Here is a 57,671-nt window from a genome sequence, read left to right on the forward strand (position 1 = left end):
CACAATGCATCATAAACAATGTCAACTAACGAAGCACGCGTCACAATACCAACCAATTTCTTGTCTTTATCAACAACCGGAACGTTTTTGTATCCGCGTTTTAAAATTCTTTCAACTGTATCACGAATAATAGAATTTTCATTTACATAAAATACCTTACACGTCATCACGTCATCAACACTTGTTGCTGTGTTGTAGTTGTAGTCAATCTGCTCAATATCTACATAACCCTTTAGTACACCAGAATCGTCCGTAACAAGTAAAGTATCAACACGTTTTTCGTGCATCAATTTTAAAGCCTCTTTTAAAGATCTTCCTGGTGTAATCGATACAGCGTTGTTATACATAACCTGACCAACTGTTGTGATGTTTGGTTTAGCCTGTATTAAACGATCTTTTCCAATTAGGTTTTCAACAAATTCATTAGCCGGATGCCGTAATATTTCATCAGGAGTTGCAACCTGAACCATTTTTCCATGACTCATTACCACAATTCGAGTAGCTAGTTTTAAAGCCTCATCCATATCATGGGTCACAAAAACAAGCGTTTTCCCTAAACGTTCCTGCAAATCCTTCACAAAATCCTGCAGTGACTCACGCGTAATTGGATCCAAAGCACCAAACGGTTCATCCATTAAAATTAGATCCTGATCGGCCGCCAATGCTCTAACAACACCGATTCGTTGTTGTTGTCCTCCAGATAACTCCGAAGGGTATCGATCTAGATAATCTTCAGGTAGTTCAACCATTTTAATCATTTCTTTAGCACGTTCATTACGTTTTTCTTCAGACCACTTAAGCAATTTAGGGACAATTGTAATATTATCCCTAATTGTCATGTGTGGCATTAAACCAATATTTTGAATAACATAACCAATTCTACGGCGTAGCTTTACTGGATCAGCCTTTAGGACGTCTTCTCCTTCTAACTTGATGGATCCTTCAGAAGGATTTAACATTCGGTTAATCATGCGCATGGTGGTTGTTTTCCCAGAACCAGATGTTCCAATAAAGCAAATAAACTCACCTTTTTCGACATTGAGATTAAAGTCATCAACGGCTTTATTTCTTCCATAAATCTTAGAAAGATGTTTCATCTCTAAAAACACGTACGTCAACTCCATCCTTTTTTAAGTACGACTAAGTTCATGATATCCTACATTGCCCCCATTCTGCAAACGTTATGAATATTTACAAGATTAAAATTTCAATTATTCAGAAAAAAGTAGAAACTAAAAAAGAGCCTTTAAGAGGTCGTGTGGGCCATCTTAAGAAGCTCTTTTGCATGTTGAATACTTAACTTTGTGACGGTACTTCCAGCTAACATTCGTGCCAATTCTTGTACACGTCCATCTGTATCTAAATCGTTTAATTTCGTTTCAGTTCTTCCATCCTTAATAACCTTCGAAACAAATAATTGATGATCGGCTTCTGCGGCAACTTGAGGTAGATGTGTAATACAAAGCACTTGTGAATAACCTGCAATTAGTTTAATTTTTTCTGCAATTGCTTGTGCAACACGTCCACTAACCCCTGTATCAACCTCATCAAAAATGATACTCGTTACTCCTTGTGACTTAGCAAAAATAGTTTTTAACGCCAGCATAATTCGCGAAAGTTCTCCACCAGAAGCAATTCTGGATAAAGGTCCCATTGCTTCACCAGTATTCGTCCGTAAATAAAACTCTACATTATCTATTCCGGTTGGCTTAAATTTTAAGTCATCTGTCTGAGAAAAATGCACTTCGAATTCTGCCTTATCCATATAGAGTTGTTGTAATTGCTCATGAACGGCAATTTTCAGATGTTTGGCTGCTTTTTTTCGTGTTTGTGATAACGTTATTGCAGTTTTTTTGAGTGATTCTTGTAATTTTTCAAGTTTTTCTTCCATTTGACCCTCATCAGACTCTGAATCAATCATACTATGAAGCTCATCAGAAACTTTTTGATCATATGCAAGAATCTGTTTAATATTGTCACCATATTTCTTTTTTAATTGATAGATGTCTTCTAACCGTTTCTCTACCTGGTCTAACTTGCCTTCATCCCACTCCATATTATCAAGTTCACCACTAATATCATTCGTAGCATCCTGTAATTGATAATAGGCTGAAGAAACAATATTCGAGATATTCTTGTACTTATCATCAATATCCTCAATATCTCTTAAAGCATTCATGGCTTCCCCAGTCGTGTCAATGGCCCCGGCAGATTCTTCATTTTCTAAAGCCAACTGAGCAGTTTGTAGAGCAGTACTAATTTTTTGAAAATTTTCAAGTAACTCTTTTTGTGAATTAAGTTGTTCCTCTTCACCTACTTGAAGATTTGCGTCTTCAATTTCCTTAGCTTGGAAACGCAGCATATCAACTCTTTGTGCCCATTCTTTTTCATTTGCTTTTTTTCGATCAAATTTCTTCTTTAATGCTTGGTAACGTTCGTATTCTTCTTGATATTGTTTTAAAAGTGGTTTAACTTCATTACGCGCAAATTCGTCCAACATTCCCAAATGCTTATCTGGTTGCATCAATTCTTGATGTTCGTTTTGTCCATGAATGTCAATCAATGTTTCACCAATTTGTTTTAAAATGGTGGTATTCACAAGTGAACCATTAATTCGACAAACATTTCGACCACTCATTTGAATTTCTCTTTGTAAAATCAAAGTTGGATCTGAGTGATCAATTCCATACTGGTTTAACAAAGCTAAAGTATCCGGATTTTTATCCATGCTAAACATTCCCTGTAAAACAGCTTTTTTGGCACCTTTACGAATAAAATCAACTGAACCTCTTCCTCCAGCTAATAAACCGACTGCATCAATAATAATTGATTTTCCCGCTCCAGTTTCACCAGTTAACACGGTCATTCCTGAATTAAATTCAATATTTAGTTTTTCAATAATTGCAAAATTTCGAATTGATAATTCTTGCAGCATGTTTTCACCTCAACACATTTAAATAGACCATTAATTTGCCAACATGTCCGAAATTAACTGTTTAAGATTGGTCACTCCTTCAACACTTGTTGTTACAATAAGGACAGAACCATCATCACTAATAGCTCCTAAAATATCCGTACTATTCAGTTGATTTAACAAACTCGCGATTGCCGGACCACTCCCAGGTTGAACAGACAAAAAAATGAAAGTGGCACTACTGGTTAATTTTTTCATTGATTGTTGAAGGGTGTTTGCCAGTTTCAATTTAATGTTTTCATCTTTTTTTGGTGGTAAAGCATAATGATAGCCACCGTTTTTGGAAGGAAGTTTAACTAATTGCATATCACGAATATCACGCGAAACAGTTGCTTGAGTCACCTCAATACCACTTTCACGTAAAAACGTAACTAAATCTTCTTGTTTTTGAACATCATTTTTTAAGAGAATTTCTTGAATATGCTTTTGGCGTTCACTTTTTTTCATTCAAATCGACCTCTTATTTTTCTTTTGAGTGATTTAGTTGAGCGTAGGCAGCGTCCAACGTCTTTGTAATTGAAACATTTTTAGCAATTTGAGCAACATCATCTGTGGCAACTAAATGCGTCAAGAATTCAATATTACCTTCTCCACCCTTTATCGGTGAAAAATCAAGTCCAACAACATTATACCCATTTTCAACCGCCATCTGGAGCGTATTTTTTAAAACTTCTTCGTGCGTCTTAGGATCATGAATAATTCCATGCTTACCCACCTTGCCCTTACCAGCTTCAAATTGGGGTTTAATAAGGGCAACCACACTACCATTAGGTTTAATAATATCTTTCAGTGCCGGTAAAATCAATTTCAATGAAATAAAAGAAACATCAATCGATGCAAATTCAGGTTGTCCATGCGTAAAATCAGCTAATTTAGAATATCTAAAATTTGTATTTTCCATCACAACAACACGTGAGTCTTCACGCAATTTCCAAACCAGTTGATTCGTGCCAACATCCAGGGCATAGCTTAAACGTGCCCCATTCTGCAACATGACATCTGTAAAACCACCCGTGGAAGAACCAATATCCAATACTATCTTGTCTTGAACACTTATATCAAAAACCTTCAGAGCTTTTTCGAGCTTTAGACCACCACGACTAACATATGGCATTCGTTTTCCTTTAAAATGAAGTTCAGTATCAATTGGAATTTTACTACCCGGTTTATCCAATCGTTCTTCATTTTCTCCAAGAATTTCGCCGGCCATAACAGCCCGTTTTGCCTGTTCACGCGTATCAAACAATCCTTGTGATACTAATAGCACATCTACTTGTTCTTTTTTCATTTTTCTTCCTCGTTTAATTGAAAATACTCTAAAAATCCTTGTAGTAGCTCTATGGAAACACCACTATTTTGAAGCCTGATTAATGCACTTTGACAATTAGTCACACACTGAATTAAATCTCTTTTAGTTTGTGTCAGACCTCGAATCCCTGGATACGTATTCTTATGTTCACCAGCATCTTTATGCACTGCTTTTCCCATCATCTTTTCAGTTCCTAAAACATCTTCCAAATCATCAAATATTTGAAAAGCCAAGCCAAAATTTTCAGCAAATATTTTTAAATCCTTTTGAGTTTCTGAATTGCTGTTTGTAATAATTCCAGCAGCTTCAGCAGTATACGTGATCAAGGCACCCGTCTTTTGTTTATGCAACTGTTTTAATTGCTCGAAAGTTAGTTGCTCCTTTTCACCCAACACATCACTAGCTTGACCGGCAACCATTCCTGCCGGACCAGCAGCATGAGCCAGTGATTGTGTTAATTGGCTTATAATTTGATAATTATACTTAGTTGTTGTCAACCATTCAAAGGCCAATGTTAACAAACCATCACCAGCCAAAATTGCCAATGCTTCGCCATATTTTTTATGATTCGTTGGTACTCCTCTTCGTAAATCATCATTATCCATAGCTGGTAAATCATCATGAATTAAGGAATATGTGTGCAGCAATTCCAGCGATGCTGCCACTTGTATAGTATTCAAATCCACTTTAGTTTCAGTTGTTTTCACCATTGCCAATAGTAATAATGGTCTTAGCCGTTTCCCACCGGCAAACACAGAATACTGCATAGACGCACTTAACTGCGAATTTGTGATACTAGTAGGTAAGTTTGTTTTCAAAAAATCATTTAAAATCGATGTATACTTTTGAATAAAGTTCAAAGTTACTTTATTTTTAATCATTACTTTTGTGTATCCTTAGTTGAATCGTTTTGAGATTCAAATGGAACTTCTTGACCATTCTCGTCCATCATTTTTGTCAACGTTTTCTCTGCGTTTTGTAAAGTATCTTGCAGGTCTTTGCTTAAAACAACGCCACGTTTAAATTCATTTAAAGCTTTTTCCAAAGGTACATCGCCTTTTTCCAGATTTGTGACGATATCATCCAAAGATTTTAAATTTTCTTCAAAAGTTGGTTTTTCAGTCATTTTCGAGTCCTCCATGTTCAATTTCAGTAATTTTTGCCTGTGCCGTTCCATCACTTAAATGTAATTTTATTTTCGCATCAGTTTGTAATTCAGAAACTTTTTTTACAACACGCCCCTGCTCAGTCACATAACTATAACCTCGTCCCATGATCTTTAGCGGACTTAAATAATCCAGCGCAGCAACCGTATGCTGTAATTCATTAGATTTCGTAACAAAAATCATTTGAATTCCTCTGATCATTCGTCGCTGGAGATTCTCTATCGTTTGTTTTTCTTGTTGAATTCGATTTGCCGGTGATTTCAGAATTAACGCCTGTTGCGTTTCACTCAGCTGATTTCGATATCGGTTCAAATTGGTAGTCATACTTTGCACTAATTTATCATTCAAATAATCAATATTTTGTACATAGCCCTCATATAATCGACGTGGATCTTGAAAAACATACGATTGATTTAATCGATTTAAACTTTGTCGTTGTTTCTTCAAAAGATTCATGAAAGCGTTAAAAATACGCGTTCTTCGTTGAGATAAATAGACAATTTCCTCACTTAAAACCGGTGTCGCTAGTTCAGCCGCCGCTGTTGGCGTTGCAGCACGAACGTCCGCAACCAAATCGGCAATTGTTGTATCTGTTTCATGACCAACCGAAGAAATAATAGGAATTTTGCTAGCAAAAATTGCTCTCGCAACTTGTTCTTCATTAAAGGGCCACAAATCTTCAATTGAACCGCCACCGCGACCTAAAATAATGGTATCGAAGCTACCAAGTTCATTTACCTGTTGAATGCGATTCGTAATTTCTTTAGCTGCTTCATTGCCTTGAACCTGTGCTGGAAACAGCACCAGTTGTGCAATGGGAAACCGACGGCGCGTTGTGGTAATGATGTCACGTATAACCGCACCAGATGGACTAGTAATCACTGCAATTCGTTTTGGAAATCGAACCAAGGTTTGCTTAGGAGCCGTAAACAAACCCTCTGTACTCAATTTCTTTTTTAATTGTTCATAGGCCTGATAAAGCGCTCCCACGCCATCAGGCTGCATACTATCAATATAAATTTGATAACTACCACTTGCTTCGTAGACTGATAACCGTCCAGTAACTAGCACCTTCATTCCAGTTTCAGGAGTAAATTTCACCTTTTCAAAAGCAGAGCGAAACATAATAGCATTTATCTTTGCATGATCATCTTTTAAACTAAAGTATTGATGTGCGTGTGGTCTTATTCGAAGATTCGAAATTTCTCCTATCAAATAAACACGACCTAAGTAAGGATCTACATCAAATTTACGTTTTATATATTGTGTTAAAGCAGTTACCGTTAGATAATTTTCCTTATCCATTTTTTTCACTACTCCATTCCGCCATTGTAACCGTTTGTGAAATTAAGGTAGTAATTGTCATTGGTCCAACTCCTTTGGGTACGGGTGTAATATATGAAACCTTTTTTTCAACCGACTCAAAATCAACATCACCAACCAATTTGCCGTTACTATCTCGATCCATTCCAACATCAATTACAACTGCACCTGGTTTGACGTCTTCTGCTTTAATATAATGTGCCACACCAACGGCCACAATGAGAATATCAGCTTCTCTGGTTAATTCCGACAGATGATGAGTATGACTATGTGCAATCGTTACCGTTGCATTAGCATTCGTTAAAAGAGCCGCCATCGGTTTACCTACTATCGTACTTCTCCCCACCATGACAGCTCTTTTGCCGTCTAAATCGATTTGATATTTTTTGAAAAACGACATAATTCCTTGTGGTGTACAAGCAATTGGCGTTTGATCAGTCTTGTTTATTAATAACTTACCTAAATTAAATGGATTAAATCCATCCACATCCTTAGTTGGCGAAATGGCCATTGTGACGTGAAATTCGTTAATTTGTTCAGGTAATGGAAGCTGCACTAAAATTGCGTGAACGGTTGAATCTTCATTATATTCTTGAATAATTTTAATAAGTTCCTTTTCGGAAACCGTTTCTGGAAGATTACGCACAATAGAATGAATACCAAGCTTTTTTGCACGCCGTTCTTTATTACGAACATAAATTTGGCTTGCCGGATCCTTACCAACCAAAATGACAACTAATCCAGGAGTAACCCCCTGATCAGCCAATCGTTGAATTTTATTTGCCGTTCTCATATCAATTTCAGCTGCAAGAGCTTTTCCATCCATAATAGTTGCCATAAAATTTACCTCTCTCATATTTGTGATTGGTTACTCATATAGTTTAGCATAATAGAAAATACGAAAAAACCAGAAAAAATTTGTTTTTTCTGGTTTAATTAAATATATTTTAAAAGACAAAACTTTATATTCTGATTCTTCAAGTAAACGACCCATTGTTACTAAAATCAAAACCGATCAAGCACTCTTAGCTTCAAACTAGCTTTAACCTAATTTGCTGGAAAGAACACCATTAATAAAGTTTTTAGCCGTTTCATCAGCAAATTTTTTTGCCAATTCAAGCGCTTCGTTAATTGCAACTTTGTTTGGAACGTCTTCAACGTAATTAATTTCAAAAAAAGCAATTTGTAAAATGAGATGATCTGTTCTTGCCAAGCGTTCAACTGACCAAGTCTTTTTTAAATATTTACTGATTTCTTCATCTAACTCCGCTTGGTGGTCCAAAACACCGTCAACAATTTGACTCAGATACACTGGAACGTCTTCTGAAGCATCATGGTAGCTTTCTAAAACCTGATGATATAGATCTTCATGTGAGGCTTCTGCGTTGCTACTCAGAGCAAATAAGACCTGAAACGCAGCTTCACGAATTTGGTGTCGATTTAAGCTCACTTTTCTTCACCATCATTTTCCGCAAAAATATCATCTGGATCAACTGTTGATGTTGTTTTGGCCGGAATAATGCCTTCCACATGAATATTGACTTCAGTAACTTCAAGTTCGGTCATAAATAAAAGTTGTTGGTGAACTTTACTTTGAATTTTTTTCGCAATTTCAGGAACAGAAGTACCATAATCAAGATAAACATATACGTCAACACGCAATTTGCCTTCATTTAAGCCAAGCTTAACACCCTGACTTTTTGTATTTCTCGTTAAAAATGAAGTTACACTTTCACTTAAGCCACTGCTACTCAAGTGAACGCCTTTAACCTCTTCAACAGAAATTCCAGTAATGATTGAAACCACCTCAGGAGCAATTTTAATTTCTCCAAGCGTTGGTTTATGTTCCGCCAGTGCTAAATATTTATCTTCTGCCATTTTATAAACCTCCTGTTAAAACTAAGCTCGAGAAACATAAGTTCCATCGGTCGTATTAATAATAAGGACATCATCCTGATTAACAAAGAAAGGTACCTGCACAATCAATCCAGTTTCCAATGTTGCTGGCTTAGACCCACCAGTAGCAGTATCGCCACGAATACCTGGTTCGGTATCAGTCACTTTTAGATTAACTGTATTAGGTAAATCAACACCTAATGTTTCGTCACCAAACATAATGACACTGACTTCCATATTTTCAACTAAATAGTCTTTTTCTGCAGAAAGATTGTCTGCTGGGACCTCTAATTGTTCGTAAGTCTTATTATCCATAAACACAAAATTGTCACCATCATTATACAAATATTGCATTTTTTTGGTTTCAATGTTGGCCTGTTCCATTTTTTCGCCGGCACGAAATGTTTTTTCTTGAACCGCATCAGTTCGTAAATTCTTTAGCTTCGTTCGTACAAAAGCGCTGCCCTTACCAGGTTTCACATGTTGAAATTCCACAATACGCCAAATACCACCATCTACTTGGATGGTTAATCCATTTTTAAAATCTGAAGTTGAAATCATTTTTTTACCTCCAAAATTCTTTACACCTAACTATAGCAATATCAGTAGGTTAAAAGCAAGCTAAGTTAAAAGAGTTACCTATATTTTAAAGTAATTTGACAAAAAAAGAACCAGAACAACTTAAATGTTCTGGCTCCACACATTAAAACTATTCTGCATCTGCTGCGGGATAAACAGAAACTTGACGTTTGTCACGTCCCTTACGTTCAAAACGGACAACACCATCAGTTAATGCAAATAACGTATCATCATTTCCACGACCAACATTTGTTCCTGGATAAATATGAGTTCCACGTTGACGGTAGATGATCATGCCACCTTTAACTGGTTGACCATCAGCACGTTTTGTACCAAGACGACGACCTGCTGAATCACGACCATTAGAAGTGGAACCACCACCTTTATGGTGACTGAAGAATTGTAAATTCATTAACATAGCTTTACACCTCCGAATATTAATTCTGAATGTTTATTTTTATAAATTGCGAATAATTTCGAGCAACATCTTGCATTCCAATAACAAAGCTTTTTAAGATCGCTTGCATTTGTAAAAGCTGATCACGATTTGAAACTTTCGGAAACTTAGCAGTTAATAAACCACCGTTGTCCTCGTCCATTCTCGTTTCAGGTTTTACGCCAGCAATCTGTTCAACACTATTAATTGTATTAATTGCTAGTACTGAAGCAGCTGCACAAACAATATCTTGTCCATAAGGGCCAGAATCGGCATGACCAATCATTTCAAACTGTTCAACACCTGTTTGTGCACTTAGCTTAATGGTTACTTTAATCATTGAAAATCTCCAAATTAAGCATTAATAGCATCAATCGTAATTTTTGTATATGGTTGACGATGACCCTTTTTAGAATGTTGGTTCTTCTTAGCTTTATACTTGAAAGTAGTTACTTTCTTGTCTTTGCCTTGTTTTTCAACAGTTCCATTAACAGTTGCGCCATCAACGATTGGTGTTCCGATCTTAGTTGATTCACCACCAACGAAAAGAACTTGGTCAAAAGTGACCTTGTCGCCTTCTTTAACGTTTAGCTTTTCAACAAAAACGGATTGACCTTCTTCAACTTTAAGTTGTTTGCCACCAGTTTCAATAATTGCGTACACAGTGTGCACCTCCTCATTTCTAATACTCGCCAGCTAAAAGTGTCTAAACTAGAACTTAAAAACTTGAGCCGTGCGGTTGTAGCCGTGGAAGCCACAAATACAACGTTACAATAATATCAAAATATCAAGCAAAAGTCAACTTGTTCCTTATTCAACAAAGAAGTCACTGATGCTTACTGTTTCGTTGCCTTTTTCATGAATGAAATTATACGTACTTCGACTAATAAAGTGCGGAGAATAAATTATTCCTTCAGCAAGCCAATTTTTCATGGTACCTAATAATCCAGTGATAATAAAATCAGCCTTTAATTTTAAATGAGCTGTTTGTTGAGATTCAGTTAAATTCACGGCTTTTAAAAAAAGTTGTAGATGCTTACGAAAAGCCAGTTCAACTTTCATTGCAAAATTATTCTTACCGGTTAATCCAAAAAGAACTATAAAAGTTTGATAATTATCTGCCATATATTTAAATCCTTTTTCCAAGGAAAAAACATATGCAACATGTTCTGAAATTTGCATTTTTGGTTCTAAAGATTCTTTGCCATCTATCAATGCAGATTGAAAAAGATCCACCACAAAATCATTAATAATTGTTTGAATAAAATCCTGTTTATCCCGATAATGCAGATAAAAAGTTCCCCGAGTAATTTCGGCAGTTTCAGTTATTTGCTGAATACTTAAGCTTTGCGTGCTTTGACTGGTTAGCAACTTAATCAAGGCTACTTTAAGTTGCCGTTTAGTTTTCATAATGCGAGGATCTAATTCACTGGACAATGTACCTTCTCCTAACCTTCAATTCATTCAGAACTTGATTCTACGGTATTTTCATTTAAAAAACAAAAATTTAAACCTAATTTTAAAAACTAGTTACACTAAGAATCACTTTAGAAGATTTTTGTGAAGCAACAACATATCCCGCAACTGTAACCCATTTTCAAAAATTGACTTTGAATAATTATCTATAAAGAAGTCGGTTTTCACCGCAAAACAACGAAAATTCATTTTTTGGTAAAGATACAGTTGAACAAAACTGGTTGTACCGGTGCCAACAACCATTTCATGATAATTTTTTTGTGCGGCATACTCTGTCACAAACTGAATTAGTTTTTGTGCATAACCTTGATGTTGATACTTTGGATCAATAGCCAAATTTTTTAACTCAATTTTGAATTGATCTATTGGTGTTAGCACTATCAATCCAATCAAGTTCTCGCCTTCAAGCATTTCAAATCCAAAACTACTTTTCAAATACTGCTCAATTAAGTGACGATTAGGATCTGCTAATAAGAGCAATTGAAAATGAGCTTGCTCATACTTTTTTATTCGCGCAATTTTCATGACTTTCTCCGTTATAAATTTCTTTTATAATGCTATGCTTCCAAATAAATCAACAGCCATCATTTACGTTATTGTTTTTATTTTTTTCGCGTTCATTTTTTGCAAGTATAACCAAATTTTGTTCAAAATATTGCCAATTTACGGTGCTAACTTGATGTATAAAAAAACAAGAACGTTTTTATATCAACATTCTTGACCTGCATAAAATTCCTATTTAGTGCATTTATGAACCGGGTGAGATTCGAACTCACGACCGTCCGCTTAGAAGGCGGATGCTCTATCCAACTGAGCTACCGGTCCGCGTTATTGATTATAAGGTAAAAAAAAAAGTTCGTCAATACCGCATAAATTAATTCTCTATAAGTTAGTTCGTAATCTATTATTTAAATCTTCTTAAATTGGAGAAGTATTAAGGTTAGTGTAAGGTTTTCCTAGATGGTCAATAAAATTCTAGGAATATTCATTTTGAGTTGAATATATAGAAAAAGACCTGTAGCCTTTTAATCGACGAAGATTAAAGGAAAGGATACAGGTCTTTCATGTATATTTTAGCAGATTTTATTGAATCATTGGGAAATTTAGACAGTTTATTTGATTTAGAGGAGCAGGTAATTCTTCATCTTAGGAAGTCATTCCAGCTGGTTGTAGCTGAATATCTGAGGCAATTAGATGAAACGCTCGTTCCATCAATTCCGGCGGAAAATACATTCATTAATCGACAGGCTAGAACAATTGAGTTTATGTTTGGGGCCGTTAATTTTGAAAGAAGATGTTATCTTCGACCAAATGGAAGCTATTACTTCCCGTTGGATGAACAGCTTCAGTTGGAAGAAAGAAAAAGAATTTCACCTTATTTTAAAAGTGTCGTTGCCAAAATTGGGCAAACGACAACGATGAGAAATACGGCAGCGATGATCAATCTGGCCAGTCAGACGGATATTAGTGCTTGGTCAGTAGACCGAATTATCAGAGACATGGCAGATACCGTGAAGACAGAAGAAAAATCGTCCGAAAAGAAAATAGTTAAGAGACGAAAAGTTGAGAACTTAGTGGTTGAAGGCGATGCCTTTGAGATACACAAAATTAATCGACGAAGACAGGACGTCCACCATTACATTGTTTTTGAATCAGGTTTAGATGGAACAAGATCAAACAAAGTTGAATTCGTTGGTATCAATCAAAAAAAGGTTCAAAAACGAGTAACTGACTACATTGAGAAGTATTATAGAATCAGTGAAATGACCGTGTTTACAGCAAGTGATGGTGGCCCAGGGTATAATCCGGAAAGTATGCGAGAAATAGTTCCGAGTGCTCAAAGAGTTGAATTTACTATCGATCGGTATCACTTTGTCAAAAAGATTAAACAAACCTTTGGTTTATTTAATCCATTGGTTGAAAAAGGCCGTTAAGAGCGTTAGCTTGTATGATCAGAATCAGTTAAACGTTATTTTAGATACGTTTGAGTCGCAAATTAAAACTGATAAGGAGCTTGAGAGCCTAAGAACCCTAAGGCAATATTTGGCAAGAAATTGGCAGTTTATAAAGTCTCCACACGATCGTGGCTTCATGAAGATCGGCAAATTAGGATCCATTGAAAGCTCACACAGAGCGTATACGTATCGGATGAAAAAGCAAGGTAAAGTATGGTCCGAAAAAGGCCTTGAAGCTATGTTGAAATTAATTGAAGCTCGGGTAAACGGTAAGCTGAATAAATACTTACGTGGTGGTTTAAGAAAGTTACAAGAGATAAGGATTGAGATAGCGACGGAACCATTGAAGACGTTGAGTTCAGCCCAGCTGAGCAGCAAGCACCATTCTAAGCATATTGGCGTTCTTGCAGGTAAAATACCAGTTGATGCCCCAACAAGTAGCCCCATCGGAGCAATAGCAAAAATATTTTCAAACTAAGAATTATGTATAAATATTTGGTTGATTATAAGGTACCTAGGAAAACTTGACACATACGTATTAAGTAAATGCTTTCATTATGGGCACTTTTTTGGTATTATAAGGATAGTAAGAATGAAGGAAGTTGAAAAAAATGAAAAAGAAAGTTTACTGGCTAATTCCTTTTCTCATCCTAGGACTATTTTTAACCGGATGTAGTCGAAACAAGGTTTACGGGACGGTGGTAGTTAGCTCTAATAATTATAACCAAATACAAACCAACAAAAAATACGTCAATCAGTTACTTAAAGCATTAGAAAAATTTGATTCTGAGAAACCAAAAACCGCTGAGAATATTTATTCAGCCGTTGATAAGTTAGATAAAGAAGCAAGTAAAAATATGAATAGTCAGAACAAAAAAGCATTGCGTGATGTGCTCATTGATAATAATAAGAGCATAAAAAATATTATTAAAAATGCTTACCAAAATCATTATGGTTTCGATGATGACTTATCCGGATCGATTAGTACCGAATTTTACAAAGCTATTCATTTAACCGTAAAACCAATTACCAAACAAACTGCTAATCGGAAAAAAATTTATAATGAATTCATTAAAGAAACTAAGGCTCAACAAAAATTAAATAATGTGGGTAATACTCAGTAGATAATCATCAAAGTTCGAGAAATTCTCGGGCTTTTTTATTTTAATCTTTACACTAAAAAAGTAGTTTCAACGAATTATGAGCATATTTGTTGAAACATTCCCGTAACATTGTCATAATGAAAATGTAAAATTTGATTGGAGGCGTTTTTTATGGGACCATTGATGATCATTCTTATTATTCTTATTTTAGCAGTTGGTGTTCAAGTGATAAATGACTGGGATTCTTTGTTTCCACAGTCTCAAACACGTTCAGAACATAAAACACTCAAGAATAATTAACTAGATAATTGTTAAAAACTTATTTATTCATACAAAAAAAGGAAGTTCACTAATCAGTGACCTCCTTTTTTGTCTATCTGTTATTAATAGTTATTTTCTTGTCTTTGATAATTAATTTTATTTTTTCGGTAAAATGCCGCTTCAATTTCCGCTGGTGAAAAACCAAATCCCACCATTCCTAATTTTAAATATAGGTGCCATGCGTGCCGAAAATTATCAGGTCGATTACTAACCGAACTGCTGAAAAGCATCGATTTGATTGCCAAATAAGTATCAGTTAGATTTAATTTACTGTCACTAGTCTCTAACTTTTTAAATTGTTCCGGAGTTAAATCAACATTCTCCACCCATTGCTTTTGACTGGCAAAGAGTAAAAAGAAATCAATGGCATCAACGTATTCAACCAGTAGTGTTTCACGAACCGTTTTCCCTTCGTCGTTTTTTCCTTTATGCTCTTTCCAAACCTTAAACCACTCAGAAGTATTAGCAACCTCAGAAAGCTCCACATCCAAAGAGAGCAAAGTATTTTTAATTCGTTCTGGCCAGCTTAACGTTAATTCTTTTTCCGCAGCAATACTTCTATCCAGTTGAATAGATGACTGTAACATTTTAGGAATATTTAACAATTTTTTCACCTACGTCTATGACATTTTTGAGCCAATTTGTAATTCATCTAGATTATCCAAGAACCATTTTTTTAAGAAAGCAAATTGATTGAAAATTTCAAAAAGAGAATATTTTTCTTCAGGATCCTGAACAGTGATTACCCAGTGGCCACTACCATCCGCATTAATCTCTTTATATAAACTGAAAATAATCTGATTGCCGAGATCTAAAAAAGCACCTTGAACTGTATCCATGTTCTGTAACATTAAATTATTATCAGCTGTAGCCACAAACAATTTGTCCATAATCTGTTCGGATAAATCGGAATTAGCAAGAACATACTTTTTAGAATTTGATGCATCTAACATATTGAAGTCAACACTAAAACCAAAATCAGCAACTAAATACTTACCAAATTGAATAAACAAGTCAACCGCATTTGTCACAGCTTCATTATCGGATTTGCCACTCCACTCTGTAATAAAAAGCTTAGTAATTGTATCCGAATTAAAGTACATGGCCTTCTCTTTCAAATTCAAAGAAAAGATAACTTGGTGACTGTTTTGTTCCACATAAAAAGCGCCATCCTGATTTTCTCGTTGTTCAAAATGGAATTCTTCAGAGTCATCTATATTTGGAAAAGTTTGAAAAAGTGTATCTGCTTTCAGATTGTCCTCACGAGAATGTAAGACCGCATCTTTATTATTGTGCAACTCTAATAATCGACTCATAAAAATGAGGTAGTAATCGTTAGCATCATATTTATGCGGGTATACCACATAGTCAGTATCCATTTGAAAGTCAAACAACACCGTTGAGGCAGCTAAGAGCTCACCTGCATCTTTGGTATCAGTTAATTGATCAAATAACTTTGTAAACTCAATGCCATGTTGAATTCCAGCTTTTAGTGATTCACTATATGCAACTAAACGCCCATTTGTGGTCAGACTTGAAGGATTTAAAGATTCATTACTCATCAGCACGCACCTTTGCCTTTCCGATCAAGCTTGTTAGATAGTCAGAATATAATTTTTTAGAATGATTTGTAAAGGATTCAAAGCTTCCAAAAGCCTGTTTGATTGCTTGTTTTTCATAACTCAAGATTGTATCCTCTTTTGAAAGAGCCAAAATACGATCCTCATTATTCTTCATAGTATCGCGAGCATCCATAGCTTTTTGATCTTCTTCAGTTAACTTAGTTAGTTCATCCTTGAGTGCCTGACGTTCTTCCTTAACCTTACCGCTCTCCCAAAAAGAGCTGTTTGAACTAGTATCTTGTAATTGGTCACGTAATTGTGCCTTACGTGAATCACGTTGGTCCTGATTAGTAAGTAACGTTTGTAACTGTTTATTTTCTTCTGATATTTTGGCAATCTCTTCTGTATTTAAATGCTTATTATTGGCATCTAATTGGAAGGTCCCCGCTAATTTTTGATATTCATCTTTATCAAATTGAAACTCTAGATTTAAAACATCTAAATAGCCAAATTCACGACGATCCCACCAGTTACCAAACAAAATTTTAAACTCACCTTCTGCTACTTCTCGGTAGTAAAAGAAGGGATAAATTTCAGCCAGATAATCAATTAGCTGGTAACTCAAATAATGTGCTATTTGGCTTCTAACATCATCTACTAAACTAAAATAACCGCTCTTAGTTGCTTCAGTTGCACTCGAAATTTCAGTATGATAACGTTCAGGATCTAGCAATTCATATGTCATTCGATCATTTTGTTGATCAACAGCACCCTGTAACGCATTTAAATACGCGATTTTACCTGAAAGACTCTGCTTTAATTTTGCATTTGGTTGCTCTTGAGATTCAGTCGTGTTTTTTTCATCACTCATGTGTATCGCTCCTATTTTTGTAAGTTTAACCTACGTATTGATTATCTCTAATGTAACAAATATCTGAGCAATCAACAAAGGATTTTTCTTATTCCTTACTAAATTTTAACAGATTAATCAAGTCATGACTTAAAAAGGTGGCAAACTCCCAACAAAATATAGTAAAAAACAAAAAAACGATTAATTACCGAGTCAAAAATGACCATCGTAATTAATCGTTAAAATAAAAATTAATTTAATATTGTTCTAAATATTGATCTCGTTCCCACTGGGTAACTTCTTGACGATATGAAGCCCATTCTAGTCGTTTTGCTTCCAAAAAGCTTTGATAAATATGAGAACCTAACGCCTTTTCCATCACCTTGTCAGCCTCAAACGCTTTTAAGGCGTTGTGCAAAGTTGACGGCAAATCATCAATATGATTATCCTTACGTTCTTTTTCGTCCATTCGGTAGATATTACGATCAATTGACTTAGGTGGTTCAATCTTATTACGAATACCATCTAAACCAGCCTCTAGTACAGTCGCAATTGCGAGATATGGGTTTGCACTAGGATCTACACTGCGCAATTCAAGGCGCGTTGATAAACCTCTACTGCTTGGTACTCGAATTAGTGGTGAACGGTTGCTTCCTGACCATGCCACATAAACTGGGGCTTCAAAACCAGGTACTAATCGTTTATAGGAGTTAACAATTGGATCACAGACAGCGGTAAAACTACGCGCATGCTTTAATAATCCACCCAAGAACCAGTAAGCTTCCTGTGAAAGCTGAAGTTCATTTTTTTCATCATAAAAGGCATTGCCCTTATTATGGAACAGCGACATGTTTAAGTGCATCCCTGAACCATTAATGCCATCGAGTGGCTTTGGCATAAAGGTAGCATGTAGATTATATTTGCGTGCTACTGTTTTAACAACAAGTTTGAACGTTTGAATATTGTCTGCTGCTGATAAGGCGTCCGCATATTTAAAATCAATTTCATGTTGACCAGGAGCAACTTCATGATGAGATGCTTCAACATCAAAGCCCATATTTTCAAGTTCTAGAACAATATCCCGGCGACAATTCTCACCAAGATCCATTGGTGCTAAATCAAAATAGCTACCCTTATCATTTAAATTAGTTGTTGGTTTCCCAGTTTCAGGATCTAATTTGAACAAGAAAAATTCTGGCTCTGGCCCAATGTTAAAGTCTGTATAGCCAGCTTCACGCATTTCTTTCAATACTCGAATTAAATTGTTTCGTGGATCACCCTCAAATGGTTTTCCATCAGGCGTATAAACTTCACAAATTACACGAGCAATTTTGCCGTGTTCGTTTCCCCATGGAAATACCATCCAGGTTGATAAATCAGGATAAAGATACATGTCACTTTCTTCAATACGCACAAATCCATCAATTGAAGAGCCATCAAACATTAATTTGTTATCCAATAATTTTTCTAGTTGGCTAACTGGCACCTCAACGTTTTTAATAATTCCAAATAAATCGGTAAACATCAATCTTAAAAATCGAACATTTTCCTCTTTTGCCATTTTGCGAATTTCATCTTTGGTGAATTGTTGCTTTGCCATGTATATCGCTCCTATTCTTATTTTTTGGAAAGGTCATCAGATGGAAAACTTGAGCTGTGCCAATGCTTTAGACCAGCAATTGATAAAAATTCATTATGCAATGCATGACGCACATCTTCATCGGTTACTGGTTTTTCCAAATCCTTATGTTCTTTTTCTTGCCGCTTAGCCTGCTTTTCATAAACTCGCTTGATTTCTGTCATATTAAAACCTTCGTCAAGATAGTCTTTAATTTCAAGCAGACGATCAACATCAATTAATGAAAATTGACGACGATTGCCAGCGTTACGTGCTGGTTTGATTAATCCTTGCGTTTCATAATATCGGATTTGTCGTGCACTCAAAGTCGTCAGTTTCATTACTGTTCCAATTGGTAAAACTGCTCGTGATCGTTGGAGTTGTTTTTCCATCATGACACCCCTCCTTTCAAAAACAACCCCATTTTATCAATGCCCTCAGTTAAAGTCAACGCCTCATGTCATAAGATATAACATGAGGCGCTATTTTAGAAAAATAATTGTGAAACTGCTTCTGTAATTGCAATTTTCACATGTGCATAGGTTAATCCGCCTTGAATATATAGGGTGTATGGTGGACGAATAGGACCATCAGCCGAGAATTCAATACTTGCTCCCTGAACAAAAGTACCAGCTGCCATAATAATCTTATCGTCATAACCGCCCATTTCACTTGGCACCGGATCTACATACGAATTAATTGGTGAATAATGTTGTACCGTTTCTGCAAACTTAATCATTGACTCAGGCTTGCCAAAATTAACCGTCTGAATTAAGTCTGTTCTTGGTGCATTCCACTTTGGACTGACGTTTAACCCACATTTTTCCAAAATGGCACTTTCAAAAATTGCCCCTTTAATGGCTTCTCCGGTAACATTGGGTGCTTGGAAGAAACCTTGAAACATGGCTTCTAAAGTGTTTAAAGTTGCCCCTTCGTCTTTACCTGACCCAGGTGTCGTTAATCGGTTTCCAATTCGTTTGATTAATTGTTTTTTCCCAACTATATAACCACCAGTTTTTGCCAAGCCACCGCCAGCATTTTTAATTAATGAACCAGCCATGACATCCGCACCAAACTCAGTTGGTTCCTGAATCTCAGAAAATTCTCCATAACAGTTATCAATAAAAATTTTGACATTGGCATTCAATTTTTTAATAAACTGAATCATTTTTGCAATCTGAGCAACCGTGAAACTTTCTCTCGTTGCATAGCCTCGTGATCTTTGAATTGCCACTACTTTTACATCATCAGTTAATTTTTGTTTGACATTACTCTTTGAAAAATGACCCTCATTATCAAGATCAGCATAGTCAAATTTGATATTAAAGTCTTTTAGAGACCCGCCATTTGGCTCGCCTGTTATCCCAATCACTTCTTGAACCGTATCATAGGGCATACCGGTTACATATAATAATTTATCACCAGGTCGTAGCATTCCCCATAATGCAGTACTAATTGCATGCGTCCCAGAAATAATTTGTGGTCGCACCATTGCATCCTCTGTTTTAAAAACATCAGCATAAACCGCATCTAAAGCGTCACGACCAGTGTCGTCGTAACCATATCCAGTTGAACCATTTAACTCTTCTTCAGATATTTTTTCCCTTCGAAAAGCATCTAATACTTTTTTTTGATTAAAAAGGACTTGTTCATCAATAGCCATCAATTTAGGCGCAATTTGTTGATCAACATCTTTCACTAATTCGATTAATTTGGTGTTTAAACCATCTGTCCAATTCATTTTTGATTTCCTCCAACCCATTTTTGAATTTCTGCAATAATTTTTTTTTCTTCATCTGGTCGCTGAATAATATCGAACCAATTTACATTCATTTTGTTTCGAAACCACGTTAATTGCCGTTTTGCATAATGCCGCGAATTCTGTTTAATTTTTGCAATTACCAGTTCTTTTGAAATTTGTTTTTTAAAATAAGGATACCATTCTCGATACCCAATTCCTTTTCCAGCAGGTAATTGCACACCACCTTGTTGATACAACCAATGAGCCTCTTTTTCTAAGCCGTCCGTAACCATTTGGTCTACTCGTTGATCAATCCGTTTATACAGCAAACTGCGATCTGTATTCAAACCAACTAGCAATGCATCGTAAGGTGCTTTGTTGACATCATTTTGTTCTGAAAATAATTGACCAGTTTTTTCAAATACTTCTAATGCTCGAACAACACGAACTTCATTTGTAACAGGAATTTTTGCTGCGGCTTTTGGATCAATATCATTTAACTTTTGCCACAACTGTTCTTGTGAATGTTCTTTTGCATAACTGTGCCATTTGCTTCGTACAGTTTCAGCTGGTTCATATTGATCATTGCCGAGTGATAAATCGGCTAACAGCGCCTGCAAATAAAATCCCGTTCCACCAACAATAATTGGTAAATGCCCGTCAGAAGTAATTTGATGAATTTTTTCAGTAGCCTCTTTTTTAAAATCAGACACCGAAAATCGTTGATCAATTTCACGAATATTGATCAAATGATGCTTAATTCCCTGTTGTTCATCGGCGGAAATTTTTGCTGTTCCGATATTTAGGTTTTGATACACTTGCATAGAATCACCAGAGATAATTTCTCCATTAAATTTTTTAGCAAGTTTTAAAGATAAACTAGTTTTACCAACTGCAGTTGGACCAACAATTGCCAATACTTTTTCCATTTCATTAACCACCCTGAATTGCCTGCCGAATAATTCCTGCTCGACCTGGATAATCTGTAATAATGCCATCAAAATGCCGTTTAAAACAATAACGCATATCCTCGGTGCTGTTTACCGTCCATGGACGTAATTGCACATGTGGTAAGAAGAAACGATGCGCACGCACCCAGCGAATATCCGGATGCCAGTCTTTCACTAGTTGATTCCGATAAAATTTTCGAGCAAATTTAGTTTGTAGTTTAAATAAACTTGCGAATTCAACTGTAGGGTTTAAGGCATGCATTTTTATTAGCGACTGTGGATGAAAACTGGAATAGATAATTTTAAAAGGTAGCGTTTGTTGATTCATGTATGCTGAGACACTTTCTTCGATTCCTGGATACTGAATTTTATCTGTTTTAAGTTCCAAGTTAAAAAGACCGGTAAAATGTTTTTTGATTAATAATTGCACAACCTCGTCCAAAGTTGGAATCTGTGTACCCAGATAGTCATATCCAAAATAACCACCAGCATCAAGTTGCTTCAATTCAGCCAACGTTTTATCAAAGATCCTTCCAGTGCCATTTGTCGTACGATCTACAGTCTCGTCATGCATGATAATTAAATGTTTATCCTTAGACATATGTACATCTGTTTCAATACCATCTGCGCCTTCTTCAATTGCTTTTTCAAATGCCGGAAGCGTATTTTCTGGACGAATTCCCTTGCTTCCACGGTGGGCAATTATTTTTGTTAGCATAAAATCATTCCCATTCACGTAATTTACTGGATATTTTTATAAAAAAAAGTCATAATGAAGATAATTAAAGATGGAAAGGGGTTTCAAATATGAAAAATTTTACTAAAGGCTTTATCGTTGGTGGCTTCTCAGTTGTTGGCGCTGCTGCTGCCGCTCTCTATACCTTCCACAAAATTATCGTTCAACCAATTGAAGATCAAGAAAATCGTGCTGCTGAAAATCGCAAACGCGCCATGCGTAAACAACGATCAGCACATAATGGCTAAGTTATTCATATCTGAGAGGACTGAAAATTTCAGTCCTTTTTATTTTTCCATTTAAAAAGGTTTCAAAATAAAAAAGGTAAAGACTCTTCAAGGATGATCACAGTTTCATTCATCTCAATGATTCTTTACCTCGGATTTAATTAATCTTTCTTTTTAGTTTTACCATTCCACCGTTGAAAACCATAACGAAGAATAAAAAGTTTCTTATAACCCTTTTTAGCTAAAAAGATTGCAGCTCTTGAGCTTAAGCTTCGGCCTTGATCATAAATATAAACAGGTAAATCCGCTCTAAGTTCCTGAAAACGACTTTTTAAAGTTGAATATGGAATATTACGGGCACCCAAAATATGACCAGCATCAAAATCTTTTTTCTCACGTAAATCGATGACCTGTCCTTTGTGCATTCCTTCTTGAAACTCATCTTCATCCAGAATACTTGAAACTCGTCTGCGTTTCCAAACAACATAACCTTGATAAACAAAATAAGCTACAATCAAGATAATTAAGATCGTATTAATAATAAAACTAGTTTTTGAACTTGCACCTAAAACCACTGTATATTCCTCCTATGTCAATCAACTTCATTTTACACATAAATTGAGATTTTGCCTAGCCCAGAAAAATAAAAAAAGCCGTTTTGGGAAATCCCAATACTGAAGTGAACCCTTAAAATTGGACAAATTGTTAAGCTGCTTTTTGAACGGCGAGTTCTCGGTATTTTACCGGGGGCTTGCCGTTTAATTTTGTTTTGATACGACGGTTGTTATAGAAGTCTATCCAATCTTTCATTGCTTGAATTAGGCTAGTTTTATCTTCAAAATGTTCATCCATCATTTCTGCTTTCATAATATGAAAGAATGACTCCATTACTGCATTATCAAGGCAAGTCGCTTTACGAGACATACTTTGGAATGCATGATGTTCTTTCAAGAGCGTTCGCCATTGGCGATGTTGATACTGAAAGCCTTGGTCAGTATGAACTGTTGTCCGATAATTTAGTGCCGGAAGTCCTTCTAAAGCTTCTTTGAGCGGTTTAATGGCGAATTCAACTGTTGGATGTTCACTTATATTAAATGCTAAAATTTCTCCAGAGAATAAATCTAGTACCGGTTCCAAATAAACGCGTTCATTTGTTCCCATAGATCCATATCGAAATTCACTGACGTCTGCTACAAGTTTTTGATAGGGTCTGTCGGTCTTAAAGCGACGCTTTAACCGATTAGGGGCAATCCTACCAACTAATCCTTTATACGAGTTATATTTACGAGTTTGGCGATTAAAGGCATGACATATCCAGGCATGTTCTTGCATAATACGTAAAACCCGCTTGTGATTTATCTGAAATCCTAAATCATGCAGAGCACTTGTAATTCGACGGTACCCGTACTTCTTTGTGTATTTTAAATCTTGTTGTCGAATTTCATCAATTGCTTGAATAACTTGATCGTCATTGAATTTTCGACCTTCATGATTTCGAGTGTAGTAATACGTGCTACGCGGTATTTTAATTACTTTGAGAATCAATTTAATTGATACTTGGAATATTTGCCTCAACTCAGTCGCTATTTTCGAGATTTCCTTTGTGCTGATTTTTTCCGAGCTAAGGCTTCTAATTTTTTTAAGTATTCATTCTCAATCTTCAACATTTGATTCTCTTTTTGGAGTTGCTTTAAAGTATCTTTTGTTGTTGAGTTGTCCTTTTGGACAACTGGTTTAGCGTTCTCATTCTTGTGTTTTGCCATATTTTTCGAGTTGCCTCGCTTTCGCTCAAGCCCTTTAATTCCTAATGTCTCAAATCGCTTTTCCCATTGCCAAATTGTACTTGGCGAGGATAAATTAAAGTGTAAGGCGGTTACTGGAAGTGAGGCCTGATTTTGTTTCCTCCAGTTTAATACATCAACTTTAAACTGACTAGTGTATTCTAAGTCCATGGCTTTTGGCTGAAGTCCTTTAATACCAAATCTTTCAAATCGCTGAATCCAAATTGAAACGGTAGCCTTGCTGCCAATCCCATACTTTCTCGCTAGTGAATAAGCTGCCTGACCACTTAAATACTCGGTGACAATCTTAACTTTAAAATCGAAATTAAATTTACTCATAAATGAAACCCCCAAAATTGGATTTTTCTGTCCAACCTTGGGGGTTCACTTTATACCGGCTTACTTCAAGCTATCTTAATTAAAGCTCAAGGCTAACGATGCCGCACCGATAACACCGGCGTCATTACCCAAACGTGCCAATTTCAAACTTGTTGAATTTCGAACTGTTGTAAATGCAAATTCTTGGAAGTAATGATCAACTTGTTTTAAGAGATAATCACCTGCAGCAGAAACACCACCGCCAATAACAATGCTTTCTGGATTCAATGTATTAGCAAGATTACCTAAAGCTAATCCTAAATAATAACAAACCTTATCAACAACACGTACGGCTAATGCGTCACCGCTCTTTGCTAAATCAAATACTAATTTAGAAGTAATATCTTGTCCATCATCTGTTTGGCGTTTCAATTCAGAATCACCGGAAAATTCTTCGGCCATATCTCGTGCAACGTGCACAACTCCAGTAGCTGAAGCGTACTGTTCCAAACAACCACGTTTGCCACATGTACATAGATAACCATTTGGCTCTACAGTAACGTGACCAATTTCACCAGCTGCACCAGCAGTACCGTGTAGTAATTGACCATCAGCAATTAATCCGCCACCGATTCCAGTACCTAACGTTACGAAAGAAACATCACTGCCATTCTCGCCAGCGCCCTTCCATCGTTCGCCAAGACCAGCTACGTTTGCATCATTGTCCATGGTAAATTTAATACCCGTACCTGCTTCAACGTCAGCTTTTACATTCTGGACAGTTTTCCAATTTAAGTTATAGGCACCAACAACAGTTCCTTTTTCACGATCGACAGTTCCGGGAGTTCCCATTCCGATACCGATAAACTGTGATTTATCCATATTATAAAGTTTAATATGGTGATTAATTGATTCAACTATGTCTGGTACAATATGGCTACCTTCATCTAAAATGTTGGTTTCCACGCTCCATTTTTGTTGTACCTCGCCACTATCTGTTAAAATAGCAAACTTAATAGTTGTTCCACCAAGGTCAACACCAATCAACTTGCGATCCATTATTGTTTCCTCCAATATTAATATAATTTGTTAGGTTGCTTTGCGCGAACCTCTTCTAAATGATGTTCATGTCGCAGAACCATGACTGCCTTAGTATAAGTTTGATTATCAACTACACCTGCATCGTGTAAATGTTTTAATTCAATACTCATTAATTCAATATCCCAAATTCTTTTTCCAACATAAACATAGATACCGAATTTTTTAAGTAACTGCTGCACATCATAAAGTGTTTTCATAACATCATCCCAATTAATTATACAGATAAAAATAGATTTGTAAACGTTATTTTGCGAAGTTTACTTAGTTATTAGTGTTCCAAAAGTAACCGCAAACAAAACGATTAACACAACTGTTGCCACAATCCTCTTTGGAATCTCAACCTTACCAATTTTAGGAACTCCCACTAGGTAACCTGCCAGAAAGCCAGCCAATATTCCTCCGATATGCGCATAGATATCAATTCCTGACTCCATCAAACTGGAGGCCAAAGCCAAAACCACAAATAGACCAAGTTGCCGCGCATAAGCCTTAATATAAGGATTATCATGAAAAGATTCCCCTAACATTAGCCAAACTCCAAACAAACCAAAAATAGCACCACTGGCACCGGCCGACAGTGCCAGTGGATTTCCTAATACTAAACTGACCACATTTCCAAATATACCTGCAATGAAATAAATCACCAAAAATTTAAAATGGCCAAATAAGTTTTCAATTTGTATGCCAACAAAATATAAGGTAACCATATTCATGACGATATGGGTTAGCCCAATATGAATGAACATTCCAGTTATCAGCCGCCACCATTCACCATTTTGAACAACTAATGGTTTAAATACGGCACCATACTGCAACAGTGTTTGTGTGTTTTCAGAACCACCATTTATTGTCATCAGACCAAACACAAGAAAATTGATTATAACCAGTCCAACCGTCATATAAGGTTGCCGATCCCATTTTTTTAAGGTTTGTTGCATTACTTTGCCTCACTTTTAATTAGACTTTGAATAGGAATATCATGTGCTTCTACGGGCCAAACAGGTTGTTCGAAAAATTGTACGCTTAAAACTAAGCTTACCGTCTTCCCCGTATAATCACTCAAAAATCGGTCGTAATAACCGCCTCCAAAGCCAAGTCGAAAATTCCCTGCCTGGGCAAAACCAAGTCCGGGTACAAGAATTAAATCAATTTGTTGTTTTTCAACTTCTTTACCATTTTCTGGTTCTAAAACATTAAACTTACTCTTAACTAGTTTAGTATTCTGATCAAAAATTTGAAAATTCATTTGCCATTTTGGCAGTGTTTTAGGAATAACAATCGTTTTATTTTCCAAACCTGCCTGTTGAATAATTGGTAATGTATTCAACTCAATATCGCCACTCATTGTCGTCGCAATAACTGTTGCATTTTGCCACTCAGGACTTGCAAAAAGTTGTTTATAAATACTAAGCGATTCTCGTTGCTTTTGAGTAGGATCTAATTGCTGTAATTTAGCTAGCTGCACACTACGCTGCTTCTTTTTTTCTGGTTGCATTGGCATCCCTCAATTCAAAATTTTTTATGGTTAATAAAAAAGATCGGAACAAAATTCGATCATTTTGTCCAATCTTATTTGGTTTCGCGATGTAATGTAACCTTTCTTTCACGTGGGCAATACTTATTTAACTCCAAACGATCCGGATTGTTACGCTTGTTTTTGCTTGATAGATATTGTCGATTATGACATTCTGTACATTCTAATGTAATGTGTACGCGCATGGCTCCAACCTCCCAACTATTAATTCTGATGGGCGTTGCGCCCTCAACTTAAAATATAATACCACAATAATACTGAATGACGCAAGCAAGTTTCATCGATTCCTTTAAAGTACTACCCTAAATCACTGATTAATTAGTTGCCGTCTTGTTAGATGCCGTTGTTGCTTTGGTTGGGTTCTTCAACGTAGAAGTACTTTGAACCATCTTCCAATAAGCCGAATAAATCTTTTTAGCCAGTTCGATATTATTAGTTTCGGCACTCTCCCCTAAACCTGGCATTGCAACTGCTACAACCACTTTAGGATCATTAGATGGTGCGTAAGAGGCTAAACTAAGTGTTACCGTTGTTTTACCATTAGTGGTTGTTTCGGCAGTACCCGTTTTGGCGGAAATGCCGGGACTAATGCTTGCCAACGAACCACCCGTTTTATACGTATTGGTTCCATGAACAACTTCATACAATCCTTTGGTAACTACCTTTTTTTCGGCAGCTGTATCATCAATATAGTTCAAAATCTTAGGTTGAATCGTCTCTTCAACTGTCCCAAGACCACCCTTTGAATTTGTACCACGGATTTGTGAAACCACGTGGGGAGCAATTCGGTAACCGCCATTCGCAATTGTTGAAATATACTGAGCTACTTGAATTGTTGTATACGCATCATAATTTCCAAAGGACAAATCCAGGGCTTTACCAATATTGCTTTCTCCACTTGGACCTTTGTATCCTGATGATTCTCCTGGAATATCTATTCCTGTATAGGTTCCTAAACCAAACTGTTCAAAATAACCACGCATCTTTGTAAAAATACTTGACTTCATACCTAACAAACTTGTTCCAGAGGAATAGTTAAATCCCGCCTCTTTCATAGCTAGCTGCATCATATAAGAGTTAGAAGATACTTCCAAAGCAGTAGAAGCTGTTAAACGCATATTAGCACTACCCGTTTTATTAAACCATGATGCTTTGGAACTAGTTCCCGCAAGTTTAATCGGTTGATCCGTCATTGTACTGTTAGTAGGCGAAATAACGCCATCCATCAAGGCACCTGATACCATAGCTCCCTTAACAACAGAACCCATTACGATTGGTTCATTAATGGTACCTAGCGCATTATCTGTGACTTTACCAGTACTTGTATTTCGATCAACGCCGGCTAATGCAATGACTGCCCCTGTATTTGGATTCATCACAACCGCATATCCACCAGTGGATTCACCACCTGCACTGGTAACTGCAGATCGTGTATACTGTTGAATTTTTTGCTGAAAGGCTGCATTAATTGAAAGAACTAGATTATCACCCTTTTTACCTGCATATTGTTTAACTTCTTTTTTAACAGTACTGTTTCCACTAACTTCAACACGCGTCTGTGACTTGGTTCCCTTTAAAATAGAGTCATATTCTTTTTCCAAGTAGCTTTGTCCAACGCTGTCATTTCGAGAGTAACCTTGTGCTAGAAGGATGTTAACTTCATCACTAGGTAAACCAACTTTGGCACTGGAAACAGTCCCAGCAATACTTTTAATTGAATTGCCTTGTGGATAGTCTCGCGACCAGCTCGTTCCCACTTTAACACCCGGCAGCTCTGACAAATGTTCGCCAATTTCTGCGACTTCCTTATTAGAAACACCCGATTCTTTTAAGTAAACTGTGGAAAGTTCATAAGCACCGTTCATTAAACTAAAAATTTTAGCCGCATTTTGTTCCGTTTTACTTAAATTTACCGTTTTTTTAACTTTTTCAACCGCTAAATTATAAAGTGCTTTGGTACCATATTCACTATGGTTCTTAATGCTATTTTCTACTTTCGTCAAATTGGATGACTTGGCCAAATAGTAATCTGCTTCATCTTGAGTGGAAAGCGTTGCAGTTGAAACTTTTAGATACTGGCTCAAACGATCTGCTGTACTTCTTAGAGCGCTGGATAAAACATTAACACCCTTAGTATACTGAATCGCTTGGTGTGATTGATTGCCTACAAGGACCTTACCAGTTGAATCATAGATTTCTCCTCGTTGCACATTGCTAGTCTCCACTGTTGTATCCGTTCGGTCCACATCAGCAACATATTTAGAGCCATTAAAAATCTGGAGATAAGCAAGTCGACCAATCAAAGTAACTAATAAAATGACAACAATTATGAAAATTAAATTGAGTCGGAATGGTAGTTCTGATTTCTTTTTACGAATTTGAGATGATTTTTTATTTGATTTCAAAATCTTAAGCTCCTTCACGCTACTTTGATCATTCTAACAAAAAATTCAAAAGGCTTCTATAACTTGTTCATATTTTTAGATTATCTTAGTCAATGTGGTATGCTAAGAAAAGTAATCTGGAAAAGAGGAATATGATGCAAAGATCTTATTTAAATCACACCAAACGCCTTGTTAGTTCGCATAAGCAACAATTATTTGCCAGTTTTTTAATTCCATTAATTTTAATGTCTGGTTATTTTATTTATCGAAAGATGGCTCCTTTTGGATCGAGTAGTTTATTAACCGTTGATCTTGGCCAGCAATATGTCGACTTATTTGCTTACTTTCGTCACACAATTCTCCACGATCCAACTGCTTTTTTCTACTCTTTTTCTAAAGCCATTGGCGGTGATATGACTGGGACATGGGCATACTATTTAATGAGCCCGTTTAATTTAATTTTGCTCTTTTTCCCTGGAAAAACCATTACCTCTGGAATTTTTATCATCACCGTTTTAAAATACGCTTTTTCAGGACTTACCTTTGCTATTTTATTACAAAAGATGTATCCCAAAGCTTCATGGCTCGTGCCGGGATTGTCAACCACCTATGCGTTAATGGGATTTACCGTTGCCAATCAATTAAATTTGATTTGGCTTGACGCTCCCATTTTGTTACCTTTGATTGTTTTAGGTATCGAACAGATTTTTAAAACAGGAAAAATTCGTTGGTTCGTTTTGTGGCTAGCTTTAATGTTAATCATCAATTATTACATGGCTTATATGATATGTATTTTCAGTGTGTTATATTTTGCGTTTGCTAGCGCCCACTATTATACCTCATTTAAAGCGGCCTTCACAGCATTCAAGAAATTCGTAAGTGGTGCAATTTTATCAGCTGGCTTTGCTTCTTGGCTGTTGATGCCAACTTTTTATATTCTTACTCAGAGTAAAGTTCAATATACTGAAACCAGTGTCAAATTTAAATTTGAATATTTTCCGTTTAAAATGCTCAGCAAATTACTTCCTGGCACTTTTAACTTTGAACAAATGCCCAGCGGTTTACCAAATATTTTTGTTGGTGCTTTTTGTCTTATCGGGTTTATTCTGTACTTTACCAACCGGAATTTAAAGCTTCGTGAGCGCATCACTGCCGGAATTATTACTTTATTTCTATTATTATCACTATGTTTTCAACCTTTAGATCTGTTTTGGCATGCAATGCAGTTTCCCTGGTGGTACCCTTACCGATTTAGTTTTTTGGTCTGCTTCTGGATTATCTTTTTGGCGGCTAGATATTTATTTTCTGAACCCTTATTTAGTACCCGTAGCTTAATTATAACAACTTGTATTTTTCTTTTAGGACTAGTCTACTTGTATTTAAATTTGACCAGTTTCAAAAAATACGTAGATCAAAGTCAGTTTTTTATTGGTTGTTTGTTTGTAGCATTAGGTTTATTAGCGTTCATTCTTTTAAAACAAAGACCAAACACTGCTTGGTTAATCACAATTCTAGTGATTCTTGATGTATTTGTGAATGCTTGCATGTCATTAAACAATTTATCTTACGTTTCTCAATCTGAATTTGGAAACTACACAACCGAACTTGACAAAACAATTAGTAAAATTCAGAAAAAAGATAAAAGCTTCTATCGAATCGGTAAAACCTATATGCGTACCAAAGACGATTCAATGCAAGCTGCTTTCAATGGTGGTTCCCATTTTAGTTCTACTTTTGAAACTCAGATTCCTAACTTCATGCAAAAAATTGGGCAACCAGACGGAGATGGCTTTGTCACCTATTCAAACGGTACCCTTATTACTGACAGTTTATTAGGCATGAAATACTGGTCTAAAAATATCGACTCAAATCAATTAGGTTCGTCAGTAACATCAACAGCAAACCCGACGCTTCCGGCACTGACTTATCGACCGGATCTAACCAGTTATCAATTGGTTGGTCAAGACAGTTTAACTCAAACATATAAAAATCCTTATGCACTCTCGATCGGATTTGGAACTTCAAGTTTAGTCAAGAAGTTCAATGGAAGCAACTTAGACACAATCCAGTATCAGTCGCAGCTGTACAGTACATTAGCTGGAAAAACGACTTCAAAACTATTTACTTCGCAAAACTTTAATGAAGTTATTTTTCAAAATATTAATCAAACCACTAAATTAACAGGGAGTGTTCTTAAAAAGAATAGTTTATCTAAACCTGGGATTGTAACTTTCAAATTTACACCAACAACGAACGACGCTTACTATTTAACTTTAGGACAAGAGTTAAATCCGGATAACGCCACGTTTACCATTAATGGTAAAACACTTACGCAATATTCGCCTTATCGAAATACAGTTGTTGTAAACTTTGCAAATCATAGTAAAGGTAAAACTGTAACTTTGAGGATACAACTTAAAAAGATGAGTTTATGGCTTGAAAACTTCACTTTGTATCATTTTAATCAAACAAGTTTTACAAAGCTTCATAAACAACTTAGTACTTCACCCTTGAAAGTTACTAAACATAATAGCCATCAGATTTCTGGTAACATTACAGTTTCCAAGAAAAATGATTTTCTAATGACCACAATTCCTTATGGTAAAGGCTGGCATGCACAGGTCGATGGCAAGTCTGCTAAGATTGTCAAAGTAGCTAAGACCTTCTGTGGTATTCAATTAACTCCTGGGACGCATAAGATTGTATTAACTTACTGGCCACCTTATCTGTTCTTTGGACTAATAGTTAGCTTGATTGCTTTACTTATTGTTATCTGTTATTTATGGTTTAAAAAACGAAGCATTAAAAAATAAAAGATTTCTTTCTAACAAAAATAGAACTTAACAACGAAAATTGTTAAGTTCTATTTTTATTTGTAATCTATTCAGCTTTAACGCTTAAAATCTGAACGTTCATATCGCCACCTGGTGTTGCAATCACAACTTGGTCGCCCACTTTATGATCTAACAAAGCCTTAGCAATTGGCGAATCATTCGAGATCTTACCAGACATTGGATCTGCCTCGGCAGCCCCAACAATCGTGTAAGATTCAGGTTCTTCATCAGGTAACTCTTTAAATTCAACTGTTTTTCCTAATGAAACTACGTCTTTAGCAACTGCATTGTTATCGATAATTTCTGCATTTTGCAACATATGTTCAATCGTACTGATCCGACTTTCAACCATACTTTGTTCATCTTTTGCAGATTCATATTCAGAATTTTCTGATAAATCACCAAAACCACGTGCAATTTTAATTCGTTCAATTACTTCTGGACGAGTTTTTGTCTTTTTCTCGTTTAACTCATCCTCTAATTTTTTTCTACCCGCTTCCGTCATTGGGTATGTTTTTTCATTTGCCACTTTTTAGACACCTCTTATTTATGATGAAAATATAACGATTTACAGCGTACCATGAAGTAAACGGCTTGTAAATAGACTTACTCACGAAAAATGCCATCTCTTCCATCTTGAGAAAGAATATCCTTAATTTTGGTTGTTATCAAATCAATGGCCACTGTATTTTGCCCACCCTCTGGGACAATTATGTCGGCATAACGTTTAGTAGGTTCTACAAACTGGTAAAACATTGGTTTAACCGTTGCAAGATACTGTGTGATTACTGAATCCAAAGTACGGCCACGTTCTTTAATATCACGTTCAATTCGGCGAATAATTCGAATATCATCATCCGTGTCCACATAAACTTTGATATCCATCAAATCGCGTAATCGCTTATCATCGAGGATAAGAATACCTTCTAGGATAATCACATCGCGTGGTTCTTGTCGAACAGTTTTATGACTACGTGTCAATTTTGTGTAATCATAAACCGGTTTTTCAATGGCTTTATAATTAAGTAATTGTTTTAGTTGCTCAATTAATAAATCGGTATCAAAAGCCAACGGGTGATCATAATTAACCGCCGCTCTTTCCGCCATGGACATGTTAGCCTGATCCTTATAATAAGAATCTTGTTGAAGTGTCATAATTGAATGTCCAGAAAGGTTTTGATAAATTTTACGACTAACAGTTGTTTTACCGCTACCCGAACCACCAGTTACGCCAATTAAAATAGGTCGTTTGTCATTTGTATTCATGAATTAATCCCCATCGTTATTTATTACTTGGATCTTGACTTGCAGCGTTTGCTAAATGCTCATCGTACGTTTTTGAAAAGTAAATTTTTCCTGTTTTTAGATTAGCAACAAAGTACAAATAATCTTTGCTTTGATCTTTAGGATGTAATACGGCCAAAACTGACTTTTCACTAGGATTATTAACTGGACCAGGTCCGTATCCTTTATGCAAACGTAAATTATAAAGCGATTTATCTTTTAGATCGGTCGTTGTTAGTTCCGAACCAAAGCTCTTCTTTACCGCATAATAAACAGAAACATCAGATTGTAAAGGCATTTTAATTGCCAGACGGTTCAAGAATACACCGGCAATTTTTTCGCGGTCAGAGGTTGTATTTCCTTCCCGTTCAACTAAAGCAGCCAATGAAAGAACTTCTTGAACTGTCATTTTTTGCTTTTTAATCTTTGCATAGTAAGGTTTTAAAACCGAGTTTTCTTTAGCTACCATTTGAGTCACTACGGCCTTCAACGTGGTCTTCTTACCCAACGAATAAGTTGCTGGGTAAAGATACCCCTCTAAGCGGTAACGAACGTTAGACGCCTTCATGGAGGATCCTAATAGATCTGGATATTTTTTATATAAACTATTAATGAAAGTTTGATCTTTCATCAAATCGATAAATTGTTTTTGCGTATAGTCTGATGATTTTGCAATTGAACTGCCAACCTCATCAATGGTTTCTCCCTCTTTTATCAAGACATATTTGCCAAGTAAAACAGGCGTTGCGCTCCCGCCTTTTTGAAGGCGTTTAGCAATCTTATTCAAAGTCATTGAAGGCTTTAGAACATAATAGCCAGCCTTAAAGTTAGTTAAATTATGTGATTTCACATAATAATTAAACACCGCACCACTCTTAACAACCTTTTTCTCCTGTAAAATCGTGCCAATTTGTCGAGTCGAGGACCCTTCTGGCACATTAATTTGAATTTGTTGTTTACTATCAGGATCTAGCGGTTGCAATGCTCCTGAAAAATAATGATAAACAATAAGCCCAGTTGCCACAATAACAACAGCTAAAACAATCGTAACCCACCTAATAATTGAGTGACCCTGTTTTTGTTTTCGTTGTTTAACTGCCTTATCTTGACTGTTCTTATCTTGATTATTCAAGATTTCTTCCTCCCGTTCCTAAAACATTATCTGCTATTATACTAAAAATATGTTTAGTTTGCCGATTATTTTAAACAATCGCGCAAGCTAACATATTTTAAAATTAAAATTAATTTAGCGAATTTCAACTTCAAACGTTGACTTCAACTCAGAAATAGCTTGTTCAAACTCTTGATTAACTTCATCTTCAGTCAACGTATTGTGTTTGTCTCGATACGTCAAAGTATAAGCAACAGACTTCTTGTTTTCTGGAATGTGTTTTCCTGAATAAACATCAAATAACTGAATATCTTCTAAGTGATGATTTGATTTTTTCTTCAAAGCAGCAACGATCTCAGTATTCGAAACCTCTTTATCAATTAGCAAAGCCACATCGCGTGTAATTGCGGGATATTTAGAAATAGGTTCATAATGTTGAATCCGTTTTGGTGCGTCCAGAAGAGCCTGTAAATCAAGCTCAAAAACATAAGTTTCAGGAATTTTAAATTGTTTTTCAATTTGTGGATGTACCTGACCGATAAAACCAATAACGTGATCCCCTAAATAAATATCAGCCGTGCGGCCGGGATGCATTTCAGGTCGCGTTTGATTAGCTACATAACTTACAGATTCTTCCAAATTCAAATCATGCAAAAGTAAAGAGACAATTCCCTTCAATTGATAGAAATCAACTGGTACTTCTTTGTCATGCCAACTCTTGGTAACCATTGAACCTGTAATTGCACCTGCCAAGTGTTCAACTTCACTGGGACGATCGACATCTGCTGTTCGATAGAAAACTCGTCCCTGTTCATACAAGGCCACATTTACTTCTTTTCGAGCAACGTTATAAGCCACGTCATCCAATAACCCACTAATCAGATTCATGCGTAAAACGGCATGATCCTGACTCATAGGAAAATCAAGTTTCGTCTCTTCACTTTCCTGCATCATAAACATTTTCGCTTTTTCTGCTGTTGTTAATCCGTAACTCATTGCTTGATTCAAGCCACTTCCTTGCAACAGTTCACGAATGCCACGAATAACTTGCTGACTAGTAGTTAATCTCCCAATTGTTGTTGAGCCAGTTGGTAACGTAGATGGTAAATTGTCATAACCATAAATACGAGCAATTTCTTCTAAAATATCAGCTGGAATATGAATATCCCATCGACGGGCCGGAACAGTTACCTTAAATACCTCATCCGAAACTTGAACTGTAAATTGTAGTCGGCGAAGAATATCGGTTACTTCTTCAACTGTTAAGGAAGTTCCCAAAACATGATTAATTCGTGTTAAATCAAGTGTGACTTCAACGCTTTGGGGATTGGGATCAACTGGTGAAAGCTGATCTTTAACAGCTTCTCCTTGACCAAATTGTGCAGTTAATTGTAACGCTTCATTCAGTGCATCCGTAACTGTTGCAGGATTTATTCCCCGTTCAAACCGCATAGATGCTTCACTGTGCAACACATGATAACGAGCTGTTTTACGAATTTTAATAGGGTCAAAGATTGCCGACTCAATAACAACGGTCTTTGTTTGGTCACTGATTTCCGTTTCCAAACCGCCCATTACACCGGCCATAGCAATATTTTTATCGCCATCTTTAATCATTAAATCAGTAGCTCTAAGTTCACGTTCTTCACCATCAAGCGTCACAAATTTTGTCTGCTTTGGTGAATAACCAACATGAATTTCTTTGGTAGTTAATTTATCGTAATCAAAGGCATGTAAAGGTTGACCATATTTCAGCATAATATAATTAGTAACATCGACCACATTATTAATTGGTCGGACACCCGCTGTCATCAAACGCACTTGAAGCCAAAAAGGACTTGGCTCAATTTTTACATGTTTAACAATGCCCATCTGATAAGCCTGCACATCTTCAGGAGCATCAATTTTAATATTCAATAAATCTTTAATATCAGTTTTTTGATCAACTGTCTCTAGTTGTCGATGATGCAATACTGGCACCTTATCATAAATGGCTCCAATTTCGTAGGCGTTACCATCCATACTAAAGAGATCGCCACGATTAGGTGTGACCGAGGTGTCAATCACATTGTCATCCATACCTAAATAGTTATAAACAGGTTCGCCAGGTTTAACGTGGCTATCTTCAGGGAAAACATAAATGCCATTTACATATTCCTTTGGCACAACTTTTTCTTCAAAACCGATTTCTTGTAACGCACAAATCATGCCGTTAGATTGTTCACCACGCATTTTACTACGCTTGATTTTAACGTTGTCTTTAATCCGAGCTCCGTGCATTGCCACAATCACGTACTGACCTTTAGCCACGTTAGGCGCACCACAAACAATTTGAATGGGTTCGTCTTCACCAACATCTACTTGGCAAACGTTTAAGTGGTCTGAGTCTGGATGAGGCTGAACATCTAAGGTATAGCCCACAATAATTTTTTTGAGCCCATCAGCAGCACAAGTTACTTCATCTACTTCAACTGCGGTACGTTCAATTTTTTCAGCTAACACTTTAGGATCAACATCAAGATCAAAATATTCTTTTAACCAATTGTAAGAAACTTTCATTTTTATTGTTATCCTTTCTTTGAAAACTGTGATAAGAAACGGACATCATTTTGATAGAAGTTCCGAATATCATCAACACCATAACGAAGCATTGCAAAACGATCTGGACCTAGTCCAAATGCATAACCACCGTACACTTCGGGATCAACACCAGCCATTCGTAAGACATTAGGATGAACCATGCCGGCACCCAAAACCTCAATCCAACCAGTTTGCTTACATACCGAGCATCCCTTACCCATACAGTTAAAACAAGTGACATCAGCTTCAACAGATGGTTCAGTAAATGGGAAGTAGCTAGGACGAAGGCGGACTTCAAAACGATCACCAAAAAGTTCTTTGGCTAATACTTCCAAAGTACCTTTCAAGTCTCCCATGGTAATATGCTTATCAATTACAAGGCCCTCAACTTGATGAAATTGATGCGAATGGGTGGCATCATCTGTATCACGTCGATAAACAACTCCTGGCGAAATCATTTTTAATGGTCCCTTAGAAAAATCGTGTTTCTCCATCGTCCGTGCCTGAACTGGTGAAGTTTGGCTACGCATCAAAATTTCGTCTGTAATGTAAAATGTGTCCTGCATATCACGAGCTGGGTGATCTTTAGGCAGGTTGAGCATTTCAAAGTTATATTTATCAGTTTCAACTTCAGGGCCTTGAATGACTTGGTAACCCATTCCTAAAAACAGATCTTCAATATTGTCAATAATTTGTTGAATCACATGTGGTTCACCTTGCATAACTGGTTTACCAGGTAAAGTAACGTCAATTTTTTCATTTTCTAATTTTTTCTCAATCACAGCTTTTTCAAGCTCTGAACGTTTCTCCTCAATGGCAGCCGTTATGTTGTCGCGCACCCGATTAGAAAGTTCTCCAACTTTAGGACGGTCTGCTTTAGGAATATCACGCATTCCACGTAAAATTTCAGTCAAGGGCCCCTTTTTCCCCAACACATTAACCCGAATTGCATCCAATCGTTTGAGTCCATCTGTACTCGAAATTTCATGTAAAGATTTCGCTTTTAATTCTTCTAACTGTTCATGTAAACCCATAATCTAACCTCCTAAATTTTAAAAAAATGCACAAAAAAACTCGCCTCCGAAAAAGGGACGAGTTATCGCGTTACCACCCTGGTTTGCTAATAAACATTAGCACACTTGGCATCAATAACGGCGAATTACCGATTTATTCTTTCAAATAAATAACTCCGAAGTGAATTCACCAATCTTAGTTTGAATATTTGCTTTCAGTCTAAGGCAAATACTCCCTGTCAAACTTAACTGGTTACTATTCTTCGTCATAGTTTTTCCGACTTAAATATTAGATTAAAATGGTTCGTTAGTCAACCACTCATTTACTTTTCAGCTGTATACCAACAATCAGCAAATTCATGAACTGCATCCATTACTGGACGCAATGCCTCACCTTTTTGGGTAAGTTGATACTCAATTAGTGAAGAATTTAGATGAGTTAATCGATTAACAATTCCTTCAGCCTCTAAATTTTTTAATCGTTCCACTAAAACACGATCACTGCATTTCGGCACATTGTGAGCCAAATCTTTAAAACGCTGTGATCCTTCATTTAATAAAACCTCAATAATTAAACCATTCCATTTTTGACCGAGGACTGAAAACGTCCGGCTAAACTTTGGACATAGTGAAAAATTATCAACTGTCTCGGAAACTTTTAGTGCTTCTGACATTACTCTGCCTCCCTTATACCAATAATCTTTTAAGAAATTCGCTGTTGCATTTTATTAAGTAGAAAACGAATTTTCTTGTGAACATGACCTAAATACTCTTGCGTTGCAGCATAATCATCAACAACTGAAACAATAATACTTTCTCGATACTTGGGGAAAGCAATAGTAGCTCCCCACATATGTTTCAAAATAATATCTTTTTCCATGGGTGTAAGTGGAGTTAGCTTTTCAGCATTACGCAACGCTACTCGTGGATGAATATAAGCATGTGTGCCTAAATCAAACTTAGTGGTTCGCCAATTGTAATAAAATAAATCATGTAACAAACCAGCTCTTGCTACCGCGCGATCATTTAAATGCCATTTTTTAGCAATTAAATAACTTTGATACGATACGGAAATTGAATGTTGTAATCGTGTGTAGTTATGATGTTGTGTAAATTGATCTAATTTTTGAACTTCTTTAGTTTTCAATAAATCAGAGACGATATCTAAATACGCCTGATCATGTTCCCAAGCATTTATTTTCATTAAATACTTCCTTTTTTCATAGTAAACGTAGTAATTATCTAACATCGAATTACCAATATGATACTAACTTTTTCACCAAAAAGCAAAGAAAACACTAAGCGAATATAAAATGTAATAAAAACTAAATATTTTTCAGAGAAAACATTAAAACACCTGCAGCGACAGCCACATTTAAGGATTCTGCTTTTCCTCTAATTGGGATATACAAATTGGCCGTAGTTTGTGCCAATAACTCTGGTGACATACCGTTACCTTCATTACCCATAATAAGAGCAAAATCATTCGTTTTTTCAATTGATTGATAATTTTTAGCTTGTGGATTTAACTCCGTTCCATAAACTGGAATCTGCGCTTTTTTAAAGCTTTGGGTCCACTCGTCGAGATTCCCTAAAATCAGTCGAATGTGAAATTGACTTCCTTGCATCGCACGTTGCACTTTAGGATTAAAGACATCGGCAGTCCCCTTACCAAACACAACACCGGCAAAGCCAGCAGCATCCGCAGTTCGGACCATGGTACCAATATTCCCTGGATCCTGAATAGTATCTAAGAACAGCCATGAACCTTTTTCATCGGTATTTGGCTCTTGTATCTGTCGTTGTTTATTTGGAATTTGAACAACAGCAAATATTCCTTGTGTGGTTACCGTATCGCTTAGTCGATCAGCAACTTTATCTGAAATAACTACTAATTTATCTTCAGGAACCTTAAAATTAATAGCGTCTAACTCATCTTGTGTACTAACAACGTAATCAATAATTGCATCGCTTTGCAAAACTTCTGTCACTAAATGACGGCCTTCAATTAAATATAAGCCAGTTTTTTTGCGACCCTTTTTGGTTTTTAATTTTTCCCATTCTTTAACGCGATTGTTTTGTGTTGATAAAATTGTTTCCATAGTTATCTCCTTATTTAATGTTAGTATACCATATTATTTCTTTTTCATAAGAAATGATAAAATGGAGTCAATACATTTGAAAGGATGATAATTTATGAAATCAGTTACAATTCAAGTTTTTGGTCGTGTTCAAGGAGTTGGCTTTCGATATCTAACTAAAATGGTTGCTGACAAACTAAATATTAAAGGTACCGTAGCTAATTTAAATGATGGTTCCGTCTTTATTGAAGCTGAAGGCGAAGAAGATCATATGAATGAGTTTATTAATGCCGTTAAACTATCTCCATCACCAAGCGGTCGCGTCGAAAAAACAACCATTACTGACCGTCCGCTTCAAAATTTCACTGATTTTCGGGTGACAAACTAAACAAACATTGAAAAACTGCTTAGAATGCCGTATAGTATCGGTTGTTAGTTTAATTGGAAAGGGAATGTATTAATGAAGAAAATGAAACACCTGGGCACGCTCACAGCAATTGCTGGGTTAGCGTTGCTATTGACCGGATGCGTACAACGAACAAAGTCAGGAAAACCATACGGCATTATTTATGATTATTTAGCAGTTCCAACACAACATATTATGAACTGGATTGCAGGATTACTTGGTGGCAGTTATGGCTGGGCAATTATTGCGGTAACTTTCATCATCCGAATGGTATTGTTACCAATGATGATCGAGCAATCTCGTAAAGCAACCGTTCAACAAGAAAAAATGGCCTACGTTAAGCCTCAAATGGCTGCCATTCAAGAACGTCAAAAAAATGCGACAACCAATGAAGAAAAAACTGCAGCCAGTCAACAAATGATGTCACTTTACCGAGATAACGGTATTAGCATGACTGGTGGAATGGGTTGTTTACCAATCTTAATTCAATTTCCAATTTTTGCTGCATTATATGCCGCCATTCAATATTCACCTGAATTAGCAAGTGGTGCAGGTAGCTTATTTATGGGATTTAGCCTAGGAAAGCCTAATTTAATTCTTGCTGCCCTTTCCTTTATTGTTTACTTGTTACAAGGTTGGTTAGGAACACTAGGAATTCCAGCTGACCAAAAGAAATCCATGATGTCAATGATGATTGTCAGTCCGTTAATGATTTTCTTCATTTCATTTAGAGCACCAGCTGGTTTAGGTCTCTACTTCTTCGTCGGTGGAATCTTTGCATGTATTCAAACTTTCATTATCTACCTTTACCGACCAAGAATTCGTGCGTCAGTTGAAGCAGAAATGAAAAAGAACCCACCAAAGGTTGTTGTTCCACCAGAACCAACCACACCGGCTCAACCCAACACAACTAATTCTGTTGCGCAAGAACATGCTGACAACCGAAAACGAAATGCTGGCAAGCAACATCATCAAAATAGATAAATAAACAAAGAGCAATAATATCAAACTCCTTCAAAGTTGTTAGTAAAACTAATAATTTTGGGGGAGTTATTATTTACAAAAAAAAGCTCCAACGGAAATTTATTAAAGCAATTTCCATTGGAACTTTTTTAAGTACATCTAATTTTTATCTAGCGTTAATCAGACGACTTTTCTTTTAATTTCGAATCCGATTTTTCTTTGACAATTGGGAGCGTAATTCTAAAGATTGAACCATATCCTACCGAGCTTTCCAAAGAGATCTTTCCATGATAGCCTTCAATTAGGCGCTGTGCAATTGACAGTCCCAATCCATTACCACCCTTATCACGGCTTCTGGCTTTATCCACACGATAAAAACGATTAAACACTTTTTTAACGTCCTCTTCAGAAATACCTTCACCAAAATCTTGAATGGCAATTTGAACGGTACGTGCGTCTTCAGCTGCAGAAATATGAATTTCTTTTCGTTTGGTTGAATATTTAACCGCATTGTCCAACAAAATAATTAAAACTTGTTCTAAATGGTTGCGATAAATTTGAACAATCGGATTGGAGTAAACATCACTATCTAATGTAAATGTAAAATCTGGATGAATCATCTTAAAGTCATTAAAAACTTGGTTAACTACTCGCATAACTGGTGTCTTCTCTTTTGAAAAATGAATTTCCAGTTGATCAGCTCGAGTTAAATCTAACATTTCTTGTACTAGACTCTGCATTCGTTTTGTTTCATCTAGGGAAGCCTGTAAGGACTCGTTCAAAATTTTGGGATCATCTTTCCCCCATCGATTAAGCATCTCCATATGACCCTGAATTACAGCCACAGGCGTGCGTAATTCATGAGAGACATCTTCAACGAATTGATGCTGTTGATCAATATAGCGTTGCATTCGATCCAACATGTCATTGAAAACAATGGCCAAATCGGACAATTCATCATTACGTTCCAAATCTGGAATTCGTAATTCTGTTTGCGGATCTTCCGTGACCTGTTTCATGGTGTTATTCATCACATTAATGGGTCTCAATAAATAGGTTGCCAGTAAATATCCAAAAAGTGAAATTAAAGCAAAAGCAATAATCGTCAACAAAATAATAATCCAAATCACCTTTTGTTGGGTTCGTTTAACACTCTTTAAGGTATCAACAACTTGAATGTAACCAATCAGTTCATTTTTTTGATTCTTAATTGGTGCTCTGCCAATTAATCCGTCAAAGTGGCCCGTTTTTGTTCTTTCAATAGAACGATTCTGAGGTACCTCAAACTTTTCTGAACTTCTCCGAGTTGCAAAAACTTGTTCACCCTTCAGATCATATACAGAAACCACGATATCGCGACGAGCTAAATTAGTTAATAAAGAGTTACTGTAGGGTTGTTCACTTTGTTCAGAATTTCCGGCTGTACTATCCGGACGTAAGTACTTACCTACTGTAATGCCATCAATTTTGGAAACTTTTTGTAAACGTGAATCCACGGAGTTAATAGTGGAATTAACTTGAGTTTTTTCCTGACTCAACATTACTTGTGAAATACTATTAAAGACAAAAAATGAAAACACGAAAAAGATAAGGAGTACACCAACTCCTGTTCCAATTGCCCATTTCCATTTTAATGACAACCTACGCTTGGTTATCCCAGTTTGCATGTATGATTGTTGATTTGTTTGATCTTGACTCACGATCGCATCACGTACCCAGTTCCTCTAACTGTCTGAATATAACTTTGTTCTCCCGGACGATCAATTTTATTCCGTAAATAACGGACATAAACATCGACAACATTAGTTTCAACATCGTTATCAATTCCCCAGACTTCATCCAAAAGTGCATCCCGTGACTGCACCACATTAATGTTTTCCATTAATAATAATAAAAGCTGATATTCCCGTTTAGTTAAATTAATAATTTTGCCATCACGACGAGCAACTTGATTTTCTTTTTCAATCGTAATATCACGATAAGTTACCGTTGTTTGTTGAAAGGCTTTTTGTTCGCTTTCAATATCAATTCGACGAAGCAAAGCACGTAAGCGTGCCAATAGTTCTTCAATTGCAAACGGTTTGACAATATAATCATCCGCACCGTGATCTAACCCAGATACTCGATCAATCACAGAATCTCTAGCAGTCATCATAATAATTGGTGTTGTTTTTGCCTCACGAACTCGACGGCAAACTTCAATTCCGTTTAATTCAGGTAACATTAAATCTAATAAAATAGCATCAAAATTTTTATTTAAAGCCGCATCAAGGCCTGTCCGACCATTAAATTGAACTTCCGTTTCATAGCCTTCATGTTGTAGTTCTAGTTCAACAAACCGTGATAAACTTTTTTCATCCTCAATAATTAATATCCGACTCATTCTCCCACTCCTAATTGTAAAAGATCAAAATTATTTTAAGCGTGCTAATTACATACAAAACAAAGTTTAACATTAAAATGAGATTTTGCCTAGAAAGGACTCACTTTCTTGTAAGAAAATAAACAATTGGTTACAAAAAGAGATCTAAATCAAAATGATCGGGAAAAACACCCAACATTAAATTTAGATCTCTTCGCTAAAACAGCATTTTATTGTTCTTTATACCATGAATAATGGAAAGTACCTTCACGGTCAACACGTTCATACGTATGAGCACCAAAGTAATCGCGTTGTGCCTGTAACAAATTAGCAGGTAAAACAGCAGAACGATAAGAGTCGTAATACGAAATTGCAGAAGTAAATCCTGGCATTGGTACACCAGCCTTAACTCCTAGTCCAACAATATCTCGAATAGATTCTTGATACTTCTTAGCAATATCCTTGAAGTAATCATCCAATAATAAATTATCTAAGTCAGGTTTCTTATCAAAAGCATCCGTGATATTTTGTAAGAATTGTGCCCGAATAATACAACCAGCACGCCAAATCTTTGCAATTTCACCAAACTGTAAATTCCAGTCATAATGTTTAGAAGCAACCTTCATTTGTTCGAAGCCTTGTGCATAACTCATAATCTTACTGAAGTAAAGTGCTTGACGGATTTTTTCGATGACTGCATCCTTATCAAACTCAATCTTGCCTTCGGGCTTAGGCAATACCTTGCTAGCAGCTACTCGTTCGTCTTTTAGAACTGAAATATAACGTGCATAAACTGATTCCGTAATAAGTGATTGAGGTACACCTAATGCAAGCGCATTTTGTGAACTCCATTTACCAGTTCCTTTATTACCACCCTTGTCCATAATTAAATCAACAATTGGTTTATCAGAACCCAGATCATCCTTACGAGTTAAAATGTCAGCTGTAATGTCAATTAGGTAACTATCTAACTCGCCTTTGTTCCAGTCCGCAAAGATATCAGCAATTTCGTCAACAGACAGGCCAACCATATTTCGTAATAAGTTATAGCTTTCGTCAATTAACTCTTCATCGCCATATTCAATACCATTATGAATCATTTTGACATAATGGCCTGCACCATTAGGCCCAATATAAGTTACGCAAGGTGTACCATCTTCAGCCTTAGCAGCCATTTTTTCAAAAATAGGTGCAACCAAGTCATAGGCCTCTTTTTGACCACCTGGCATCATTGATGGGCCTTCAAGCGCACCCAATTCACCACCAGAAACACCTGTACCAATAAAGTTAATTCCTGAATTATCTAATTCAGCATTACGACGCATTGTGTCCTCAAAGAAAGTGTTACCACCATCAATTAAAACATCGCCTTTATCTAAATGTGGAAGTAATTCAGCAATCACAGCATCGGTTGCCTTGCCAGCCTTAACCATCATCATAATTCGACGTGGTTTTTCAAGTGAATTTACAAAATCTTCAATTGTATAGCTAGGTACCAAGTGCTTTTCCGGATGGTCGGAAACGACCTTTTCTGTTTTCGAACCAGTCCGATTGTATATTGCAACCGTGTAGCCGCGGCTTTCAATGTTAAGAGCCAAATTCTTACCCATAACTGCCATGCCGACTACGCCAATTTGTGGTTTATCCATGTTGCTGCCTCCTATTTTTTAATTCCTACTAATCGTAACAAAAACAATAACAAAGTTAAAGTTTTTACGTTTAAAATTGATTTTAATGCACCCAAGAAATAAAATATATATTTACTGGATTTCTGCTTCATTTTTAATAAAATCAAACATTTACTGCATTTTATCCTGTAACTTTTGCATATTTGATAGTACCCAAATAACCCTTTTCTTTGGTTCTACACTTTTTTAATCATATTTAGGAAAATAATCTGTTAATTTAAATATTATTTCCACATAATTTTTTCGTCAAAAAACGGATATGCTCATCAACTAACTAAACATTACATTTCTAATTAATTTTTGGGTAGCAATTCAAGAACTTCGCGCGGATCTTGAAACTGATAATCTGCTTGTGCCAGAATTTTTGCATCCCCTGCTCCCCACAGTGCACTTCCAAATTTAATATGCGCCGCATGAGCAGCTTGTAAATCACTTAAAGAATCGCCAATATAAATTGTGTCGTTAGTCTGTGCTTGCACTCGATGCATACTCACCTGGATTGGTGCCGGATCTGGTTTGTGTTGTTGTGTATCATCCGCTGTAACGTAGGTATCAAAATATTGGTGAATGGTAAATCGATTTGCAAACTGATTCAGATATTGAGATTTGGTTCGTGAAGTTGCAACAACTAAGGAGGTTTCTTCTTTTTTAGCAATTGACCTTAACGTATTTTCAACTCCATGAAACACCGTCACATTTTCCAAACGAGTTGCAGCCGTTTGGGCCCATTCATCAAAAACCTGAGTTCGTTTTTCTTTAGCAATTCCAACCTCTTTAAGAGTTCTATCACCTGAATAACTAAAATATTTAGCTAGTTCTGGAATCTTTCGATGAATACCATGTCGATCCAAAACCTCTTTTAGAGCCGGAATATACATATTAAAAGTGTCTACCAACGTTCCATCAACATCAAAAATGAAATTTTTCATCAAATGTTCCCCTTCACAAATCTTCTAAATCTAAATTTTTTATACTTTCATTTTATCGGTTTCATTCTTAAATGAACAATAAAGAAACAAAAAAGCGTTAATTACCCCAATTAATAAAAATTTTAAGTCGGTGATTAATCAACAAAAAATAACGAATCGTTAAATAATTTTCCATCGAAAAATGAGCCAAAAAAATTATATTATCTAAAATTCGTTATTAATATGGTAAATAAACATGAATAGCGTTTCTAAGCTCTTTATTAGCTTCCTGGAAAACTTTTAAAGCTTTTATAACTAAATTCCTAGTCAAAAGATTATGTACACCTATAAAGCTTGTAGAGGCCATAAGTAATTGTTCACCAATACATCCTAAAAACCTCAAAAAAAGAGTCCGGCTCATAAGTACTGCCTCTAAAAAAAGATATTTTATTGCAAAATAAAAAGCAGAAAAAACCATGGCTTTTTCCTGCTTTTTAACTAAATAATTTAATTACTTGCTTTTAACATCTAAAACTTGTTTACCATCGTAATATCCACAGCTTGGGCAAACACGATGTGAAACTCGTAATTCACCACAATTTGGACATGGTGCCAAACCTGGAGTTTGTAATTTAATATGTCCACGACGATTACGTTTGCGTGATTTTGATGTTTTTCTTGCTGGTACGGCCATCAATAGCACCTCCTTTAAGAGAATTACGGTTTCCCGTTAATTTTATGTCTTACATTACATTAATACTACTTAGGATCAGAATCTTCTGAATTAAATAGATCTTTTAGTTTAGCAAGACGTGGATCAACTTGTTTAATTTGCGCATCTTTTTCATCTGCTTCAGAAATGACTTTCCAGTCATCTCCTGCAGGCATGGGTGTTTTCCCATCCTGCTCCTCAGGTGAGAAGATTTGCATCGGAATTTGTAAAATAATATTATCAGCAACAGCCTTAGAAAAATCAATCTGATCATCTTGAACCGGCAAAACCGTTTCAGTTGCTTCAAATCGATCTAAATTCGTGCCTGCTTCCACATAATACTCATTAACAGTAAAATCCAGTTTAAAGTCTACAGGGCGAAGCGATCTTGATGATGGCACCACAATCGCTCCCGTAACTTTAGCAGAAATTAAAACTGCATCCCGATCCTTAATTGCATACCCATCAACCTTAACTAAGTTCACATCCAAAATCTCAGACGTGCGACTAATCAAGTCTTCTTTTAAATCAAGATTTTCATTAAAATGGAGGGGTTCCTTGTGTTTCATAAGATCAGAAAGTGACCAATTCATTTAAAAACCTCCTAATGCAACGAATGTAATTATACCTGTGCAAAATTTCTTTGTCAATGGAAATTCCTTGACAGTCAAGGTAAAATAATTGGTTTTCGGCCAATATTTTGCTCTTCACCCGTTAATAAGCTATAAATTTGATCCACTTGATACGTGGTTCGATAAACACCTGTAGCTTCTTTTTTACCAATTTTACTAATCATCGGTAAATTTAATTCCTGCATGTAATGTAAATACTGTTGACCAACTTTATTAAATCCTAGAATACGAAAAACTAATTTTTGCTCCAACATTTGTTCTTTTTTTAAATTTAAAACAATTGCCAAACAAAGCCTTTGTAGGTGTGTATACGTAAAACGCTTTGTTTTCAGTACCTTTAAAAAGGTCGCGAAATCACGCTTCTGTGGCGAGATCGCTTTAATTCGATTTTCAATACCCTCAGAAATTCCATAGATTTGACGGAGTTCATCTTCAGAAATTGATAACAGTCGGTAACTTAAATATGGCCATAAATTGTCCCAGTTAACGACTGAGCCTTCTAAATCAATCTTAGTTTGTTCAGGAATAAAGTCCATAAAGTTGTCCTGATTTTCAAAACGAGCCTGACGAATTGCAGACGCACTTGCAAAATGTTCAAAATGCAACGAATGATCTGAATGCTCAGCTTCCATTCTTGGAACGGGAATTAAGGTCATATTATTTTTATTTGCTAAAAAATAATTAAACGCCAAAATATCATTGGCAGTTTTTAACTCAATTCCCGTTTTTTGAGCTAACGTTTCAAATAGTTGGGCAGCAAAACTTTGAGCATACTCAGATTTATCAAATTTCAGATCTTTGAACTGATCAACTAAAAAATTATAATTCAGCTTCGGATGTTCACTGCCAAAAACCAAATAATCACTTTTAAGTTGAGCAGCCATTGAAACTGCTCCTTGGGCAAACAAGTGAGCAGCTTGCATTGAAACGCTAATGGGCAACTCAATTACCAAATCAGCTTGACTGGTCAACGCTTCTCTTGTTCGTTTCCATTTGTCAATAATTGCAGGTTCGCCTCTTTGCAAGAAATTACCACTCATTAACACAATTAACACGTCAGCATTGGTTAGTTTCCGTGCCTGCTTCAAGAGATAATCATGACCATTGTGAAATGGGTCAAATTCTGCAATAACACTGCACACCTTCATTCAATCACCTACTTTGTACATTCGAAAAACCACCGCGTACTTTTATCATCAATTGAACTATTGCCAAAATTGCTAGAAACGTGAGTATTTTTAAAACCTACAGCCTCTAACAACGTTAAATACGTGTTTAAGTCGTAAGTACGTTCATGATGCAACTCATTAATTTTGCTATACGTATTTTTCGTACCATTTTTAATGAAGAAGGTAAGATCATGTTCCACACTATGGGGTTCCTCTGTTTGATAGGTTGTCCATAAAAATGCTTGTTGATCGTCAACATAGTTATACATATAACCAGGATAAATTTCATCCGTTTGATAAGGTGAAATAACGTCAAACAATAATTTTCCATTTGGTTTCAAATGATGAAAAACTTGTGTAAAACACACTTTAAGATCATGGTCATTTGGTAAATAACAAAAAGAGTCAGCAAAACACGATATCACATCATACTGATCAAGCTCACTTAAATCTAACATATTTCCCTGAATCAGCGGCAGAGTCACCCCGGCTTCTTGTGCATGTTCATCTGCTAAGGCCAACATTTCTTCTGACAAATCAAACCCAGACACTTGATAGCCACTTTGAATAAGCTTAACTGCTAATCTTCCACTTCCGCAGGCCAAGTCAAGCCAATCTACTTTTTTTTCAGGCTGCCTTTTGGAAACAAAATCCAGCCACTGATCATACATGGCTGGGTCCATCAAATCATCATATAATTTAGCAAAGGTCTGATAAATCATGCTTCAACCCAATCTTTAACATCAACTACCTTAGCTTCTGACCATAATTTTTCTAAATTATAGAATTTTCGTTGATCAGTTTGGAAAATATTAACAACCACATCGCCTAAATCAACTAAAATCCATTCTGATGCACGTTGGCCTTCCACGTGACGAATAGTCACACCACTTTTTTCATTTTGATCAATAATTTCATCCGCAATGGCTGCAACTTGTCTTTTTGAATCTGCACTCATAATCACAAAGTAATCAGCCAATAAACTGACATTCTCCATGTCGAGGGCGATAATATTTTCTGCCCGTTTGCCATCAGCTGCTTTCACAGTCGTTTCTAAAATTGTTTTACTTTCTATCAATGAATTTCCTCCTAATTTTCACTTTGCCAAGCATTATACGTAGCAATCGTTCCAGGGTATATAGGGCGTGCATTTTCTACTAAATAAGAAAGTGTTTGTTGTGTCTGGAAAAAGACGCCCTTTTTCAAACTAGCGTGAGTAATTTCACGAGCCTTCTCAACTCCTGGGAAATCCCGTCCAGGTTCAATATAATCCGCCATATAGACAATTTGATCCAGCTGAGTCATATAAGGTGCACCGACCGTATGACGGCGCACGGCGTTTAATATCTCTTCATCAAAGATATGCAATTCATCTTTAATAAATTCTGCACCAACCACACCATGCCAAATAGCATTACCATAATCCAAAAGATCAGGATTCATTTGTTTATCATTAATAACCTTGATAAAATCATGATCTGATCGTTGCTTGGCATAATCGTGCAAAAGTCCGGCAATTGCCGCTTTTTCGGGATCGTATTGATTTTCATTGGCCAATTCAATTGCCTGTTTTTCAACACGTAAACAATGCTGAAATCGTTTATCATCTAATTTTTCTTGAACTTTCGCTACCAATTGATCATGGGTATAAGGAATTAAATTTTCTTGATAGTCAATAGTTTCATTTTTTTCCATATAATTTATGCTCCTCAATATATGTGCAAACCGTTTCCGGAACAAGATACCGAATCGAGTGATGTTTGGCAATTTTATGCCGAATTAACGTTGAGCTTAAGTCAATTGTCGGTGTATCTACCCACAGAATTGAATAATTACTATGAACTTTCACTCCTGGTCGTTTCACACCCACAAACTGAACAAGTTTTGCCAAATCAGAAATACGATACCATTTAGGTAAATAAGCCACCATATCGGCACCAATAATAAAATAGTACTGATTTTCAGGATGAGCTCGTTTTAAAGCAACTAATGTATCATAACTATAGCTTTTACCACCACGATTAATTTCTGCTAATTCAACTCCAAAATTAGGGTTACCTTCAACCGCTAATTTGACCATTGCCACTCGATGCTTAGCTTCAATTGCCGTTTTTTCATCAACATGCGGGGGAATAAAATCTGGCATAAAATCAACCCGATCAAGTCCCAGTTGAGTACATACTTGCTCAGCCATAATAAGATGTCCCAAATGTGGTGGATTAAAAGTACCACCCAATAGGCCGATTCGTTTATGCACAATATCACTAACTAATTCAGTTTCAACATCAATTTTTGTCTGTTGAACAGTCTTTGTCCCAGTCAAAATCTTTCACACTCCGTTGATTTAACTTAAATTTCTTTAACCTGCAACGAAATATTTCGTTTATCCTCATCATCAGACTCTTTAAATAACACTAAAACATGTCCAATAATTTGAACAACCTGAATGGCAGTATGACTTTCAATATAATTTTTTACTTCTTCTGGTGTCACATCTGTACTTTGTTGTAAGTTAATTTTTATTAATTCATAGTTATTCAAAGCACCGTCAAGTTGGTCTACCCATGCTTGTGTCAAACCATTTTTACCTACTGAAAATTTTGAACGAAAGCGTTGTGCTTTACTGCGTAAAAATCTTTTTTGTTTTCCTCTTAAATTCATATTTTCCTCTTTCAATGTTTAAACTAGTGGCCGACGAACTACTGTTGAAATTCCTTTTGGTGCCCAAATAGCAATAGTTGAATGACTTGGAACAGTTAACCATCCTAAACCTTCAATCACCACATCACTCTTCTCATTTAAATGAAATTCGTGTCTTTGCAGTTCTGGCAAGTTCTTCAAGCCCTCTTTATCAGGAGGTGTAAGCAGTTCTCCAACATGTTTTGTATAGAAATTCTCTGCATTACTTAATTTAGTTCGATGGATCATTAAATTATTTTCAAAATAAGTGCTAACTGCACCATGACCGCTTAAATAATCAAAGCGCCCTAACCCGCCGAAAAACAATGTTTGTTGATCATCCAATTGGAACGTTTTGGGTTTAATCGTTTTCTGGGGCGATACGTACTTCAAATCCTTCCCCGTTAAAACATGTGCCATCTGGTCCTCATGCACAATTCCTGGAGTATCAATTAACATTTTTCCATCTTCAAATGGAATTTCAATTTTATCCAAAGTAGTTCCTGGAAAACGTGAAGTCGTGATTAAATTCTGGGTACCATTATTAATGCGGATAATCTGATTAATTAATGTGGACTTGCCGACATTTGTAACCCCTACAACATAAGCATTTCGATTTTTACGGTATTTTTCAATCGTATTCAAAAGAATTTCAATTTCATCAAGATTTTTTGCACTTGTTAGCAAAACATCAACTGGTCGAATTCCTTGTAAGTTAGCCTGTTGTTTAAGCCACTCTTTCATTTTGTTTCGTTTTAGTGATTTTGGAAAAATATCTTCTTTATTGCCTACAAGCAATACGGGATTATCACCAACAAAACGATGAATTCCAGGAATCATGCTACCATTAAAATCAAACATGTCCACAACGTAAACAATTAGGGCATCATCGTCACGGATTTGGCTTAGCAAACGTAAAAAATCATCATCCGTCAACGAAACTGGTGCGATTTCATTGTAGTGTCTTAGCCGAAAACAACGCTGACAATAAACTTCGCCCTTTTCTAATCCTTTATCCAACGCACTTTGAGGTGTGTATCCTAGTTGATCTTTATTGGTTGTTTGAATCTTTGTGCCACAGCCAATACAATAAACTTCTTCTTCGGCCTGATCCATTTATTTAATTTCCTCCTGCCAGTTCATATCTGGGTATATTTTAGCTAGTCTTTTTTGAATGAAATATTCAAAAAAACGATTTATTTTTGTATTCCAAGCATCTGAATCTAATAATGGCTTTACCAAAATACTTCTCGTTCCTGCAGTATTTGCTGCCAAAACGTCGGTTAGCAACTGGTCGCCTACCATAACCACTTGATCTGCATTAAGATCAAGCTTTTTTAAAGCTCGGTGAATTCCGTACCCTAAAGGTTTCAAAGCTCTTGAAACAAATGGTAATTGAATGTTTCTCAATGCCCGTTCAACACGTGAACGACTATTATTAGAAACTACAATAACTGGAATTCCTGCCTGCTCCATCCGTGATATCCAAACACGTAATTCACTTGTTCCATCTGGATTATCCCAAGCAATTAAGGTATTATCCAGATCAGTTAAAACCGCCTTGATGCCATTTTTTTTGAGTTCACTTGGAGTTAAGCTGTAAATTTTATTTAATTGCCAGGTTGGCTTAAACTTCTCAATCATCCTACTCTCCTTAAAACACACTATCACATCATTATAGATGATTTTCATAATTTTTGCATTCAAAGTCTTCACAAAAACTCATATCTCTTTATAACAATGCTGAAAAATCAAATTGTTTAAGGTTTCATCACTCAATGAGTTAACATAGGGAGTAACCTTTTCTGTCAAAATTATCAACAAATCAAAAATCATTTTAAAGGAGATTAACCAACATGAAGTCATTTGGATTTAATAAATATGGTGGTCCCAACGTTTTTGAAGAAGTTACCCTGCCACAACCTACACCTACCAAGGGACGTGTCATTGTTAAAACGCAAGCATTTGCAATGAATCCTTATGATAGCAAGCTTCGACAAGGAACCATTACGTTCAAGACCACACCTCAGTTTCCTCAAATACCTGGTAGTGATGTTGCTGGCACCGTAGTAGCTATTGCACCAGATGTCACCGAATTTAAAATAGGTGATTCAGTTATGGGCCGCGTGGTTCATGGCGCTTATTCTGAATTTGTGTCCGTTCCACATCTAAAACTCATTCCTAAACCAAAGCAAATTTCATTTACAGAAGCTGCCGGAGTGCCAAGTGCTGGCGTAACTGCTTATGATGTACTTAAAGGCGCCGTTCAATTAGAAAATGTCACTTCAATTCTTGTTTTAGGTGCATCGGGAGCAGTTGGCTCAATCATTGTACAAATTGCCAAAGCAATGGGCCTGTTCGTGGCTGCTACCGCATCGGAAAGGAATATTGATTTTGTCACTCAGCTTGGAACTGATCTGGTTATCTCTTCTGATCAACTCTCCAAACGAAATTTTTTAGATCATGCTCCGGTAGACGTCCTAATCAATGCAACACCAACTAAATTCACACCAAGTAATGGTTATCGTCTACTAAAATCTGATGGCCAATTAGTTAGTTTAAATGGCTTTTCAACAAGTTTCAAAGTTCAAAGAGAAACACAGACCGTTACTGATTTTAATGATGCTAGCTATCATCAAAACAAAAAAGCACTCGTTTATTTGGCCGAGTTACTTACACACAATCAATTACACATTCCAGTTGCAAAAGTATTACCCTTTTCCCTTGCTGGTGTTGTGCAAGGACAGGCATTGCTTGATAGTCATCATAAACCTGGTAAAATTGTGATTTCAAAAGATTTTAAAAAAACTAATTAGACTGGCTTACAAAAAAGCAGTGTTTTTAAACAAAAAAATCCTCGTTGATTGTTAACTATTTCAAAATGAAATAACTTAACAATCCGAGGATTTTTTATTAAGCCAAGGCTTTTTTAGCGGTCTCAACTAATGATGTAAATGCTGCTGCATCACTAACTGCAAGATCAGCTAACATCTTACGGTTCATATCAATGTTAGCAACCTTTAAACCGTGCATTAATTGACTATAGCTCATATCATTCAAACGAGCTGCAGCATTAATACGTGCAATCCAAATCTTACGGAAATCGCCTTTACGATTACGACGATCACGGAAAGCATACAAACCAGACTTCATAACTTGGTCTTTAGCAACCTTAAAGTTAGTATGTTTTGGTCCGCGATAACCTTTAGCAAGCTTCAAAACGCGTTTACGACGACGACGTGTTACTGTTCCACCCTTTACTCGTGGCATAATAATTCCTCCTAAAACTGGTCACCCAGCATTTTATTCTTCTAGATTAATGAACTTTATTTGTTAATTGGTGCTAACATTTTACGATAACGTTTAACACTTGTATGATCCATCATGCTCAATCCACGTAATTGACGACGTTGTTTCTTAGTCTTTCCATGGAATCGATGACTAGTATAAGCGTTAGCACTCTTAAAGCCACCATTACTAGTTCGTTTAAAACGCTTTGCAGCAGCGCGATTTGTCTTCATTTTTGGCATAATAAGTTCCTCCTACTTTTACTTTTCTGAAATTGGTGCCAGCATTAAGAACATGCTGCGCCCTTCCATCTTGGGATATTGTTCAATCGTAGCGACATCAGAAATTTCCTTTGCCATTCGATTTAAAACATCACGACCAATATCCTTATGGGTAATGGCACGTCCCTTGAATCGAATTGATACACGAACTTTATCACCCTTTGAAATAAACTTCTTAGCGTTCTTCAACTTGGTGTTAAAATCATTTGTATCAATTGTAGGACTCAGACGAACTTCCTTAACACTGACTGTCTTTTGTCGTTTACGAGCTTCTCGTTGTTTCTTTTGAAGTTCGAAACGATACTTTCCATAATCCATGATCTTGGCAACCGGCGGCTTAGCTTTCGGGGAAACCAATACCAAATCAAGACCTGCTTGATCCGCTAACTCTAAAGCATCTCGTTTCAATTTCACACCCAATTGTGTGCCATCATCACCAATTAATCGTACCTCACGAGCACGAATGCCGTTATTGACCATCATATCACTAGCTATGGCAATTCACCTCCAAATTATTTTAAGAAAAAGGCAGAAAAAAACGAGGTGCATACACACCCCGCCATTAAGACTATTCACAGTCTTTTCATCGTTTTAGCCCAGCAACTTAGGTTACTCAGGCGAGAAGCGGGTGCCTCTGCTTAATTTCTCAACTAATATAGAATATCAAATTCACGTACATCTGTCAAGAATGTCCTACTTAATAAGTTCATCATTTTTGGCATTATCACCTGTACGACTATAATTTTGAATCTCAGCCAAAAGACTATCGATAAACATATTGTTATTTTCGCTTTCAGAATCTTTTTGACCATACTTACGAACATTAACGGTACCAGCTTCAAGTTCTTGATCTCCTACAACCAATACATAAGGAACCTTTTGTGTTTGAGCTTCTCGAATCTTGTAACCCATCTTTTCGTTTCGATTGTCTACATCGACTCTGATTTGTTTAGCAGCCATTTTTGCTCGTAATTTTTCTGCATAAGCACCATGGAATTTTGGATTAACAGGAATAATTGTGACTTGTTTTGGTGCTAACCAAGTTGGAAAAGCGCCCTTATAGATTTCTGTTAAGTAAGCTGTAAATCGTTCCATAGTTGAAACCAAACCACGATGGATCATAACTGGACGATGCTCTTCACCATCAGCACCAACATAATGAAGATCAAATCTCTCTGGAAGCATAAAGTCTAATTGAATTGTTGATAATGTTTCTTCATTGCCCAATGCAGTCTTAGTTTGAACATCCAACTTTGGACCATAGAAAGCAGCTTCACCTTCTGCTTCGACATAGTCTAAGCCAAGATCATCCATAGCAGCCTTTAACATTGCTTGCGACTTATTCCACATTTCATCATCATCAAAGTACTTCTTCGTGTTCTTTGGATCTCGATAGCTTAAACGGAATGTATAGTCGGTAATATCAAAGTCATCATAAACTTCAACCATTAAACTAAGAATTTTTTTGAATTCATCTTGAATTTGATCAGGTGCAACGAAAGTGTGACCATCATTTAAAGTCATTTCACGAACACGTTGTAACCCAGATAAAGCACCGGATTTTTCATATCGATGCATCATTCCTAATTCAGCAATTCGAATTGGTAATTCTCGGTAAGAACGAATGTGATGTTTATAAATTTGGATATGTGAAGGACAATTCATTGGCCGTAATTCCAACATTTCGCCATCACCCATGTCCATTGGTGGAAACATATCTTCACGATAATGTTCCCAATGACCTGAAGTCTTATAAGCATCTAGATTCATCAATACAGGTGTATAGACATGTTGATACCCATTCGCAACTTCTTTATCGATAATGTAACGCTCAATTGTACGACGAATTGTCGCACCTTTTGGCATCCAATATGGCAATCCGGCCCCGACTTTAGGATCAACAAAGAACAAGTCCAAATTATTACCAATTACACGATGATCACGATCATGAGCCTCTTGCTGACGTGTTAACTCGGCATCCAAATCTTTTTGCTTTAGAAAAGCTGTCCCGTAAATTCGTTGAAGCATTGGATTACTTGACTTGCCTTCCCAATAAGCTCCGGCCACAGATAACAGCTTAAAGACTTTAACATCTTGAGTATTAGCCAGGACAACGCCGCTATTTAAGATAACGTTATCGTTAAGTTTATAAACACTAACTTTATCATCTTTGGCCTGTGCATGCGTCAATTTAGCTCGGTATGGGTCGCCATCGACTAATTTAAGTACCTCTGCTTCTGACAAAAATTCTTGTTCCAAAGGTAATTTAGCTTTGATTAATTCTCTCATTTTGTCTTCGATTGCAGGTAAACTGTCGACACTAATTTGTTCACTGCCATT

General features: G+C 36.3%; 66 protein-coding genes, 1 tRNA gene, 1 pseudogene and 3 other annotated features (2 of these 71 running past the window's edge). Of the genes and pseudogenes, 8 read left to right on the forward strand and 60 right to left on the reverse strand.

Annotated features, from left to right (window positions below; translation table 11 throughout):
- The 17 genes from AB3219_RS09070 to AB3219_RS09150 all read right to left on the reverse strand — a co-directional run.
- Positions 1-1,097: the 5' portion of a betaine/proline/choline family ABC transporter ATP-binding protein gene (locus AB3219_RS09070; protein WP_367369408.1), read on the reverse strand. Its footprint begins 100 nt before the window's first position; the window shows 1,097 of its 1,197 coding nt (coding positions 1-1,097); the start codon lies at positions 1,095-1,097; its stop codon lies beyond the left edge, outside the window.
- Positions 1,098-1,246: 149 nt separating this feature from the next.
- Positions 1,247-2,935: a DNA repair protein RecN gene (gene recN, locus AB3219_RS09075; protein ID WP_216762653.1), complete on the reverse strand. Its 1,689-nt coding sequence runs from the start codon at positions 2,933-2,935 to the stop codon at positions 1,247-1,249.
- A 30-nt stretch (positions 2,936-2,965) separates the two neighbouring features.
- The gene (locus AB3219_RS09080) at positions 2,966-3,421 is read right to left on the reverse strand and encodes an arginine repressor (RefSeq protein WP_216753629.1); all 456 of its coding nucleotides are present in this window, start codon (positions 3,419-3,421) and stop codon (positions 2,966-2,968) included.
- Positions 3,422-3,434: 13 nt separating this feature from the next.
- A complete protein-coding gene (locus tag AB3219_RS09085; RefSeq protein WP_216753628.1) occupies positions 3,435-4,262 on the reverse strand; it encodes a TlyA family RNA methyltransferase in 828 nt (275 codons plus the stop codon).
- Positions 4,259-5,164, reverse strand: a complete 906-nt coding sequence (locus tag AB3219_RS09090) for a polyprenyl synthetase family protein (protein ID WP_216762652.1) — start codon at positions 5,162-5,164, stop codon at positions 4,259-4,261. The genes AB3219_RS09085 and AB3219_RS09090 overlap by 4 nt, the downstream gene beginning before the upstream one ends.
- Positions 5,164-5,409 (reverse strand): exodeoxyribonuclease VII small subunit, encoded by a 246-nt coding sequence (locus AB3219_RS09095; protein WP_057806247.1) that lies wholly within the window; start codon positions 5,407-5,409, stop codon positions 5,164-5,166. Before AB3219_RS09095 ends, AB3219_RS09090 begins: the two co-directional genes overlap by 1 nt.
- Positions 5,402-6,754 carry an exodeoxyribonuclease VII large subunit gene (xseA, locus tag AB3219_RS09100; RefSeq protein ID WP_216753626.1) on the reverse strand — a complete coding sequence of 451 codons (1,353 nt, stop codon included), beginning with the start codon at positions 6,752-6,754 and terminating at the stop codon, positions 5,402-5,404. The genes AB3219_RS09095 and xseA overlap by 8 nt, the downstream gene beginning before the upstream one ends.
- Positions 6,747-7,610 (reverse strand): bifunctional methylenetetrahydrofolate dehydrogenase/methenyltetrahydrofolate cyclohydrolase FolD, encoded by an 864-nt coding sequence (gene folD, locus AB3219_RS09105; RefSeq protein WP_216753625.1) that lies wholly within the window; start codon positions 7,608-7,610, stop codon positions 6,747-6,749. Before folD ends, xseA begins: the two co-directional genes overlap by 8 nt.
- Positions 7,611-7,814: 204 nt before the next feature.
- Positions 7,815-8,222 carry a transcription antitermination factor NusB gene (nusB, locus tag AB3219_RS09110; protein WP_216753624.1) on the reverse strand — a complete coding sequence of 136 codons (408 nt, stop codon included), beginning with the start codon at positions 8,220-8,222 and terminating at the stop codon, positions 7,815-7,817.
- Positions 8,219-8,650: an Asp23/Gls24 family envelope stress response protein gene (locus tag AB3219_RS09115; protein ID WP_263794747.1), complete on the reverse strand. Its 432-nt coding sequence runs from the start codon at positions 8,648-8,650 to the stop codon at positions 8,219-8,221. Before AB3219_RS09115 ends, nusB begins: the two co-directional genes overlap by 4 nt.
- 21 nt (positions 8,651-8,671) lie before the next feature.
- Positions 8,672-9,229 (reverse strand): elongation factor P, encoded by a 558-nt coding sequence (gene efp, locus AB3219_RS09120; RefSeq protein ID WP_057806257.1) that lies wholly within the window; start codon positions 9,227-9,229, stop codon positions 8,672-8,674.
- 148 nt (positions 9,230-9,377) lie between these two features.
- Positions 9,378-9,665, reverse strand: coding sequence for a 50S ribosomal protein L27 (rpmA, locus tag AB3219_RS09125; RefSeq protein ID WP_057772564.1), 288 nt, complete (start codon positions 9,663-9,665; stop codon positions 9,378-9,380).
- 19 nt (positions 9,666-9,684) lie between these two features.
- The gene (locus AB3219_RS09130; RefSeq protein WP_216753623.1) at positions 9,685-10,023 is read right to left on the reverse strand and encodes a ribosomal-processing cysteine protease Prp; all 339 of its coding nucleotides are present in this window, start codon (positions 10,021-10,023) and stop codon (positions 9,685-9,687) included.
- Between the two features lie 14 nt (positions 10,024-10,037).
- Positions 10,038-10,346: a 50S ribosomal protein L21 gene (gene rplU, locus AB3219_RS09135; RefSeq protein ID WP_216753622.1), complete on the reverse strand. Its 309-nt coding sequence runs from the start codon at positions 10,344-10,346 to the stop codon at positions 10,038-10,040.
- 12 nt (positions 10,347-10,358) lie between these two features.
- Positions 10,359-10,434, reverse strand: a sequence feature (ribosomal protein L21 leader region).
- 59 nt (positions 10,435-10,493) lie between these two features.
- Positions 10,494-11,120 carry a TetR/AcrR family transcriptional regulator gene (locus tag AB3219_RS09140; RefSeq protein ID WP_216753621.1) on the reverse strand — a complete coding sequence of 209 codons (627 nt, stop codon included), beginning with the start codon at positions 11,118-11,120 and terminating at the stop codon, positions 10,494-10,496.
- Positions 11,121-11,225: 105 nt separating this feature from the next.
- On the reverse strand, positions 11,226-11,684 hold the full coding sequence (locus AB3219_RS09145) for an N-acetyltransferase (RefSeq protein WP_216753620.1): 459 nt from the start codon (positions 11,682-11,684) through the stop codon (positions 11,226-11,228).
- Positions 11,685-11,910: 226 nt separating this feature from the next.
- Positions 11,911-11,984: transfer RNA gene (locus tag AB3219_RS09150), tRNA-Arg, on the reverse strand.
- Between the two features lie 239 nt (positions 11,985-12,223).
- Between AB3219_RS09150 and AB3219_RS09155 the strand changes: the two are divergent.
- The 3 genes and pseudogenes from AB3219_RS09155 (at position 12,224) to AB3219_RS09165 (ending at position 14,517) form a co-directional block, all read left to right on the forward strand.
- A pseudogene (locus AB3219_RS09155) lies at positions 12,224-13,592 on the forward strand (ISLre2 family transposase).
- Positions 13,593-13,725: 133 nt separating this feature from the next.
- On the forward strand, positions 13,726-14,238 hold the full coding sequence (locus tag AB3219_RS09160) for a hypothetical protein (protein WP_216754774.1): 513 nt from the start codon (positions 13,726-13,728) through the stop codon (positions 14,236-14,238).
- 150 nt (positions 14,239-14,388) lie between these two features.
- Complete coding sequence (locus tag AB3219_RS09165) at positions 14,389-14,517, forward strand: hypothetical protein (RefSeq protein WP_260365941.1); 129 nt, start codon at positions 14,389-14,391, stop codon at positions 14,515-14,517.
- Positions 14,518-14,600: 83 nt separating this feature from the next.
- On the opposite strand, the gene AB3219_RS09170 is transcribed toward AB3219_RS09165, so the two are convergent.
- From AB3219_RS09170 to AB3219_RS09205, 8 genes are all read right to left on the reverse strand, one after another.
- Complete coding sequence (locus tag AB3219_RS09170; RefSeq protein WP_216753804.1) at positions 14,601-15,125, reverse strand: dUTPase; 525 nt, start codon at positions 15,123-15,125, stop codon at positions 14,601-14,603.
- A 33-nt stretch (positions 15,126-15,158) separates the two neighbouring features.
- Entirely contained in the window at positions 15,159-16,100 is a 942-nt protein-coding gene (locus AB3219_RS09175; RefSeq protein WP_216753805.1) for a hypothetical protein, read from the reverse strand.
- Positions 16,093-16,971, reverse strand: a complete 879-nt coding sequence (locus tag AB3219_RS09180; protein ID WP_057806277.1) for a hypothetical protein — start codon at positions 16,969-16,971, stop codon at positions 16,093-16,095. The genes AB3219_RS09175 and AB3219_RS09180 overlap by 8 nt, the downstream gene beginning before the upstream one ends.
- Before the next feature lie 235 nt (positions 16,972-17,206).
- Complete coding sequence (locus AB3219_RS09185) at positions 17,207-18,550, reverse strand: glutamine synthetase family protein (protein ID WP_057806279.1); 1,344 nt, start codon at positions 18,548-18,550, stop codon at positions 17,207-17,209.
- 17 nt (positions 18,551-18,567) lie between these two features.
- Positions 18,568-18,963, reverse strand: a complete 396-nt coding sequence (locus AB3219_RS09190; RefSeq protein ID WP_057806281.1) for a MerR family transcriptional regulator — start codon at positions 18,961-18,963, stop codon at positions 18,568-18,570.
- 92 nt (positions 18,964-19,055) lie between these two features.
- Positions 19,056-20,309: a methionine gamma-lyase family protein gene (locus AB3219_RS09195; protein WP_216753806.1), complete on the reverse strand. Its 1,254-nt coding sequence runs from the start codon at positions 20,307-20,309 to the stop codon at positions 19,056-19,058.
- Positions 20,306-21,238, reverse strand: coding sequence for a tRNA (adenosine(37)-N6)-dimethylallyltransferase MiaA (gene miaA, locus AB3219_RS09200; RefSeq protein ID WP_216753807.1), 933 nt, complete (start codon positions 21,236-21,238; stop codon positions 20,306-20,308). The genes AB3219_RS09195 and miaA overlap by 4 nt, the downstream gene beginning before the upstream one ends.
- A gap of 4 nt (positions 21,239-21,242) precedes the next feature.
- Positions 21,243-21,977: a glycerophosphodiester phosphodiesterase gene (locus AB3219_RS09205; RefSeq protein ID WP_260365264.1), complete on the reverse strand. Its 735-nt coding sequence runs from the start codon at positions 21,975-21,977 to the stop codon at positions 21,243-21,245.
- A gap of 89 nt (positions 21,978-22,066) precedes the next feature.
- Between AB3219_RS09205 and AB3219_RS09210 the strand changes: the two genes are divergently transcribed.
- Positions 22,067-22,243 (forward strand): DUF3042 family protein, encoded by a 177-nt coding sequence (locus AB3219_RS09210; protein WP_074693828.1) that lies wholly within the window; start codon positions 22,067-22,069, stop codon positions 22,241-22,243.
- 140 nt (positions 22,244-22,383) lie between these two features.
- Here the strand turns inward: AB3219_RS09210 and AB3219_RS09215 are convergent, their stop codons facing one another.
- The 9 genes from AB3219_RS09215 to AB3219_RS09255 form a co-directional block, all read right to left on the reverse strand.
- Entirely contained in the window at positions 22,384-22,797 is a 414-nt protein-coding gene (locus AB3219_RS09215; protein WP_057806289.1) for a rhodanese-like domain-containing protein, read from the reverse strand.
- Positions 22,798-22,927: 130 nt separating this feature from the next.
- On the reverse strand, positions 22,928-23,869 hold the full coding sequence (locus tag AB3219_RS09220) for an IS3 family transposase (protein WP_308704609.1): 942 nt from the start codon (positions 23,867-23,869) through the stop codon (positions 22,928-22,930).
- A complete protein-coding gene (locus AB3219_RS09225; RefSeq protein WP_057785073.1) occupies positions 23,806-24,342 on the reverse strand; it encodes a helix-turn-helix domain-containing protein in 537 nt (178 codons plus the stop codon). The genes AB3219_RS09220 and AB3219_RS09225 overlap by 64 nt, the downstream gene beginning before the upstream one ends.
- 75 nt (positions 24,343-24,417) lie before the next feature.
- Positions 24,418-25,380 (reverse strand): ROK family glucokinase, encoded by a 963-nt coding sequence (locus AB3219_RS09230; RefSeq protein WP_057806291.1) that lies wholly within the window; start codon positions 25,378-25,380, stop codon positions 24,418-24,420.
- 17 nt (positions 25,381-25,397) lie between these two features.
- The gene (locus AB3219_RS09235) at positions 25,398-25,619 is read right to left on the reverse strand and encodes a YqgQ family protein (protein ID WP_057806294.1); all 222 of its coding nucleotides are present in this window, start codon (positions 25,617-25,619) and stop codon (positions 25,398-25,400) included.
- A 60-nt stretch (positions 25,620-25,679) separates the two neighbouring features.
- Positions 25,680-26,360, reverse strand: a complete 681-nt coding sequence (locus AB3219_RS09240; protein ID WP_057806296.1) for a rhomboid family intramembrane serine protease — start codon at positions 26,358-26,360, stop codon at positions 25,680-25,682.
- Positions 26,360-26,917 carry a 5-formyltetrahydrofolate cyclo-ligase gene (locus AB3219_RS09245; RefSeq protein ID WP_216753809.1) on the reverse strand — a complete coding sequence of 186 codons (558 nt, stop codon included), beginning with the start codon at positions 26,915-26,917 and terminating at the stop codon, positions 26,360-26,362. The genes AB3219_RS09240 and AB3219_RS09245 overlap by 1 nt, the downstream gene beginning before the upstream one ends.
- 74 nt (positions 26,918-26,991) lie before the next feature.
- Positions 26,992-27,141: a 50S ribosomal protein L33 gene (rpmG, locus tag AB3219_RS09250; RefSeq protein WP_074693824.1), complete on the reverse strand. Its 150-nt coding sequence runs from the start codon at positions 27,139-27,141 to the stop codon at positions 26,992-26,994.
- Positions 27,142-27,270: 129 nt separating this feature from the next.
- Positions 27,271-29,361, reverse strand: coding sequence for a penicillin-binding protein 2 (locus AB3219_RS09255; protein WP_216762948.1), 2,091 nt, complete (start codon positions 29,359-29,361; stop codon positions 27,271-27,273).
- Between the two features lie 131 nt (positions 29,362-29,492).
- On the opposite strand from AB3219_RS09255, the gene AB3219_RS09260 reads away from it, so the two are divergent.
- On the forward strand, positions 29,493-32,153 hold the full coding sequence (locus AB3219_RS09260) for a YfhO family protein (RefSeq protein WP_367369409.1): 2,661 nt from the start codon (positions 29,493-29,495) through the stop codon (positions 32,151-32,153).
- Positions 32,154-32,220: 67 nt separating this feature from the next.
- On the opposite strand, the gene greA is transcribed toward AB3219_RS09260, so the two are convergent.
- The 8 genes from greA to AB3219_RS09300 form a co-directional block, all read right to left on the reverse strand.
- Complete coding sequence (gene greA, locus AB3219_RS09265) at positions 32,221-32,703, reverse strand: transcription elongation factor GreA (RefSeq protein ID WP_057806302.1); 483 nt, start codon at positions 32,701-32,703, stop codon at positions 32,221-32,223.
- 77 nt (positions 32,704-32,780) lie between these two features.
- Complete coding sequence (gene udk, locus AB3219_RS09270) at positions 32,781-33,440, reverse strand: uridine kinase (protein ID WP_263794649.1); 660 nt, start codon at positions 33,438-33,440, stop codon at positions 32,781-32,783.
- A gap of 16 nt (positions 33,441-33,456) precedes the next feature.
- The gene (gene mltG, locus AB3219_RS09275) at positions 33,457-34,590 is read right to left on the reverse strand and encodes an endolytic transglycosylase MltG (protein WP_253953607.1); all 1,134 of its coding nucleotides are present in this window, start codon (positions 34,588-34,590) and stop codon (positions 33,457-33,459) included.
- A gap of 114 nt (positions 34,591-34,704) precedes the next feature.
- Positions 34,705-37,128, reverse strand: a complete 2,424-nt coding sequence (pheT, locus tag AB3219_RS09280; RefSeq protein ID WP_216753814.1) for a phenylalanine--tRNA ligase subunit beta — start codon at positions 37,126-37,128, stop codon at positions 34,705-34,707.
- 8 nt (positions 37,129-37,136) lie between these two features.
- Positions 37,137-38,183 carry a phenylalanine--tRNA ligase subunit alpha gene (gene pheS / locus AB3219_RS09285; RefSeq protein ID WP_057806310.1) on the reverse strand — a complete coding sequence of 349 codons (1,047 nt, stop codon included), beginning with the start codon at positions 38,181-38,183 and terminating at the stop codon, positions 37,137-37,139.
- A 50-nt stretch (positions 38,184-38,233) separates the two neighbouring features.
- Positions 38,234-38,441 (reverse strand) — a binding site (T-box leader).
- Between the two features lie 44 nt (positions 38,442-38,485).
- A complete protein-coding gene (locus tag AB3219_RS09290) occupies positions 38,486-38,836 on the reverse strand; it encodes a helix-turn-helix domain-containing protein (protein ID WP_216753816.1) in 351 nt (116 codons plus the stop codon).
- A 29-nt stretch (positions 38,837-38,865) separates the two neighbouring features.
- On the reverse strand, positions 38,866-39,366 hold the full coding sequence (locus AB3219_RS09295) for an HD domain-containing protein (protein ID WP_057806313.1): 501 nt from the start codon (positions 39,364-39,366) through the stop codon (positions 38,866-38,868).
- Positions 39,367-39,487: 121 nt separating this feature from the next.
- A complete protein-coding gene (locus AB3219_RS09300; RefSeq protein WP_216753817.1) occupies positions 39,488-40,264 on the reverse strand; it encodes an RNA methyltransferase in 777 nt (258 codons plus the stop codon).
- A 94-nt stretch (positions 40,265-40,358) separates the two neighbouring features.
- Between AB3219_RS09300 and AB3219_RS09305 the strand changes: the two genes are divergently transcribed.
- Both AB3219_RS09305 and yidC read left to right on the forward strand, forming a co-directional pair.
- The gene (locus AB3219_RS09305) at positions 40,359-40,631 is read left to right on the forward strand and encodes an acylphosphatase (RefSeq protein WP_057806317.1); all 273 of its coding nucleotides are present in this window, start codon (positions 40,359-40,361) and stop codon (positions 40,629-40,631) included.
- A 72-nt stretch (positions 40,632-40,703) separates the two neighbouring features.
- The gene (gene yidC, locus AB3219_RS09310; protein ID WP_057806318.1) at positions 40,704-41,633 is read left to right on the forward strand and encodes a membrane protein insertase YidC; all 930 of its coding nucleotides are present in this window, start codon (positions 40,704-40,706) and stop codon (positions 41,631-41,633) included.
- 155 nt (positions 41,634-41,788) lie between these two features.
- Here yidC and AB3219_RS09315 read toward each other — a convergent pair whose 3' ends face one another.
- The 14 genes from AB3219_RS09315 to AB3219_RS09380 form a co-directional block, all read right to left on the reverse strand.
- Positions 41,789-43,312 (reverse strand): HAMP domain-containing histidine kinase, encoded by a 1,524-nt coding sequence (locus tag AB3219_RS09315; protein WP_260365266.1) that lies wholly within the window; start codon positions 43,310-43,312, stop codon positions 41,789-41,791.
- Positions 43,309-43,995 carry a response regulator transcription factor gene (locus AB3219_RS09320; protein ID WP_057806320.1) on the reverse strand — a complete coding sequence of 229 codons (687 nt, stop codon included), beginning with the start codon at positions 43,993-43,995 and terminating at the stop codon, positions 43,309-43,311. Before AB3219_RS09320 ends, AB3219_RS09315 begins: the two co-directional genes overlap by 4 nt.
- A gap of 209 nt (positions 43,996-44,204) precedes the next feature.
- Positions 44,205-45,623: an NADP-dependent phosphogluconate dehydrogenase gene (gene gndA / locus AB3219_RS09325; RefSeq protein WP_057806322.1), complete on the reverse strand. Its 1,419-nt coding sequence runs from the start codon at positions 45,621-45,623 to the stop codon at positions 44,205-44,207.
- 332 nt (positions 45,624-45,955) lie between these two features.
- Positions 45,956-46,591, reverse strand: coding sequence for an HAD family hydrolase (locus AB3219_RS09330; RefSeq protein ID WP_216753818.1), 636 nt, complete (start codon positions 46,589-46,591; stop codon positions 45,956-45,958).
- 490 nt (positions 46,592-47,081) lie between these two features.
- Entirely contained in the window at positions 47,082-47,264 is a 183-nt protein-coding gene (rpmF, locus tag AB3219_RS09335; protein ID WP_057748399.1) for a 50S ribosomal protein L32, read from the reverse strand.
- 65 nt (positions 47,265-47,329) lie between these two features.
- A complete protein-coding gene (locus tag AB3219_RS09340) occupies positions 47,330-47,875 on the reverse strand; it encodes a DUF177 domain-containing protein (protein ID WP_263749489.1) in 546 nt (181 codons plus the stop codon).
- A gap of 74 nt (positions 47,876-47,949) precedes the next feature.
- Complete coding sequence (locus AB3219_RS09345; protein WP_263749490.1) at positions 47,950-49,062, reverse strand: nucleotidyltransferase; 1,113 nt, start codon at positions 49,060-49,062, stop codon at positions 47,950-47,952.
- A gap of 8 nt (positions 49,063-49,070) precedes the next feature.
- Positions 49,071-49,805: a class I SAM-dependent methyltransferase gene (locus AB3219_RS09350; protein WP_216762520.1), complete on the reverse strand. Its 735-nt coding sequence runs from the start codon at positions 49,803-49,805 to the stop codon at positions 49,071-49,073.
- The gene (gene rsfS / locus AB3219_RS09355) at positions 49,802-50,161 is read right to left on the reverse strand and encodes a ribosome silencing factor (RefSeq protein WP_057806447.1); all 360 of its coding nucleotides are present in this window, start codon (positions 50,159-50,161) and stop codon (positions 49,802-49,804) included. Before rsfS ends, AB3219_RS09350 begins: the two co-directional genes overlap by 4 nt.
- Before the next feature lie 11 nt (positions 50,162-50,172).
- Positions 50,173-50,778, reverse strand: a complete 606-nt coding sequence (yqeK, locus tag AB3219_RS09360; RefSeq protein ID WP_057806445.1) for a bis(5'-nucleosyl)-tetraphosphatase (symmetrical) YqeK — start codon at positions 50,776-50,778, stop codon at positions 50,173-50,175.
- Positions 50,765-51,409 carry a nicotinate-nucleotide adenylyltransferase gene (locus tag AB3219_RS09365; RefSeq protein ID WP_263749500.1) on the reverse strand — a complete coding sequence of 215 codons (645 nt, stop codon included), beginning with the start codon at positions 51,407-51,409 and terminating at the stop codon, positions 50,765-50,767. Before AB3219_RS09365 ends, yqeK begins: the two co-directional genes overlap by 14 nt.
- Before the next feature lie 23 nt (positions 51,410-51,432).
- Positions 51,433-51,744: a YhbY family RNA-binding protein gene (locus AB3219_RS09370; RefSeq protein ID WP_057806441.1), complete on the reverse strand. Its 312-nt coding sequence runs from the start codon at positions 51,742-51,744 to the stop codon at positions 51,433-51,435.
- A gap of 18 nt (positions 51,745-51,762) precedes the next feature.
- A complete protein-coding gene (gene yqeH, locus AB3219_RS09375; RefSeq protein WP_216762519.1) occupies positions 51,763-52,878 on the reverse strand; it encodes a ribosome biogenesis GTPase YqeH in 1,116 nt (371 codons plus the stop codon).
- Positions 52,879-53,406, reverse strand: a complete 528-nt coding sequence (locus tag AB3219_RS09380; protein ID WP_057806436.1) for a YqeG family HAD IIIA-type phosphatase — start codon at positions 53,404-53,406, stop codon at positions 52,879-52,881.
- 212 nt (positions 53,407-53,618) lie between these two features.
- Here AB3219_RS09380 and AB3219_RS09385 point away from each other — a divergent pair, with 212 nt between their 5' ends.
- Positions 53,619-54,578, forward strand: a complete 960-nt coding sequence (locus AB3219_RS09385) for an NADP-dependent oxidoreductase (RefSeq protein ID WP_216753824.1) — start codon at positions 53,619-53,621, stop codon at positions 54,576-54,578.
- 97 nt (positions 54,579-54,675) lie between these two features.
- Here the strand turns inward: AB3219_RS09385 and rplT are convergent, their stop codons facing one another.
- From rplT to thrS, 4 genes are all read right to left on the reverse strand, one after another.
- Positions 54,676-55,032 (reverse strand): 50S ribosomal protein L20, encoded by a 357-nt coding sequence (gene rplT, locus AB3219_RS09390; RefSeq protein WP_057806432.1) that lies wholly within the window; start codon positions 55,030-55,032, stop codon positions 54,676-54,678.
- A 56-nt stretch (positions 55,033-55,088) separates the two neighbouring features.
- Positions 55,089-55,292, reverse strand: coding sequence for a 50S ribosomal protein L35 (gene rpmI, locus AB3219_RS09395; protein WP_057806429.1), 204 nt, complete (start codon positions 55,290-55,292; stop codon positions 55,089-55,091).
- Between the two features lie 18 nt (positions 55,293-55,310).
- Positions 55,311-55,811, reverse strand: a complete 501-nt coding sequence (gene infC / locus AB3219_RS09400) for a translation initiation factor IF-3 (RefSeq protein ID WP_260365296.1) — start codon at positions 55,809-55,811, stop codon at positions 55,311-55,313.
- 45 nt (positions 55,812-55,856) lie between these two features.
- Positions 55,857-55,977, reverse strand: a sequence feature (ribosomal protein L20 leader region).
- A 47-nt stretch (positions 55,978-56,024) separates the two neighbouring features.
- Positions 56,025-57,671 carry the 3' portion of a threonine--tRNA ligase gene (thrS, locus tag AB3219_RS09405; protein ID WP_263749491.1) on the reverse strand. 327 nt of this gene lie beyond the right edge of the window, so only the last 1,647 of its 1,974 coding nucleotides appear in the window; the start codon falls outside the window, past its right edge; it ends in the stop codon at positions 56,025-56,027.

Source organism: Pediococcus ethanolidurans (assembly GCF_964062635.1).
Lineage (GTDB): Bacteria > Bacillota > Bacilli > Lactobacillales > Lactobacillaceae > Pediococcus > Pediococcus ethanolidurans.

Bases quoted from the DNA above. Each gene is read 5' to 3' on its own strand.
- recN (WP_216762653.1), bottom strand. From the start codon at position 2,935: ATGCTGCAAGAATTATCAATTCGAAATTTTGCAATTATTGAAAAACTA.
- AB3219_RS09080 (WP_216753629.1), bottom strand. From the start codon at position 3,421: ATGAAAAAAAGTGAACGCCAAAAGCATATTCAAGAAATTCTCTTAAAA.
- AB3219_RS09085 (WP_216753628.1), bottom strand. From the start codon at position 4,262: ATGAAAAAAGAACAAGTAGATGTGCTATTAGTATCACAAGGATTGTTT.
- AB3219_RS09090 (WP_216762652.1), bottom strand. From the start codon at position 5,164: ATGATTAAAAATAAAGTAACTTTGAACTTTATTCAAAAGTATACATCG.
- AB3219_RS09095 (WP_057806247.1), bottom strand. From the start codon at position 5,409: ATGACTGAAAAACCAACTTTTGAAGAAAATTTAAAATCTTTGGATGAT.
- xseA (WP_216753626.1), bottom strand. From the start codon at position 6,754: ATGGATAAGGAAAATTATCTAACGGTAACTGCTTTAACACAATATATA.
- folD (WP_216753625.1), bottom strand. From the start codon at position 7,610: ATGGCAACTATTATGGATGGAAAAGCTCTTGCAGCTGAAATTGATATG.
- AB3219_RS09115 (WP_263794747.1), bottom strand. From the start codon at position 8,650: ATGGCAGAAGATAAATATTTAGCACTGGCGGAACATAAACCAACGCTT.
- efp (WP_057806257.1), bottom strand. From the start codon at position 9,229: ATGATTTCAACTTCAGATTTTAAAAATGGATTAACCATCCAAGTAGAT.
- rpmA (WP_057772564.1), bottom strand. From the start codon at position 9,665: ATGTTAATGAATTTACAATTCTTCAGTCACCATAAAGGTGGTGGTTCC.
- AB3219_RS09130 (WP_216753623.1), bottom strand. From the start codon at position 10,023: ATGATTAAAGTAACCATTAAGCTAAGTGCACAAACAGGTGTTGAACAG.
- AB3219_RS09145 (WP_216753620.1), bottom strand. From the start codon at position 11,684: ATGAAAATTGCGCGAATAAAAAAGTATGAGCAAGCTCATTTTCAATTG.
- AB3219_RS09160 (WP_216754774.1), top strand. From the start codon at position 13,726: ATGAAAAAGAAAGTTTACTGGCTAATTCCTTTTCTCATCCTAGGACTA.
- AB3219_RS09165 (WP_260365941.1), top strand. From the start codon at position 14,389: ATGGGACCATTGATGATCATTCTTATTATTCTTATTTTAGCAGTTGGT.
- AB3219_RS09170 (WP_216753804.1), bottom strand. From the start codon at position 15,125: ATGTTACAGTCATCTATTCAACTGGATAGAAGTATTGCTGCGGAAAAA.
- AB3219_RS09175 (WP_216753805.1), bottom strand. From the start codon at position 16,100: ATGAGTAATGAATCTTTAAATCCTTCAAGTCTGACCACAAATGGGCGT.
- AB3219_RS09180 (WP_057806277.1), bottom strand. From the start codon at position 16,971: ATGAGTGATGAAAAAAACACGACTGAATCTCAAGAGCAACCAAATGCA.
- AB3219_RS09185 (WP_057806279.1), bottom strand. From the start codon at position 18,550: ATGGCAAAGCAACAATTCACCAAAGATGAAATTCGCAAAATGGCAAAA.
- AB3219_RS09190 (WP_057806281.1), bottom strand. From the start codon at position 18,963: ATGATGGAAAAACAACTCCAACGATCACGAGCAGTTTTACCAATTGGA.
- AB3219_RS09195 (WP_216753806.1), bottom strand. From the start codon at position 20,309: ATGAATTGGACAGATGGTTTAAACACCAAATTAATCGAATTAGTGAAA.
- miaA (WP_216753807.1), bottom strand. From the start codon at position 21,238: ATGGAAAAAGTATTGGCAATTGTTGGTCCAACTGCAGTTGGTAAAACT.
- AB3219_RS09205 (WP_260365264.1), bottom strand. From the start codon at position 21,977: ATGCTAACAAAAATAATTGCCCACCGTGGAAGCAAGGGAATTCGTCCA.
- AB3219_RS09210 (WP_074693828.1), top strand. From the start codon at position 22,067: ATGAAAAATTTTACTAAAGGCTTTATCGTTGGTGGCTTCTCAGTTGTT.
- AB3219_RS09225 (WP_057785073.1), bottom strand. From the start codon at position 24,342: ATGAGTAAATTTAATTTCGATTTTAAAGTTAAGATTGTCACCGAGTAT.
- AB3219_RS09230 (WP_057806291.1), bottom strand. From the start codon at position 25,380: ATGGATCGCAAGTTGATTGGTGTTGACCTTGGTGGAACAACTATTAAG.
- AB3219_RS09235 (WP_057806294.1), bottom strand. From the start codon at position 25,619: ATGAAAACACTTTATGATGTGCAGCAGTTACTTAAAAAATTCGGTATC.
- AB3219_RS09240 (WP_057806296.1), bottom strand. From the start codon at position 26,360: ATGCAACAAACCTTAAAAAAATGGGATCGGCAACCTTATATGACGGTT.
- AB3219_RS09245 (WP_216753809.1), bottom strand. From the start codon at position 26,917: ATGCAACCAGAAAAAAAGAAGCAGCGTAGTGTGCAGCTAGCTAAATTA.
- rpmG (WP_074693824.1), bottom strand. From the start codon at position 27,141: ATGCGCGTACACATTACATTAGAATGTACAGAATGTCATAATCGACAA.
- AB3219_RS09260 (WP_367369409.1), top strand. From the start codon at position 29,493: ATGATGCAAAGATCTTATTTAAATCACACCAAACGCCTTGTTAGTTCG.
- udk (WP_263794649.1), bottom strand. From the start codon at position 33,440: ATGAATACAAATGACAAACGACCTATTTTAATTGGCGTAACTGGTGGT.
- pheT (WP_216753814.1), bottom strand. From the start codon at position 37,128: ATGAAAGTTTCTTACAATTGGTTAAAAGAATATTTTGATCTTGATGTT.
- pheS (WP_057806310.1), bottom strand. From the start codon at position 38,183: ATGGGTTTACATGAACAGTTAGAAGAATTAAAAGCGAAATCTTTACAT.
- AB3219_RS09290 (WP_216753816.1), bottom strand. From the start codon at position 38,836: ATGTCAGAAGCACTAAAAGTTTCCGAGACAGTTGATAATTTTTCACTA.
- AB3219_RS09295 (WP_057806313.1), bottom strand. From the start codon at position 39,366: ATGAAAATAAATGCTTGGGAACATGATCAGGCGTATTTAGATATCGTC.
- AB3219_RS09300 (WP_216753817.1), bottom strand. From the start codon at position 40,264: ATGGAAACAATTTTATCAACACAAAACAATCGCGTTAAAGAATGGGAA.
- AB3219_RS09305 (WP_057806317.1), top strand. From the start codon at position 40,359: ATGAAATCAGTTACAATTCAAGTTTTTGGTCGTGTTCAAGGAGTTGGC.
- yidC (WP_057806318.1), top strand. From the start codon at position 40,704: ATGAAGAAAATGAAACACCTGGGCACGCTCACAGCAATTGCTGGGTTA.
- AB3219_RS09320 (WP_057806320.1), bottom strand. From the start codon at position 43,995: ATGAGTCGGATATTAATTATTGAGGATGAAAAAAGTTTATCACGGTTT.
- gndA (WP_057806322.1), bottom strand. From the start codon at position 45,623: ATGGATAAACCACAAATTGGCGTAGTCGGCATGGCAGTTATGGGTAAG.
- AB3219_RS09330 (WP_216753818.1), bottom strand. From the start codon at position 46,591: ATGAAAAATTTCATTTTTGATGTTGATGGAACGTTGGTAGACACTTTT.
- rpmF (WP_057748399.1), bottom strand. From the start codon at position 47,264: ATGGCCGTACCAGCAAGAAAAACATCAAAATCACGCAAACGTAATCGT.
- AB3219_RS09340 (WP_263749489.1), bottom strand. From the start codon at position 47,875: ATGAATTGGTCACTTTCTGATCTTATGAAACACAAGGAACCCCTCCAT.
- AB3219_RS09345 (WP_263749490.1), bottom strand. From the start codon at position 49,062: ATGAAGGTGTGCAGTGTTATTGCAGAATTTGACCCATTTCACAATGGT.
- AB3219_RS09350 (WP_216762520.1), bottom strand. From the start codon at position 49,805: ATGATTTATCAGACCTTTGCTAAATTATATGATGATTTGATGGACCCA.
- yqeK (WP_057806445.1), bottom strand. From the start codon at position 50,778: ATGGAAAAAAATGAAACTATTGACTATCAAGAAAATTTAATTCCTTAT.
- AB3219_RS09370 (WP_057806441.1), bottom strand. From the start codon at position 51,744: ATGAATTTAAGAGGAAAACAAAAAAGATTTTTACGCAGTAAAGCACAA.
- yqeH (WP_216762519.1), bottom strand. From the start codon at position 52,878: ATGGATCAGGCCGAAGAAGAAGTTTATTGTATTGGCTGTGGCACAAAG.
- AB3219_RS09380 (WP_057806436.1), bottom strand. From the start codon at position 53,406: ATGATTGAGAAGTTTAAGCCAACCTGGCAATTAAATAAAATTTACAGC.
- AB3219_RS09385 (WP_216753824.1), top strand. From the start codon at position 53,619: ATGAAGTCATTTGGATTTAATAAATATGGTGGTCCCAACGTTTTTGAA.
- rplT (WP_057806432.1), bottom strand. From the start codon at position 55,032: ATGCCACGAGTAAAGGGTGGAACAGTAACACGTCGTCGTCGTAAACGC.
- rpmI (WP_057806429.1), bottom strand. From the start codon at position 55,292: ATGCCAAAAATGAAGACAAATCGCGCTGCTGCAAAGCGTTTTAAACGA.
- infC (WP_260365296.1), bottom strand. From the start codon at position 55,811: ATGGTCAATAACGGCATTCGTGCTCGTGAGGTACGATTAATTGGTGAT.